At 46.8% G+C, this 57,671-nt stretch carries 43 protein-coding genes (2 of these 43 running past the window's edge); 17 read left to right on the top strand and 26 right to left on the bottom strand.

Features of this window, described 5'->3' with window-relative positions; all coding sequences use genetic code 11:
• The 6 genes from BACHE_RS17700 to BACHE_RS02020 form a co-directional block, all read right to left on the bottom strand.
• Window positions 1-4,227, bottom strand: partial view of an outer membrane protein assembly factor BamB family protein gene (locus tag BACHE_RS17700; protein ID WP_013546038.1) — the 5' portion only. 579 nt of this gene lie to the left of the window's left edge; only the first 4,227 of its 4,806 coding nucleotides appear in the window; the start codon lies at window positions 4,225-4,227; its stop codon lies beyond the left edge, outside the window.
• 14 nt (window positions 4,228-4,241) lie between these two features.
• Window positions 4,242-5,696, bottom strand: a complete 1,455-nt coding sequence (locus tag BACHE_RS02040) for a sodium:solute symporter (RefSeq protein WP_013546037.1) — start codon at window positions 5,694-5,696, stop codon at window positions 4,242-4,244.
• Window positions 5,697-5,764: 68 nt separating this feature from the next.
• Entirely contained in the window at window positions 5,765-6,931 is a 1,167-nt protein-coding gene (locus BACHE_RS02035) for an exo-beta-N-acetylmuramidase NamZ family protein (RefSeq protein WP_041579126.1), read from the bottom strand.
• Window positions 6,932-7,184: 253 nt separating this feature from the next.
• Window positions 7,185-8,879, bottom strand: a complete 1,695-nt coding sequence (locus tag BACHE_RS02030) for a RagB/SusD family nutrient uptake outer membrane protein (protein WP_013546034.1) — start codon at window positions 8,877-8,879, stop codon at window positions 7,185-7,187.
• A 23-nt stretch (window positions 8,880-8,902) separates the two neighbouring features.
• On the bottom strand, window positions 8,903-12,295 hold the full coding sequence (locus tag BACHE_RS02025) for a SusC/RagA family TonB-linked outer membrane protein (RefSeq protein ID WP_013546033.1): 3,393 nt from the start codon (window positions 12,293-12,295) through the stop codon (window positions 8,903-8,905).
• 420 nt (window positions 12,296-12,715) lie between these two features.
• Complete coding sequence (locus tag BACHE_RS02020) at window positions 12,716-13,564, bottom strand: hypothetical protein (RefSeq protein ID WP_013546032.1); 849 nt, start codon at window positions 13,562-13,564, stop codon at window positions 12,716-12,718.
• Window positions 13,565-14,045: 481 nt separating this feature from the next.
• On the opposite strand from BACHE_RS02020, the gene BACHE_RS02015 reads away from it, so the two are divergent.
• A complete protein-coding gene (locus tag BACHE_RS02015; RefSeq protein ID WP_013546031.1) occupies window positions 14,046-17,402 on the top strand; it encodes a SusC/RagA family TonB-linked outer membrane protein in 3,357 nt (1,118 codons plus the stop codon).
• 21 nt (window positions 17,403-17,423) lie between these two features.
• A complete protein-coding gene (locus tag BACHE_RS02010; RefSeq protein ID WP_013546030.1) occupies window positions 17,424-19,319 on the top strand; it encodes a RagB/SusD family nutrient uptake outer membrane protein in 1,896 nt (631 codons plus the stop codon).
• 177 nt (window positions 19,320-19,496) lie between these two features.
• On the opposite strand, the gene BACHE_RS02005 is transcribed toward BACHE_RS02010, so the two are convergent.
• Window positions 19,497-20,504: an aspartate-semialdehyde dehydrogenase gene (locus BACHE_RS02005; RefSeq protein ID WP_013546029.1), complete on the bottom strand. Its 1,008-nt coding sequence runs from the start codon at window positions 20,502-20,504 to the stop codon at window positions 19,497-19,499.
• Window positions 20,505-20,658: 154 nt separating this feature from the next.
• Here BACHE_RS02005 and BACHE_RS02000 point away from each other — a divergent pair, with 154 nt between their 5' ends.
• Both BACHE_RS02000 and BACHE_RS01995 read left to right on the top strand, forming a co-directional pair.
• The gene (locus BACHE_RS02000) at window positions 20,659-22,788 is read left to right on the top strand and encodes a cation:proton antiporter domain-containing protein (RefSeq protein ID WP_013546028.1); all 2,130 of its coding nucleotides are present in this window, start codon (window positions 20,659-20,661) and stop codon (window positions 22,786-22,788) included.
• Between the two features lie 30 nt (window positions 22,789-22,818).
• Entirely contained in the window at window positions 22,819-23,529 is a 711-nt protein-coding gene (locus tag BACHE_RS01995) for a tRNA threonylcarbamoyladenosine dehydratase (protein ID WP_041579122.1), read from the top strand.
• A gap of 190 nt (window positions 23,530-23,719) precedes the next feature.
• On the opposite strand, the gene BACHE_RS01990 is transcribed toward BACHE_RS01995, so the two are convergent.
• From BACHE_RS01990 to BACHE_RS01980, 3 genes are all read right to left on the bottom strand, one after another.
• Entirely contained in the window at window positions 23,720-25,390 is a 1,671-nt protein-coding gene (locus BACHE_RS01990; protein WP_013546026.1) for a RagB/SusD family nutrient uptake outer membrane protein, read from the bottom strand.
• 14 nt (window positions 25,391-25,404) lie between these two features.
• The gene (locus BACHE_RS01985; RefSeq protein ID WP_013546025.1) at window positions 25,405-28,659 is read right to left on the bottom strand and encodes a SusC/RagA family TonB-linked outer membrane protein; all 3,255 of its coding nucleotides are present in this window, start codon (window positions 28,657-28,659) and stop codon (window positions 25,405-25,407) included.
• A 94-nt stretch (window positions 28,660-28,753) separates the two neighbouring features.
• Complete coding sequence (locus BACHE_RS01980) at window positions 28,754-28,990, bottom strand: histidine kinase dimerization/phospho-acceptor domain-containing protein (RefSeq protein ID WP_041579120.1); 237 nt, start codon at window positions 28,988-28,990, stop codon at window positions 28,754-28,756.
• Window positions 28,991-29,156: 166 nt separating this feature from the next.
• On the opposite strand from BACHE_RS01980, the gene BACHE_RS01975 reads away from it, so the two are divergent.
• On the top strand, window positions 29,157-29,825 hold the full coding sequence (locus tag BACHE_RS01975; protein ID WP_013546024.1) for an ABC transporter ATP-binding protein: 669 nt from the start codon (window positions 29,157-29,159) through the stop codon (window positions 29,823-29,825).
• 60 nt (window positions 29,826-29,885) lie between these two features.
• On the opposite strand, the gene BACHE_RS01970 is transcribed toward BACHE_RS01975, so the two are convergent.
• The 10 genes from BACHE_RS01970 to BACHE_RS01940 all read right to left on the bottom strand — a co-directional run bounded on the left by BACHE_RS01970 (window position 29,886) and on the right by BACHE_RS01940 (window position 37,609).
• Window positions 29,886-30,200: a DUF4377 domain-containing protein gene (locus tag BACHE_RS01970; protein ID WP_013546023.1), complete on the bottom strand. Its 315-nt coding sequence runs from the start codon at window positions 30,198-30,200 to the stop codon at window positions 29,886-29,888.
• A gap of 118 nt (window positions 30,201-30,318) precedes the next feature.
• Window positions 30,319-30,468, bottom strand: coding sequence for a DUF6705 family protein (locus tag BACHE_RS17490; protein WP_013546022.1), 150 nt, complete (start codon window positions 30,466-30,468; stop codon window positions 30,319-30,321).
• Window position 30,469: 1 nt separating this feature from the next.
• The gene (locus tag BACHE_RS01965; protein ID WP_013546021.1) at window positions 30,470-30,994 is read right to left on the bottom strand and encodes a DUF6705 family protein; all 525 of its coding nucleotides are present in this window, start codon (window positions 30,992-30,994) and stop codon (window positions 30,470-30,472) included.
• 1 nt (window position 30,995) lies between these two features.
• Complete coding sequence (locus BACHE_RS01960) at window positions 30,996-31,517, bottom strand: DUF6705 family protein (RefSeq protein WP_013546020.1); 522 nt, start codon at window positions 31,515-31,517, stop codon at window positions 30,996-30,998.
• Window positions 31,518-31,537: 20 nt separating this feature from the next.
• Window positions 31,538-32,530 carry a hypothetical protein gene (locus BACHE_RS01955; protein WP_013546019.1) on the bottom strand — a complete coding sequence of 331 codons (993 nt, stop codon included), beginning with the start codon at window positions 32,528-32,530 and terminating at the stop codon, window positions 31,538-31,540.
• A 37-nt stretch (window positions 32,531-32,567) separates the two neighbouring features.
• Window positions 32,568-32,726, bottom strand: coding sequence for a hypothetical protein (locus BACHE_RS17485; protein ID WP_187289282.1), 159 nt, complete (start codon window positions 32,724-32,726; stop codon window positions 32,568-32,570).
• A 302-nt stretch (window positions 32,727-33,028) separates the two neighbouring features.
• Window positions 33,029-35,185 (bottom strand): alpha-N-acetylglucosaminidase, encoded by a 2,157-nt coding sequence (locus BACHE_RS01950; RefSeq protein WP_013546018.1) that lies wholly within the window; start codon window positions 35,183-35,185, stop codon window positions 33,029-33,031.
• A 95-nt stretch (window positions 35,186-35,280) separates the two neighbouring features.
• Window positions 35,281-36,045 carry a ComEA family DNA-binding protein gene (locus tag BACHE_RS01945; protein ID WP_407707856.1) on the bottom strand — a complete coding sequence of 255 codons (765 nt, stop codon included), beginning with the start codon at window positions 36,043-36,045 and terminating at the stop codon, window positions 35,281-35,283.
• Window positions 36,046-36,075: 30 nt separating this feature from the next.
• On the bottom strand, window positions 36,076-36,240 hold the full coding sequence (locus tag BACHE_RS18030) for a hypothetical protein (RefSeq protein WP_407707857.1): 165 nt from the start codon (window positions 36,238-36,240) through the stop codon (window positions 36,076-36,078).
• A gap of 1 nt (window position 36,241) precedes the next feature.
• Window positions 36,242-37,609 carry a sodium-dependent transporter gene (locus tag BACHE_RS01940; RefSeq protein WP_013546017.1) on the bottom strand — a complete coding sequence of 456 codons (1,368 nt, stop codon included), beginning with the start codon at window positions 37,607-37,609 and terminating at the stop codon, window positions 36,242-36,244.
• Between the two features lie 104 nt (window positions 37,610-37,713).
• Between BACHE_RS01940 and BACHE_RS01935 the strand changes: the two genes are divergently transcribed.
• A complete protein-coding gene (locus BACHE_RS01935; protein WP_013546016.1) occupies window positions 37,714-38,106 on the top strand; it encodes a VanZ family protein in 393 nt (130 codons plus the stop codon).
• Between the two features lies 1 nt (window position 38,107).
• Here the strand turns inward: BACHE_RS01935 and BACHE_RS01930 are convergent, their stop codons facing one another.
• Entirely contained in the window at window positions 38,108-39,406 is a 1,299-nt protein-coding gene (locus tag BACHE_RS01930) for a UDP-N-acetylmuramoyl-tripeptide--D-alanyl-D-alanine ligase (RefSeq protein ID WP_013546015.1), read from the bottom strand.
• An 83-nt stretch (window positions 39,407-39,489) separates the two neighbouring features.
• Window positions 39,490-41,592 (bottom strand): tetratricopeptide repeat-containing sensor histidine kinase, encoded by a 2,103-nt coding sequence (locus BACHE_RS01925; RefSeq protein WP_013546014.1) that lies wholly within the window; start codon window positions 41,590-41,592, stop codon window positions 39,490-39,492.
• A gap of 51 nt (window positions 41,593-41,643) precedes the next feature.
• On the opposite strand from BACHE_RS01925, the gene folP reads away from it, so the two are divergent.
• From folP to BACHE_RS01905, 4 genes are read left to right on the top strand one after another with little or no spacing between them, the layout of a single operon-like run.
• On the top strand, window positions 41,644-42,528 hold the full coding sequence (gene folP, locus BACHE_RS01920; protein ID WP_013546013.1) for a dihydropteroate synthase: 885 nt from the start codon (window positions 41,644-41,646) through the stop codon (window positions 42,526-42,528).
• A gap of 27 nt (window positions 42,529-42,555) precedes the next feature.
• Window positions 42,556-43,320, top strand: a complete 765-nt coding sequence (gene cdaA / locus BACHE_RS01915; protein ID WP_013546012.1) for a diadenylate cyclase CdaA — start codon at window positions 42,556-42,558, stop codon at window positions 43,318-43,320.
• A gap of 47 nt (window positions 43,321-43,367) precedes the next feature.
• Window positions 43,368-44,903, top strand: a complete 1,536-nt coding sequence (locus tag BACHE_RS01910; RefSeq protein ID WP_013546011.1) for a TldD/PmbA family protein — start codon at window positions 43,368-43,370, stop codon at window positions 44,901-44,903.
• A 28-nt stretch (window positions 44,904-44,931) separates the two neighbouring features.
• Window positions 44,932-46,248 (top strand): TldD/PmbA family protein, encoded by a 1,317-nt coding sequence (locus tag BACHE_RS01905; RefSeq protein ID WP_013546010.1) that lies wholly within the window; start codon window positions 44,932-44,934, stop codon window positions 46,246-46,248.
• A gap of 2 nt (window positions 46,249-46,250) precedes the next feature.
• On the opposite strand, the gene BACHE_RS01900 is transcribed toward BACHE_RS01905, so the two are convergent.
• On the bottom strand, window positions 46,251-47,270 hold the full coding sequence (locus tag BACHE_RS01900) for a GNAT family N-acetyltransferase (protein WP_013546009.1): 1,020 nt from the start codon (window positions 47,268-47,270) through the stop codon (window positions 46,251-46,253).
• Between the two features lie 148 nt (window positions 47,271-47,418).
• On the opposite strand from BACHE_RS01900, the gene BACHE_RS01895 reads away from it, so the two are divergent.
• Complete coding sequence (locus tag BACHE_RS01895) at window positions 47,419-48,261, top strand: TonB family protein (RefSeq protein ID WP_013546008.1); 843 nt, start codon at window positions 47,419-47,421, stop codon at window positions 48,259-48,261.
• A 23-nt stretch (window positions 48,262-48,284) separates the two neighbouring features.
• On the opposite strand, the gene BACHE_RS01890 is transcribed toward BACHE_RS01895, so the two are convergent.
• The 3 genes from BACHE_RS01890 to BACHE_RS01880 are packed head-to-tail and all read right to left on the bottom strand — an operon-like array spanning window position 48,285 to window position 50,282.
• Entirely contained in the window at window positions 48,285-49,199 is a 915-nt protein-coding gene (locus BACHE_RS01890; RefSeq protein ID WP_013546007.1) for a DUF2156 domain-containing protein, read from the bottom strand.
• A gap of 52 nt (window positions 49,200-49,251) precedes the next feature.
• Window positions 49,252-49,947 carry an LrgB family protein gene (locus BACHE_RS01885; RefSeq protein WP_013546006.1) on the bottom strand — a complete coding sequence of 232 codons (696 nt, stop codon included), beginning with the start codon at window positions 49,945-49,947 and terminating at the stop codon, window positions 49,252-49,254.
• Window positions 49,944-50,282, bottom strand: a complete 339-nt coding sequence (locus tag BACHE_RS01880) for a CidA/LrgA family protein (RefSeq protein WP_013546005.1) — start codon at window positions 50,280-50,282, stop codon at window positions 49,944-49,946. Before BACHE_RS01880 ends, BACHE_RS01885 begins: the two co-directional genes overlap by 4 nt.
• A 359-nt stretch (window positions 50,283-50,641) precedes the next feature.
• Between BACHE_RS01880 and BACHE_RS01875 the strand changes: the two genes are divergently transcribed.
• The 6 genes from BACHE_RS01875 to pta form a co-directional block, all read left to right on the top strand.
• Window positions 50,642-51,988 carry a PEGA domain-containing protein gene (locus BACHE_RS01875; protein WP_013546004.1) on the top strand — a complete coding sequence of 449 codons (1,347 nt, stop codon included), beginning with the start codon at window positions 50,642-50,644 and terminating at the stop codon, window positions 51,986-51,988.
• A gap of 28 nt (window positions 51,989-52,016) precedes the next feature.
• On the top strand, window positions 52,017-54,362 hold the full coding sequence (locus BACHE_RS01870) for a GLUG motif-containing protein (protein ID WP_013546003.1): 2,346 nt from the start codon (window positions 52,017-52,019) through the stop codon (window positions 54,360-54,362).
• A 33-nt stretch (window positions 54,363-54,395) separates the two neighbouring features.
• The gene (locus BACHE_RS17480) at window positions 54,396-54,536 is read left to right on the top strand and encodes a hypothetical protein (protein ID WP_187289281.1); all 141 of its coding nucleotides are present in this window, start codon (window positions 54,396-54,398) and stop codon (window positions 54,534-54,536) included.
• 211 nt (window positions 54,537-54,747) lie between these two features.
• Window positions 54,748-55,431 carry a hypothetical protein gene (locus tag BACHE_RS01865; RefSeq protein ID WP_013546002.1) on the top strand — a complete coding sequence of 228 codons (684 nt, stop codon included), beginning with the start codon at window positions 54,748-54,750 and terminating at the stop codon, window positions 55,429-55,431.
• A gap of 121 nt (window positions 55,432-55,552) precedes the next feature.
• A complete protein-coding gene (locus tag BACHE_RS01860) occupies window positions 55,553-57,100 on the top strand; it encodes a hypothetical protein (protein WP_041579118.1) in 1,548 nt (515 codons plus the stop codon).
• 131 nt (window positions 57,101-57,231) lie between these two features.
• A protein-coding gene (pta, locus tag BACHE_RS01855; protein ID WP_013546000.1) for a phosphate acetyltransferase crosses the window boundary here: on the top strand, window positions 57,232-57,671 show its 5' end (the start). It continues 580 nt past the right edge of the window; 440 of the gene's 1,020 nt are visible here — the first part of the coding sequence; the start codon lies at window positions 57,232-57,234; the stop codon falls past the right edge of the window.

Here is a 57,671-nt window from a genome sequence, read left to right as displayed (position 1 = left end):
TTCGGTTACCAAAGGCTTGGTTTCGATATAGCCTCTTATGCCTGCGCAGGCCCAGATAACTTTGCCTGTATGTATGTTTATGGCACGGAAAACGTGGTCGCTTGCACCGATATAGGCAATGCCGTCCACGATGGTGGTTGCTCCGAGCACCGGCTCTGCGGCCTCCACCTTCCATAGCAGGTTTCCGTTCCTGGCGTCCAGCCCGTAGATATTGCGGTCGGCGGAGCCGAATACCACAATGCCTTGGCTTGCGGCGGGAGTTCCTACGATACGTCTGCCCGTCCCGAAGCTCCATTGCTGCTTGCCGCTTTTCAGTGCATAGGCCGTCAGCCGCCCCATGTCATCGCCTACAAACACTTTGTCTCCGTACACGGCCGGTGAGCAGTAAATGCCCGCACCGGTCTGTACGATCCATTGTTCCTTTACTTCCGGAAATTCGTTGTTTACCGAGAAGTCCGGATACTTTTCCGCCCTTCCGCCGTGGTCGTAGTAAGGTTTGGTCAGAGAGAAGGCAGCCCATTGTTCTCCGGGCTCTCCGATGCGCCGGGCATATACCCGGATGGAGTCGTCTGCCACTTCGTAGATGCCATAGCCGGGCTTTCCTTCTTTGTCGCGCAGATTGCTGCGCATCAGGATGCCCGGAATACCGTCGTAGCACAAGTTACGGTTGCTGTGATAGTGTCCGCCGATAAACAGGCGCACGTTGTAGGGGCGTACAGCATCTGTCACTTCATACCAGTTATCCACATCTCCTTCTGTCAGCGGGTAGTGGGTAACGAGTATCACCGGCTTGTCCTTTCCGGCCTTTTCCATTTTTTCCGTCATCCAGCGTATGTCTTGCGGCACTACGTGCCCGTAAGCCATGCGCATCAACGGCCCGGAGTTGAATCCGAGGAACAGAATGCCTTTGTGCTCGAATTCAAAACGCTCGCTGCCGAATATCTCGCCGAAAGCGGTGCAGCCCGAATCGCTCCACTTGGTTTCATGGTTTCCAAGCACGGTGTAATAGGGCACTTTCAGCAGGTCGAGGCACGATTTCACTTTCTTCATGGTGGCGCGGTCTCCTTCTTCGGTAAGATCTCCCGTGACCAGGACAAAATCTATGCTGTCGGTGGCGTTGATCTGTGCCACGGAACGCAACAAATCCTCCGTAGGATTCGGATTGTAGGGGCTGAGGTGGAGATCCGTCAGTTGTGCAAAACGGAACACCTGTGGATGATTATCTCTGTTCTCGTTGAAAAAGTTCAATACAGCGCCCATCAATGCTTCTCTCTCGGATTCGCTGCGTACGGATTCAAAGGGGAATCCCAATACGCATGTCTTGTATGCGCCGCTGTAAGCTACACCGGCACTGAGGTTGTTTTCAGAATAGCGCATTATGGTATAGGCTTCCTTGTCCGACGGTTCAATGGCATCCGGAGACTCTACTGCATAAGAGTCCGGATTCAGCTCATTGTGGTATGAATAGTCTCCGGCAAGGGCGGTGAACGGAGAAGCCACGCACTTCACCTTGCCCGTTGTGGCGGCTTGTCCCGCACGCCATTTGTACTTCAGCACTCCGGTCGCAAATTCCTTGTCTGCCTCTTCTGCATCCGCAAGGCGGTTGTCCCACAGGTCAGTACCGACATAGGCTCCGGACACAAAGATATTGCCGCCCCGGTTGCAATAAGCGGTGACAGCTTTCTGCATCGGTTTGCTGAATGTCTTGAATTCCAACGGCACTGCACCGCCCCTGCCCATTTTGGTCTGGCATTCCTTGCCCAAGATGAGATCGGTGTATTTATAGTCATTCAGGGAGACCTGCCCGTCTTCCACAGCCTCGTCGCTGCCGGAAACAAACGAATAGCCGGCTTTCAGGATAGCTGCGCCATGTATGGCAGGATAGTCGAACGTATTGCCCGCGATTATCCGGTTTTCATAATTTCCATAACTGTCACCGAAACCGGAAGCGTCATCGTCCATCCAGGGAACGGAACGGCGGAATTCTTTCATTTTGCCGATGTAACTGATGTCCTTGACGTAGGGCACTCCATGATCCACGTCATCAAGGAATCCGGCAAGCAAAGTGTCGGCAGGTGCGGGAGCCACAAAATCGGCGGGTGCGCTGATGCGGTCGAATCCGTTAATCACCAGCACTGTGCCTTTGGCATTGACGGCACGCCCGGCCGACAGTATTTCGGAAGGGAAGCTCTCGCCGCCTTTATTTACCGCGGTGACTTTGTAGCTGCACACCATTCCCGAAGGAAGGGCGGTGCGGTAGCTGTTCTTATCCACCAATATGCCATTGTCAAAGTCGCCGTCACCGATACGGGTGTAAACAATGTATTTCTCTGCCGTCGCGGTAGGTTCCAGAGGATCGGGCACGGGTTGCCAGGTTAGTTCGACTTCATCTTCACCGATCATGCGCAGTGACATGTGATCTACCGGCAGTGGTTGTACGGCATAATCCATGTTGTGCTGTGAGCAGAGAAATTGCAGCATTCCCTTATAAATGGCACGGCTCACGGTGAAGCGGAAACGCGGATCCAGCCCGTAGCGCATATCCGCAAAATTCTGATGGGAAAGCAATTCCAGCAACATGGTGGGTACGCGCGGCACGCGGGCTTCGTAATAAGACTGGTTCCACATACCGCGGCGGGTCCAGCGGGGCTCGTAAAGACTGCGGATGTCCCGTACGATGTTGGACTGTATCAGGTCGGTCAAATCATGTGACAGGTATCGTGACGCTCCGTTGGCGAACATTTCATTATAAGCGTTGGTGCAGTAGATGCCGAGTGTTCCGATGATAGAATCATTCAGGGTAGTGCCGGCATCGGAATGGAATGCAAAGGCCATATCCACAGGTATGTTCAAACCTTTGTCGGCAGGATTGGCGGCAGAGCCACCGGCAAGGTAGTTCACCCAGAGTCCCCGGCATTTGTAGTCATCGGTATAATCATTCTTGCCCCGGCTTTCGGAATATATGCTGTCGGGTATGCCTGCCCATTGCAGCCAGTAACGGGCCGCTTCACAGAAGCGGGGGTAAGCGCTGGTTTCATACGGATAGTCTGTCTTGGTTCCGGCATCAGATATGCGGCGGGCTATATTCCCCATGCCTCCGCCTATCTTTACTGCATCTGCCGTTACGGTTTGCCCTGCTTTGGCCGAACGATTGCTCAGGGTCACTTTGTGCCCGTTGCCTTTTCCGGCGTCAAAACCGAATGTGCCGAGGTAAATCCACGTACCTCCGCCCATTTGCTGGTTTACCTTAAACTGAGTGACACCGCCTTTATGATATACCGTGTAAAGTGCATCGTCTGTACTGTTCGGAAGGGTCTGGTAAGATACGTATATGGCATACCGGCCGGCGGCCGGAATTTCCGGAATCCACTCTGCCGTACTTTCTTTTCCTTTCCTGATTGTCTCGATGCTACGGTATGTACCTTCTTTAAATGGATTTTCAAAGTTGATGTATTGGCTCCGTAGCTGGGCAAAACCTTTTCCGTTTCCTTGTGTCCATCTTTTGCCGGCCGCATTCTCAGTATAAATGGAACGGCTGTCCGGGCTGCCGTCGTTGTCGATGATTATTTCTGCTGTCTGGCAGTCACGCTCGCGGGGAAGCAGCACATTGGCGCCTGCGTTTTCCAGCATCGGCACGAGGAAAGGGAGTACATAGCTTTGGGTGTATAAATCTTCTACTGTCTGGAAGATCCGTGCGCGCTGCCATTCCCAGCGGGCAAGTTTGGGCTCGTAATAATAGCCGTGGCTCTGCCACAAAGCGATGTGGCGGTTATGCAGCCCGTTTGTGGGAATATAAGGCGTGGAAATATCCGTTACCAAAGGCTTTGTTGCGGCGTGCCTGAAAGTTTTCGTTTTCTTGTCTTTCTTCTTGCGAAGGGCTTGCGGAATCAACTCCTCGATGCTGCGTTTGTTTGTGCGTATTTGCAGTTTGTATTTGGCAAATTCGGCGGGCAGCAAGGAACTTACACCCCTGTAAATTTGGGCGACGTTGTCTTCCCGGAAAGGAATATAGGCGCAATTCATGTTGGCGAATAGCTGCAAAGTGTTGCCTTCTATGGCTACTGAGTCAATGTCTATGCGCCCTACGGAAATTTCTTTTCTTGCAGTGGCATCCAGAAATCTTCCGATCTCCCGGCGGATCTCCGTCGGAAGTTCCCCGGCGCCTCCCGTTTGGGGGAGAAGGGAGGCGCCGAGCAAACTGATAAAGAAAAGAGGTCTTACATTCATGATGATGCATTAAGTTAATGATTCTTTTTATCTTTTGTGATCAGCAGGCAGAGTCCGATGAATGTGAACAGTGCATTGAATATCAACAGTTCGTAGCTGAACTGATATCCTCCGAACCAAGCTTCCGAATTCTTCTGGAGGATGAAGCAGAGGATAGGAGAGGCGATGGCTGCCAATGGTATATATTTGTCACGCACTTGCCGTTTCATGAAAATGCCGAATGCGAACAGGCCGAGTATCGGGCCGTAAGTATAACTTGCTAAAATATAAACAGCGTCGATGACGCTTGTATTGTTGAGGAGATTGAAAACAAAGATGGTAATGCCCATGATTACAGCCATGCCTGCATGTACCCTCTTGCGCGTTTTTACAACTTCTTCTTCTGTTTTTCCTTTTGCTCCAAGAATATCGACGGTGAATGAGGTGGTCAGTGCAGTCAGTGCGGAGCCGGCGGCGGAATAAGCGGAGGAAATCAAGCCAACGATGAATAATATTCCTACAATGGCAGGAAAATAACCGCCTGTGGCTATCAGCGGGAAAAGCTCGTCTCCTTTGGTGACTTCAATCTGGCGGTTTGCCGCGAAGATATAAAGCAATACTCCTAACATGAGGAATAACAGTATCACGAAGAATTGTGAGATAACACTGGTAATCATGTTCTTCTGTGAATCCTTGAAATTTCTGCAACTCAGGTTACGTTGCATCATGTCTTGGTCCAGTCCTGTCATGGCAATCATGGTAAAAGCGCCTGCCAGGAATTGTTTGAGGAAATATTGTTTGCTGTTTATGTCATCAAAGAAGAATACGCGTGACATCTCGCTGTCGGCAATGGTGCTTACCATGCTTGTGAACGACAGATGGAGGTCGGATGCGATGTAGCCAATGCAGAGTATGACGGATACTACCAGACAGAATGTTTTCAGGGAGTCTGTCCATATCAGGGATTTGACACCGCCACGGAAAGTATAGAGCCAGACCAAGGCCATCGTGACGGCGACATTCAGGATGAAGGGGAGCCCGAAAGGCTCAAAAACCAGCAATTGCAGCGTCAGGCATACGAGGAACAGACGCACGGCCGCACCCAGCATTTTGGAGATGAAGAAGAACCATGCTCCCGTACGGTAAGAAGCCATTCCGAAGCGGTTTTCCAGATATTCGTAAATCGATACTAACTTCATGCGGTAGAATAAGGGAACCAGTACGAAAGCAATGATAATTTGTCCGGCAATGAATCCCAACACCATCTGCAGATAGCCGAAACCACTGACGGATACCATGCCCGGTACGGATACATAGGTCACTCCCGAAATGGCGGAACCGATCATGGCAAAGGCTACGACATACCAGGAAGATTTACGGTTGCCTACGAAGAATCCTTCATTGTCCGCTTTTCGGCCTGCAATGTAGGATATGATGAATAATACCGCAAAATAGGCGGTAATGGTGATTATGACTGAGAATGGACTCATCGTTTAACGGTTAATGTTTTAATAATTAATTGGCTGAATCTCGTACAAGCCCTGCTTGGCAGAGAATCTCACTCTTCATAAAGCAGGTAGGGCTTGCGCTGTATCTTGAATTTTTCTACATCCTCTTTCCATATTGCTTTGATTTCATCGGCGCTTCTTCCGTCTTCTATCATCCGGCGTACATAGTCTGTGCCTACCAGTAACTCGAAGAAAGAACGGAAAAAGTGGTCACCCATATTCAGATTTCTGTATGCGTCGATTATATAGCTCAAATCAATTCCGCGTTTCCAGATTTCTTCGTCACTCATATTGCTGAGGTTTACGCCATGGCACAGCTTGTTCAGTTGAGGCGGATTCTTTGCTCCCGGCATGCTTCGGGGAGTGAAACTGTAACTGTAACCTGTCATGTTGGGATGCCCATATACTTGGAATGGAAGGTCGGTTCCTCTGCCTAAACTGACGGGTGTGGCTTCGAAATAGCAAGTGGACGGATAGAGATAGACCGACTTCATGTCGGGGAGGTTGGGAGACGGGGGAATGGGCAGCTTGTACACGGTTCGGTGTGTGTAATTTTTGCAGGGGATAACTGTCAGGTCGCATACGCGTGAGGCCGGCAACCAGCGTTCGCCGTTCACCATCAATGCAAGTTCGCCCAATGTCATGCCATGTACGATAGGAATCGGCAGCCAGCCTACTCCGGATTTATATTTCATATCCAGAATGGGCCCGTCCACATAATGTCCGTTCGGGTTAGGACGATCCAAAACAAGGACTTTGCGGTTGTATTCCGCACATGCATCCATCAGCCTGCACATGGAAGCATAATATGTATAAAACCTCAATCCTACATCTTGTATGTCCACAATCAGGATGTCGAATTTGCGCATGGAGGTGTCACTGGGTTTGCCCAATTTGCCGTCGTACAAAGAAAGTATAGGCACACCGGTCTTCTTGTCAACAGAGCTGGACACATGTTCGCCTGCATCCGCGTCCCCTCGAAAACCGTGTTCCGGTGAGAATATGGCTACCACGTTGAACTTGTTTTCCAGCAGGATGTCCAGTAAGTGCTTGTTTCCTATCATTCCCGTGTGGTTGGAGAAAATTGCGATTCGTTTGCCTTTCAGGATAGGGAAATATCCGGCAGTCTGTTCATCACCCGGAATGACTCGTTCTTCTTGTGCCCGGCACAAAGCAAGACCACATAGCATTACAGCCAAAAGCAGCAGTTTCTTCATAATAGTATTATATAAGGAGGATATTACTTGCAACAAAGATAGATTATATTTTAATATCAAAAACACTTATTTGATTATTTTTAGAATTATCAATCTTAATTTGCAGATTATGTATGGAATACCCTTGGCCGGATACCGGTAATATGGAAAACGCCCATCCTTACATCTCTATGTGGTATGAGAAGGATGGGCGTTCGGGAGATTGAATAATTGGAAAAGAACTTTTGTAACGCTCTTGACCAATTGCTTGGCATTACCAGCCGGGGTTCTGCTTCATGTTTTTGTTCAAGGTCAACTGTCCGGTAGGTATCGGATAGAAGTATTGCTTGGCTTCATAGGCACGTGGCTGGTTGATAGTATTGGAGCCGATCATATATCCGTTACTGTTGATGTCTGATCCTGAATCAACTACTCCTTTCAGGTTTGCCCCCAAATAGATGTCGGGATTCTTAGAGGAATCGAGCAGGTCAAGCTTATGCCAGCGGACAAGATCCCAATAGCGGGTCCAGTTGTCAAACATTAGTTCGCAACGGCGGCAACGGCGGATTTCCCAAATCAAATTACTGACGTTCATGTTATTGGCATTGTCTTTTTCCGGGGTTAATGACATGTCTGGAAGTCCGGCACGTGCCTGTAGCTTATTGATGCTTGCATCAAGGTCGGCCTGGGTCAATGTTCCTAACTCGGCTTTGGCTTCGGCAAAATTCAAATAAATGACAGATAACCAATAAAGCGGGCAATCTGTATATTGCTTGCCGATATTGTTACGGTCATTGACTATCAATTCGTCAGGATTGTCATATTTGGCCACGCCATAGCCTGTAGTGGATGTAAACGGCTTCACACCGGCACGGCTGTAAGGATAGTTCTTGAGGCATAATACCGGGTCGAGCGTTTCGGTTAAGCGTTTGTCACGGTTTGCCAGCATGGCAACAATGGAATAGTTGCCGTCGGCATCACGGACCGCTGCATCGTCTGTGTTCATCGAGGTTGTTGCTTTAGGTTTGCCATCAAGGAACAGGTAACTGTCGAAAGCATTTTTTGTCATGCCGTTCGTTCCACTGGTATTGACCGTGTAGTCAATGGTAGAATGCATCAGTGTGTTCTGTGAATAAGGCTTGAAGAAAATCATTTCGGGATTCTTGCTCAAATCGGTGGAATTGTAGTTTCCTTTGTAGCTGCTGTTTAATGAATATCCTTTATTCATTAATGCTTCACAGGCAGATACACATTCCTGCAGATATTTCTTGGCACGCGGTTCATCGGCCGCTTTGCCGGCATTGTCTGCGGCGTTGCGATATCTGCTGTACGTACCCTCGTATAGAGTGATGTCCGCTTTCATTGCCAATGCCATATCTGCCGAGAAACGTTGTTTATTGTTTCCTGTAATATGGGCTGCCGCATAGTCCAAGTCATTGAGTACGCTGTCCATTACAATATCACGGTCTGTGCGTGCACCATAAACTGCGTCTGTCTGACTTGGGTCAATGACAGTATTAATCCATTGGACATCACCATACATGCGAACCAGTTGATAATACTCCCATGCACGGTTCAAACGTGCGATGCCCTCATAATTGGCTTTTGTGGAAGCATCAAGTGAAGATACTCTTAATCCTTCAAGAATGTAGTTGGCCCGGCGGATTTCCGTGAAAGGCGACGACCAGTTGGTAGATTCGGCTACAACATTGGTGTAGGTCCAGTTGTTATCTTGATAACTTACCTGGTCATCGCTCAATGTCTTAAAATAGAACCAGCCTCCACTGCCTGAATTTCCATAACCCGAATAATTATTGTAAAAAGTATTGCACTGGTTATCAAGATTGCTTGTATTACTCCAATACGCTGCGGTATTGGTAAAGGCATCCAATGGTGATTTGTCAAGCAAGTCATTGCAGCTTGTTAATGCCATTAAAGCCATAGCTCCGTATGTAAATAGTTTTTTCATCTTTCTTAATCTTTTAGCTGTTATTACAATGTTACCTGAATACCGAATGAGAAGGTACGTGTGATAGGAGCCGTACGTCCCCAACCGCCATAAGAAAGACCGTCTCCGGTACTGATTTCGGGGTCAACAGGGAGATCATTCCCTTTATGAAGCAGGAACAGATTGCTCCCGCTGAAATAGATCCGTGCTTTTTCAATAAAAGCTTTACGGGTCCAGTCTTTAGGGAAAGTATAGCCTATGGTAACGTTCTTCAGACGAAGATATGACATGTCCGTCAGGTAGCGGCTTTGCGGATAATAGTTGTTTGTTCCATTGGCAATACCTGCCACGGTTCCTTTAGTGTCATTTCCCGGATAAAGCCGGGGGTAGGTATTGTTTTGATTGATTTCATAACCGGTCACGGTTTTCCAATCGTTGGTGTACAATACCTTGTTATAGCTTGTCTGATTGTCATAAACAGCCAAGTCGGCACTACGCATCAATGGAAAATTCATGGATGAGATGGTCCAGTCTTCACGTTTGCCCACACCTTGGAAAAATAAGTCCAAGTCGATACCTTTCCAAGTACCTCCGAGGTGGAAGCTGTATTCATAACGTGGCAGTGAATTACCGATTACCTTCAAGTCTCCGTGGTCATCGGCTGTACCCTTTCCGCCGTCTATTGTTTTTGAGCCATCCAGATCTTTAAATTTGACGTCACCCGGTCCATAATGAAAAGACCCCTGCTCCAAACCGGATTGACTGGCGATTCCTTCTTTGTAGTTCCATGAACCATCTGCATTTTGGCTTGTGAAATCCGATTCTTCAAAATAACGCTCTGTCTCAAATCCCCAGATGTCACCGTAGGTTTTCCCTGTGTAATAGGTGTTCAGTAACTTTGAATCGTTGTTCCATTTGGTGACTTTTGTCTTAGAGTCACTTAAATTGAAGTTTGCATAAACATCGAATTCTCCGAATTTGTGACGCCAGTTAAGATTTAATTCCCAACCACGTGTGCGCAGTGTTCCTGCGTTGTCATAAGGAGCAGTAGCACCGATTGAATTGGGCAATACTTGCGCAGGTGCAAGCATATCGCGGTTTTCACGTTGATACCAGTCAAAGCCAAGTGTAAGTTCATCGTTCAAAAAGCCTAAGTCAATGCCGATGTCAGTGGTACGTATGCGCTCCCATGTCAGTGAGCTGGAAACCAAAGTCGGCATATTGTACATAGTCAGCAGATTGGCATTTGCACCGTTACCGTCAGCCCAATATACATAACCTGTGGAAGAATTGTTGAGACGTTGGGTAATCATTTGTTCAAACATATAATCTCCGACGGCTTCATTGCCGATTTCACCGTAAGAAGCACGTAGCTTGCCATTATTTACGATATTCTTTAACGGAGCAAAGAAAGCCTCTTCGGAGAAACGGTAACCCAAAGATGCGGACGGGAAAAATGCCCAATGGTCACTGTGGGGGAAGCGGGAAGAACCGTCATAGCGACCATTCAGTTCCAACAGGTAGATACCTTTATAGTCGTAGTTGAGGCGGCCAAAATAACCTGCGGAAGCACGGGATGTGTGTTTCCAGTCAATCTTCTGCCCGTCTTGGTTGGCCAAGTTCAACTCAGGATACGATTCGTCATAAAGTCCTTTGCGATAGCCATAAAGATAAGTGTAATCCACCTCTTCGGCATTTGCACCTACTTTAATATTCAGATTGTGTTTTTTCCCAAACGTATTGTTGTAGTCAGCGTAAGCATTTAGTGTCCATGTGTTTTGCTTGGAATTATCTCTCCAAATGGCAGATGAACCTTTTGAAACTATATACGATGGCTTGGTTCCTCCCCAGTTGACGCCATAGACAGAAAAGTCCTCAGAACCACTGTTCAGGTTTTCAATGGCGTATGTGAAGTCTGCATTAAGAGTCAGCCCTTTAATCACTTCAGCTCTCAGGAAGGCGTTCATACGGGTGAGGTCTGTAACTTCCCGTCTGGTAGAGGCTTGTTTACGCATGGCTATTACACGTGTATCTACGCCATCCATGGTTCCGGATGGAATGAAGAAAGAGCCCCAACGCCAAATGTACTGGTAGGTACTGTTGTAGGTATCAGGACGTTCATAAATTTTGCGTGAATAGTTGATGCGTGCACCTACTTGTAGCCAATCGTACAGGTCGGTTGTTACATTTACAGAAGCATTGTATTTCTTTAATTCATCCGGGCGAATTTTCATGATGCCTTCTTTGTCATTGTAGCCAAAAGACAAATAATAATTTGTTTTGCCTGAAGTCCCTTGTATGGATATGCTGTGACTTTGTGAAGGAGCTGCTTTTGAATAGAATATGTCTTGGATGTCATAATCGGCGTAATGATAAGGTGTCCCGTTTATGGTAGTATAATCACCTACATTGCTGTCATTTTGGTAGGTTCTCATTTCTCCATATCCGATTTTCCTGTTTCCATTTTGCTGTGCCCATTTCTCTGCATAGGGCAGTAGTTTGTCAAAATACATACCGAATAGCTCTACCTCATATTGGCCTGAATTGGCTTTGCCCTCCAATGCCATCTTTAGTTGGGTAGGTACATTCGGGTAATCAGGTAGATAAGTGGATTGATCCCACGCGAAATTATTGTTATAATTTATGGTTACTTTGTTGGTGGCTTTGGCACTTTTCGTCTGTATCAGGATGACACCAAAAGCGGCACGTGTACCGTAGATAGAGCTGGATGCTGCATCTTTCAAAACCGAAATGCTTTCAATATCTTGTGTGTTGAGGAAAGAGATGTCGTCCATCGGTACTCCATCTACCACAATCAGCGGGTTGCTGACTTCTGAATTGCTCAATGTTCCTACACCACGGATGCGCATGGAGGCACTGCCGTTGATGTCACCGTTGGTGGTAGTTATACTTAGTCCGGGAACGGCTCCTTGCAGTGCTTTCGATACATCCTGTTGCGGTCGGCCAGCCATTGTTTTATTTAAATCAACGGAAGTAACCGCACCTGTCAGATTTGCTTTTTTTTGCACGCCATATCCCACAACAACCACTTCATCCAATAATTCAGTGTCTTCCTTTAAGATGATTTTCATGGTTGAGGTAGCTTTTACTTCTTGGGGTTGGTAGCCAACAAATGATACCTTCAGCGTTGCCCCCGGCTTTACACTTAATGAAAATTTTCCATTTGTGTCTGTAACTATGCCGTTGGTCGTTCCTTTTTCTACTACACTGGCCCCGATGACCGGTTCACCCCCGGCATCTACTACAAGCCCTGTAACAGTAATGGTTTGCAGTTGCTCTGTTACTTTTAAAATGCCATTTGAAGCAGCCGGGGCGGCAACTGTAAAATTGCCGCTGCTTAATAACAGTGAGCTGATAGCCACTGCCGTGAGGAGTTTACTATGCGCTGATCCTCGTTTTTTGTGATCTTCATTCATAAGTAATTGATGATTTGATGTTAATTAATAGGTTTCTCTAAAAAATGAGATATAAGACAATGGATTGAGATAACTGCAACTACCTCACATTAAGACTGTTTTTAGCCATAGGCATTTTTTTATTTAAAGGTTCATAACTTCTTATATTATCTCTCTTTTTCTTTACTACCAAGTTCTCGTGGAACTTGGTGTATGTTTATTGGTAATAAACTTCTCCAATTAATTGTCTTTGTTGGTTGTCTTAAGAGATAAAAAACTTGTTATTAACAAAGGCGTCGAAATAATGTGGAGACAACTCATCCCCTTCGACTTAGCAAAGATATGTTTTTATTTAATATCATGAACACTCATTTGCATCTTTTTAACTTTATAATTATAGTTTTGCAAACATACAGTTCCGACACCTTATTAAATAGATGTTTAAGGTTCTTCAATATTTAGCGAGTGGAATTCAATCAAACCGTTCATTGGGGTTTCTTCGATAACATCCAACTCGATTCCAAACTCATGGGCAACTTCGCGCAAAATATCAGCATAACTGTAGGCCAGGGAACCGACAAAACGGATAGGATAGTTATTATAGTCATATTGACATACATTCCGAGTGAAGAAACTTCTCAAGTTATTCGTTATTAGCTCAAATACGTAATCATCGTTGGTATAATCCGCTAAAAAATACGATATAGTAGATAAAAAACGGTTGGGGAATGGACGGTTATATACAGATTCCATCACTTCGTTAGGGCTGATGCGGAATTTCTCGAAAAAATCCGACATTATATCCTTAGGAGCCAGTCCCTTTAAAACGTCTGATAAAAAATATTTCCCTAATACAGCACCACTGCCTTCATCCCCCAGAATATATCCTCCTGCTTTTACATTTTTCACTATAATTTTTCCATCATAAAAGCATGAATTGGAGCCTGTACCCAAAATACAAGCAATACCGGATTCACATTTGAACAAACCACGAGCGGCAGCGAGAAGATCACTTTCCACTTGAATTGGAGTTTTAAACTGTGCTACTAATGAAGCTCCTAATACATTCTTTTTTTCATAAGAAGTACAACCTGCTCCATAATAATATACTTGCTCTAATTTTTTTTTAAAAAACACTTCAGGCAATCCTAATCGCACACTTCTACTAATCTCCCTCCTGGTCTGGAAAAAAGGATTGAGCCCTTCCGTGAAAACACGCTGTATGAGGTGGCTGTCCTCAACCAAAGCCCATTCTGTTCTCGTGGAACCACTTTCTGCAATTAGTTTCATAGGTAGTTAGTTTTAGAATTGAATACAAATATATAGCATTTTTTAATCTTCCCAATGGCTATTAGTAAAAAAAACATTTCCATTTGCAATATTCTACTAAAAGCTTCCATGTATTTGCAATACCCATATTCTATCAATTCTTGTTTCATCTCCATGCGAAATTGATCTATCCTTGTTCTTCATAATTTACTTTTGAAGGGAGTATGCTCTTTTCTATCTATATTCACAGTAGGTTAGAACTCTGAAGCAATATCGAAAGATAGGAATCATTATTTCATCAATCGATGATCTATCAAGTTCCACGAGAACTTGGCAGTAAAGAAAAAGAGATATAATATATAAATCGTAAACCTTTAAATAGAAAATATGCCTATGAGAACTTAAAAGTTGTTCGGAGTAGCTTCAGCTATTCCAATTCGTTTTCCCTTCTTACCCTAATTTTGAAAAACTATTTTTTTAACAACAAAATCATCAATTACTTATGAATGAAGATCACAAAAAACGAGGATCAGCGCATAGTAAACTCCTCACGGCAGTGGCTATCAGTGCGCTGTTTTTAGGCAGTGGCAATATGATGGCTACTCAAACGGCATTTGCCGATACTCATGGAGTATTAGAGCAGATGCAATCTATTTCTGTGACTGTCACGGTGGTAGATTCAAAGGGTGAACCTATAATCGGCGCCAATGTCATTGAAAGGGGTACGACTAATGGTGGTATCACAGATCTGGATGGTAAATTTAAAATGAAAGTGAAGCCCGGAGCCATGATACAGGTCTCTTTTGTGGGCTACCAAACTCAAGATGTGAAAGCTGCTCCCAATATGAGAGTAATCTTGAAAGAAGATGCGGAACTTTTGGACGAAGTTGTGGTTGTTGGTTATGGTTCACAGAAGAAAGTGAACTTAACGGGTGCGGTTGCTTCAGTAGATGTTAATAAAACCATTGATAGTCGTCCCATTACTGATATTGGTCGCGCTTTACAAGGTGCTGTTCCGGGATTAACGGTAACTACAAATTCAGGAGAAATAGGTGGTGCTCCTACCATTAAAATTCGTGGTAGTGTTGGTTCGCCAAATGGTAGTGCCAACCCACTTATTTTGGTTGATAACGTAGAAATCACCGATATTTCATTGGTAAATCCTGATGATATTGAAAGTATCTCAGTATTGAAAGATGCTTCTTCTGCTTCTATTTATGGTGCGCGTGGAGCTTTTGGTGTAGTACTTATTACTACCAAGTCCAAACAAAAGCATGAACGTCTTTCTGTGAAGTACACCAATAACTTTGCTTGGCGTACACCGACCGTGACTCCGAAACAATTGCCTGGATGGCAACAAGCCGACATTAACCTGAAAGGTGTGCAGAATGGTGTAACTCCTGCTAATAGTTATAGTGTGATTGGTAATCTCGTTATAGATGAAGCGGGTGTTGCCAAGATGAAAGAGTATTGGGATAAGTATGGTTTTGGTAACCAATTTGGTTCTGAAATAGTAGAAGGTCGTGACTTTGATTGGGACGGAACAGGTATGCACATGTACCGTACATGGGACTGGTACGATATGTACATTAAGAATTGGATGCCGCAACAAAGTCATAATGTTTCATTAAATGGTGGTAACGGAAAAACCAACTATAACATTTCTTTGGGCTATATTCATCAAGAAGGTTTGACTAAAATTAACTCCGATGAGTATACACGTTACAATGGAAATATTTCTCTGAATTCTGATTTGAATAAATATATTTCTGTTCGTGCAGCAGTGATGTACACTCGTGCAGACTACGATAAACCTTACAATTACAATTCCGATTTATATGATGCCATGTACTACCTCTACCGCTGGCAGCCGGTCTATCCGTACGGAACTCTTGATGGAAAGGAATTCCGTAGTGCATTGACCGAATTGAAATCAGCTCCAATGCAAACCAAAGAACGTGAATATGTGCGTTTAAGTGGTGGAGCTACAATTAAACCTATCGAAGGGTTGACAATCGATATTGATGGTATATATAGTTCAGTGGAGACACGTGAACATAAGTATGGCACACCTGGTTTGGTAGCTGGATATAATGTATTTACCGCCTATAACTCATTGGAGGCTTTTAAGAACTCGTATTCTAATTATGTAGCTGCTTCCCATGATTTTGTACAAATGATAAATGGACGTACTGAAACTCTGACTGGTAACTTTGTAGCAACCTATGGTAAGCGTATCAAGGATCATGACTTTAAGGTAATGGCTGGTTCGAATATTGAAAAGAGCGAATACAAATACTTCTGGGGAAAACGCATGCGCTTGCTGTCTACAGAAAAGCCGGAACTAAATATGGCTACCGGTGACCAGACTACAAGTAGTGATCATACGTGGTGGGCTGTAGCTGGTTTCTTCGGTCGTATTAACTATTCATATAAAGACCGTTATATGTTAGAATTGAATGGTCGTTACGACGGTTCGTCACGTTTCCCCTCAGGACAACGTTTTGCTTTCTTTCCATCAATGTCAGTTGGTTACCGTATTTCTGAAGAGGCTTTCATGCAATCATTGAAACCTTATCTTAGCACATTGAAATTGAGAGGATCATGGGGAACTATCGGTAACCAGGATGTTGGTACAGACCGTTTTGTTTCTACACTTTCTACTGCCCAGGATAGTTGGATTATTGATGGACAGAAAGTTCAGTCTACCGGAATGCCGACAATTGTATCTTCGGAATTACATTGGGAGAAGGTTTCTACTCTTGACTTCGGTTTTGATGCACGTCTCTTCGATGATGCTTTGGGGGTGACTTTTGACTGGTATAATCGTAAGACAACTGATATTCTTACCACTGCAAATGTTCCTTGGACATTAGGAGCTACCGCCCCCTATCAAAATATGGGAGCTATTGAAACTCCGGGATGGGAATTAGCAGTTGATTATCGTCATAGTTTTAAAAATGGTCTTACAATCGGTATTGGAGCTTCTGTTTCAGACTACACGACTAAAGTTACCAAGTGGACAAATAACACTCGTATGCCTGCTTATGGTGGCGATGGTACTGGCTGGTGGAGTACTACTTACTATCAGGAAGGTATGAGACTCGGTGATATTTGGGGACTTCAATTTGACCGTTTCCTTACCGATGCAGACTTCAATGCAGATGGTACTTTGAAGAGTAATATCCCTGACCAAACTCAGGTATTCCCAAAGAATTATCGTTTTGCTCCGGGTGATGTGCTCTATAAAGATCTGCCTGGAAAAGATGGAAAGACAGATGGCAAAATTACCAAAGGAACTGCTACTGACAATCCCGGTGACATGAGCGTTATCGGCAATGCTTTGCCACGCTATCAAGTAGGATTTAATTTTGATGCCGCTTATAAAGGATTTGATTTTAATATTTTCTTCCAAGGCGTATTGAAGAATAATCTTTGGGCTGCAGGTAATCAGGTTCTGCCGGGCTTCACCAGTGGTGAGCCCTATTATGAAGGTGCGGAAGATTACTGGACTCCCGAAAACCAGAATGCATTCTATCCACGTCCCATGACTTACGGGCAAGCAACTACGGGTAACTATCAGATCAATGACCGTTATATGTTGAATATGGCATATTTGCGCTGCAAGACATTGACCGTGGGGTATTCTTTGCCGAAAACCCTGCTTAGCAAAGTGAAGATACAAAATCTACGCATCTACTTTACCGGTGAAAATTTGTTTACTATTAGTGGTATCAAACCGGATATTGACCCGGAAATTGGTGTTCGCTATGTCGGTTCTTCTGCCGATCAACGTAATTTCGGACGTAGCTATCCGTATCAAAAATCAATTTCATTTGGTTTACAACTCAGCTTATAATCATTATATAACATACAGATTATGAAGAAAAACATATTATATATCAGTTGTGCCCTGTTACTGGTAACTTTTACTGGTTGTGAGGACTTTCTTGACAGGGATCCGCAGAACAAACAAACCAATGATACATATTGGTTAAATGAAACGTCTTTGCGCACGTATGCGCAGGATTTCTATTCAAGCTATTATACTGGTTATGGAACTGACTATACCATTTTTGGTGGATACTTTTCCGGTGATAACTTCACAGATGATTTTTTAACCCTTGGAGGTGGTTATCGTAACTTCCCGACGTCAGCTACTACTGACTCGAATGCAGAAGGAACTGAAAAAACAAATCCTTGGAGTGCGGGCTTTGATGTAGTGTATAAAGCTAATGTCATGATCGAGAAAATTAAAGGTATGAGTATATCTGATGAAGCCAAGAATCATTGGACAGGTATAGCGCGTTATTTCCGTGCCATGGCTTATAGTACAATGACGAAGCTTTATGGTGGAGTGCCCTATATAGATAGAGTGCTTGATCCGTTTAAAGATGAAGAAGAACTTTATAAGGATCGTGACTCGTACCTGACTGTTGCTCAAAAGATACTGGAAGATTATCAATATGCATTGACAAATGTGCGTGTTGACGATACTAAGCGTCAGGTTAACAAATATGTAGTAGCTGCTTATATGTCACGTGATATGTTGTATCATGCTACTTGGCTGAAATATCATGGTACTACCGTTGGACCGGAGTCACAAAAGGTATCTGATGCTGACTTGAAAGCATTCTTTCAAGGTGCGATCGATGGAGCGGAAGTTGTGATGGGAAATAGTAAATTTGGAGTTGGAAATGATTATAATGCCATTTTCTCTACAGATGACTTAGCGGGCAATCCGGAAGTGATTTTCTATCGTGAATATACTTACGGCGTACAAGGCAATGCATTGATGTCATACAACGCTGCTGAAAATCTGAATGAGTTGGGTAGTGTTACTGAAAATGCAGTTGAGAGTTACCTTTGTAGTGACGGTTTGCCTATTGGACAGTCTCCTCTCTATAAAGGTGCTGAAAATCCAAGTATAGAGAATACATTCCAAAATCGTGATCCGAGATTGTACCAGACATTGGTAGATAGCTTGCGTATCTTCAACTCAGGACTTAGCCCCATGGCTGCATCACCTACTGGTTATGCTCCAAAAAAATTCTTAAATGAACAATGGTATGCGGAAGGTTCTCCTTATACGAAAAATATCTATAGTCCTGCAGATGCTCCGACTATTCGCTATGCGGAAGTTCTCCTTAATTATGTGGAAGCACGTTACGAAATAAGTAAAGTGGGTGGTACTGCTTTTGCGCAATCAGATTTGGACAAGTCGATTAACAAACTTCGCGGCCGTAAATTAACTAAATGGGGCGAAAAGCCGTTAGTTGAACGTAGTATGCCTGTTGTGACTTTAAGCGGAAGCAATCTGACTGTAAAAGGTGTGACGATAAATGATCCGGCTCGTGATACGGATGTTGATCCTATTCTTTGGGAAATTCGCCGTGAACGTCGTATGGAATTAATTATGGAAGGTCGTCGTGGTGAAGATCTTCGCCGTTGGGCTAAGTATGAGTACCTGAATTCTGAGGATGAGTCAGGTAATCCTGATAAGACTTTCCTCGGTGCATATATAAAGGTAGCAGATTACCCGGGTATTAAGACCGGTCAAAGCGGTGTACATCTATTTGATCCGGCAGATCCGACAAATGCCAATCCTTCTCAGGGCTTTATCTGGTATTTGAATCAAAAGAATATTCGCATATTTAAGAAAGGTGAGTTAGACTCAGAGCGTTATTATTTGCGTGCTATTCCAAATAGTCAGATTGTGACCTATAAAGATAAGAACGGTAATAAGTATAAATTGACGCAAAATCCAGGATGGTAATTAATGTATTGATTAGTAAGGTGTGTGTTGTCGTGATGCACACCTGCTTTTACCATGTTTAAATATATATATTGAGTCATTTAATTTACTAAAAAACTATGATTCAAAATATGAAATGGTGTCTTGAAGCCCAAGACACCATTTCACCAATTATAATATGACGTTTTTACTCTTCTATTACAGTGCTTTCTCTTTCACCAGATATTCTGCAATTTGCACTGCATTCAGTGCAGCACCCTTCTTGATTTGGTCACCTACAATCCAGAAAGTCAGTCCATTATCGTTAGTGAGGTCCTTACGAATACGGCCTACATAAACGGGGTCTTTGCCTGCAAGGAACAGCGGCATCGGATATTCTTTTTCTGCCGGATTGTCCATCAATACAAGACCTTCTCCCTTTGCAAATGCCTCACGCGCTTCTTCTACGGAAATGGGACGCTCTGTCTCTACCCAGATGCTTTCGGAGTGTGAGCGCAATGCCGGAACACGTACGCAAGTTGCACTGACCTTGATGTCGGAGTGCATAATCTTACGAGTCTCATTGAACATCTTCATCTCTTCCTTGGTGTATCCGTTTTCGGTGAAAACGTCAACTTGGGGAATCAGATTGAAGGCCAGTTGGTAAGCGAACTTTTCTACTTTTACAGGTTCGCCTGCCAATACCTGGCGGTATTGTTCATACAGTTCGTCCATGGCGGCCGCACCCGCACCGCTGGCTGCCTGATAGGTGGACACGTGTACGGTTTTTATGTGAGAAAGCTGTTCGATGGCTTTCAGTGCCACTACCATCTGGATGGTAGTGCAGTTGGGGTTGGCGATGATGCCGCGCGGACGGTCTTTCGAGTCGGCGGCATTCATTTCGGGTACAACCAAGGGCACGTCGGCATCCATACGGAAAGCGCTGGAGTTGTCAATCATCACGGCTCCGTGTTTGGTGATGGTTTCGGCAAACTCCTTAGAGGTACTTGCGCCTGCGGAAGTGAAAGCGACATCTACCCCTTTAAAGTCATCGTTGTGTTGCAAGAGTTTAACCTCGATCTGTTTACCGCGGAAGGCATATTTAGTACCGGCACTGCGTTTAGAGCCGAACAATACTAACTCATCCAACGGGAAATTCCTTTCATCGAGCACTCGCAGGAATTCTTGTCCCACGGCTCCGCTTGCTCCAACAATAGCTACTTTCATTTTTCTTTTTGTTTTAATAGGGTTTATAAAATGGTACATACTATCTCTGTAAAGATAGAATTGCCTGCAAATTTATAACAAATTGCTGTATAGCACCGCATAAAGTGAAAACTTTTTCGTTATTTTGCGCTCAAATACCTAAAATTTGCAGCCTATGGATTGGTTTGACTTCAGCCTGAAACTTCCGGTTACCGACCCTACTTGGATATTTCTCCTTGTATTGCTCATCATATTGTTTGCCCCTATATTATTGAACAAGCTCCGTATTCCTCATATCATCGGCATGATACTGGCAGGATTGGTGATCGGGGAGCATGGATTCAATATCCTGGTGCGCGATAGCAGTTTCGAGCTTTTTGGAAAGGTGGGACTGTATTACATCATGTTCCTTGCCGGATTGGAGATGAACATGGGGGACTTCAAACAAAACCGTGGGAAGGCGCTGGTACTGGGCCTGCTGGCTTTTATCGTTCCGATAGGCATAGGCATGGTCACAAACATGGCATTGTTGAAGTATGGCGTGGTGACTTCCATATTGCTGGCCAGTATGTATGCTTCGCATACGCTGGTGGCTTATCCCATTGTCATTCGTTATGGTGTGTCGAGGCATCGCAGTGTCAGTATCGCTGTGGGAGGTACGGCCGTAACGGACACACTCACCTTGCTGGTATTGGCCGTGGTGGGAGGGCTCTTCAAAGGAGAGTCCGATGGCTTGTTCTGGATTTGGCTGGTAGTCAAAGTCATATTCCTGGGTGTTTTGATCGTATATTCCTTTCCGCGTATAGGACGTTGGTTTTTCCGGCGATATGATGACAATGTGATGCAGTTTATCTTTGTGCTTGCCATGGTGTTTCTGGGAGCCGGTTTGATGGAATTTGTGGGAATGGAAGGAATTCTGGGTGCTTTCCTTGCCGGATTGGTGCTGAACCGTCTTATTCCGCATGTCTCCCCCCTGATGAATCATCTGGAGTTTGTGGGCAATGCGCTTTTCATTCCGTACTTCCTGATCGGTGTGGGAATGCTGATAGACTTGCACGTGATTTTCGGTCGCGGCGATGCCTTGAAGGTGGCGGCTGTGATGATTGCCGTGGCGCTGACGGGAAAATGGATTGCCTGCTGGCTGACTCAGAAGATTTATGGGATGGGGGGTGTAGAGCGCGAGCTGATGTATGGATTGAGTAATGCACAGGCTGCAGCGACCCTGGCGGCCGTATTGGTGGGGTATAACATTATCCTGCCCGGCGGGGAACGGCTGTTGAATGATGATGTTTTGAACGGTACGGTTCTGCTGATTCTTGTGACTTGCATCGTGAGCTCTTTCATCACCGAACGCGCTGCACGTAAGATAGCCATGGACGAGGCGCATCTGGAGGAGAACCGTTCTGCGGAAGGGGAGAGGATACTGATTCCCGTGGCCAATCCCGATACGATTGAAGATCTGATGAACTTGTCTTTGGTGATACGTGATCCGAAGCAGAAGGATAATCTGCTGGCCCTGAATGTCATCAACGACGACGGCAGTTCGGAAGTTGCGGAGCTTAGGGGCAAGCGACATTTGGAGATGGCTGCCATGATAACGGCTTCGGCGGATGTTCCGTTAAGGCAGATTACCCGTTACGACATGAACATCGCCTCCGGCATTATCCATACGGCCAAGGAGTATGAGGTTACGGATGTCATCATAGGCCTGCACCGCAGGATCAATATCGTGGATTCATTCTTCGGCATGCTTACGGAGAATCTGCTGAAAGGCTTGCACCGGGAGGTGATGGTTACCAAATTACTGATGCCTATCAATACGATAAGGCGGGTAATCGTCGCAGTGCCTCCCAAGGCGGAATACGAGGCAGGCTTCCAGAAGTGGCTGGAACATTTCTGCCGTTTGGGGGGGACTTTGGGTTGCCGCCTGCACTTTTTTGCCAATGAAGAAACCACGGCTCACCTGCAGGCGCTGGTGAAGAAGAAATACGGACAAACCCTTACAGACTTTTCACGTCTGGATGATTGGGGAGACTTGTTGCTGCTGACGGGGCAAGTGAATTATGATCATTTGCTGGTGATAATCAGCGCGCGCCGGGGATCCATTTCTTATGACAGCTCTTTTGAGAAGCTGCCGGGGCAGATCAGCAAGTATTTTGCAAACAACAGTTTGATTGTCTTGTATCCCGATCAACTTGGTGAACCTCAGGATGCGGTGTCTTTCTCCAATCCTCGCGGAAACAATGAATCGCAACATTACGAGAAGGTGGGCAAGTGGTTCTATAAATGGTTCGGGAAGAACTGAACTTAGTAATTAACGGTTAGTGACTTGAAGATGGGAGATTGGAAACAGAGAACCCGGCTCTTGCTGGGAGATGAGAAAATGGAACGCCTGCACCGGGCGCACGTACTTGTTGTGGGACTGGGTGGGGTAGGCGCTTATGCCGCCGAGATGATATGCCGTGCCGGGGTGGGACGGATGACAATTGTGGATGCCGATACGGTGCAGCCTTCCAACATCAATCGCCAATTGCCTGCCTTGCATTCCACGATGGGTAGGCAGAAGGCGGAAATTCTGGAGGCACGTTTCAGGGATATAAATCCGGAGGTGCAACTCCGGGTGCTGCCCGTGTTCCTGAAAGATGAAAACATCCCTGAGTTGCTCGATGCGGATGCGTATGATTTTGTGGTGGATGCCATTGATACGCTTGCTCCGAAGTGCCACCTGATAGCGGAGGCGATGAAACGCCGCATCAGGATAGTGTCGAGTATGGGAGCAGGGGCAAAGAGCGACATCACGCAAGTGCGTTTTGCCGACATTTGGGATACCTATCACTGCGGATTGAGCAAGGCGGTGCGCAAGCGGCTCCAGAAGATGGGCATCAAGCGCAAGCTGCCGGTAGTGTTCAGTACGGAGCAGGCAGACCCCAACGCCGTTATCCTGACCGAAGACGAGATGAATAAGAAATCCACCTGCGGCACGATAAGCTATATGCCTGCCGTCTTTGGCTGCTATTTGGCGGAGTACGTGATTAAGAGATTGTAGTGCCTGCACGGCATCCTCTTGCCCCGCCCTGATATTCTTATTAATGCTGAAGCGTCCCTTATCAATGCCGCAATAATGCTTTACCGGCAGTGTACTGCCACTATATTGGCACAAAAAACCGCCACTTTATCCTCATTAAGAGAAATAAAGTGGCAGCTTCCTGATAAACACTGTATTGTCTATCGATGTCCTACTTTCCTATTGCTTCATTGTAGTCCGTCTCATTTGCCGGGATTATCCATTTCCAGAAGGTGTCATCGGCATTGGCGCCGAGCGTGCCCGATATGGTGGAGATGAACGAACCGCCATTCTGCAAAGAGGTGCGAACCACCGGCTGATGCCAGCGCTTGCAGTCGAACCAGCTATGCCCTTCGCCCCATAGTTCGAGGCGGCGGTAGCGTACTATCTCATTGAACAGGGCTTCGCCCGTCAGTGTGCAGGTATATTCGGGGTCACGGCCGGAAGTCTTGTTCAACTCTATCAGGTTGGCTTGCGCAGCCTCTGCATGGTCGAGGAAGTAATTGGCCTCCGCTTCTATCAGCACCATTTCGGAGGAACGGATAAAGGGCACGCAACCGGCGTTGTAGGCTGTACCGTTGCTGGGTGTGGAGAACTTCAGTGCCGTGTAGGGGAAGATGATGCGGGCGGATATGCTGTATCCGCCGTTGGCCTCGGCAAAGTCGGCGGCATAGGCTCTGGTACGCGCATAGGCAGGATAGCTGGCATCTTCCTTATTGATGGCCAAGGTGGTGCGGTTGACACACCTGAACATGCCTAAGTTGGCATCGTCCGTAAAGTTCAGGCTTGCCGCGTCTTCGCCCTCTCCGCAATAAATGCCTTTGTGGATAAACAGTCCCTTGCGGATGTCCGTGTCAGGGAAGTCGTCTATCAGCTCACGGTTGGCAACCGGGGCACGGTAATAATTCATGGCATCCGAGCCGTTGTATGCCATGAAAGTTTGGAAAGCATAATAGCCTATATTGTCGCTTTCGTTGGCAAAGGCTCCCCAAAGCCATTCATCGTTGGCGGCGTTGAAGCCGCTTTTGTATTGGGCAACGGTCATCAGCGGATGCCCTGTGCGTGCCAGTTTGGCTTGTTCCAGTGCGGTGGCGTAGTCTTCCTTGTTGAGTGCGGCGCGGGCATACACGGCATGTGCCACGGCGGCATCGGGTAGCTGGATGGTGGTCACGTCTGCCATGTTATAGACTTCCTTCAGTGTCAGCCCGCTTTCGGTATAGAGATTGATTGCATCTTTCAAGTCCTGATAGACCTGAGTGTAGCAGTCGGCGAGCGAGGATAGCGGTTGGCTTCCGTTCGATGTGTCCAGACGAAGCACCACGCCGTCGGCGGCTCCTTGGTTGCTGACGTCCCATGCATCGCAGTACATCTCTATCAACCGGCTGTAAGCATGCGCCCTGAAAGTCAGGATCTGCGCTTTCAGAAACTTCCGTTGGTTGTCGTCTCCGGCAGCTTGGTCGATATTTTCCAGCAAGGTATTGCCGTTCATTATCAAGGTGTAGTAATAGGTCCAGGGCACGTAGTCCCAACGGGCTGTGTTCTGGGTGTTGAACACTCCGTTTTCTCCGTTCTTAAAGCCGGATTCGTAACGGGTGTAGATGAAGTCACGCCCCACGCACTCGCCTATATAAGACATTACGGTAGCTTCGCCATTGTAACCTGTACCTGCCGCCATTTGCATGTACATGGTGCGTGCCATGCCGTTGATGGCCAGCTTGGCATTGTCAACGAATCCGTTGATTTCTCCGGCGCTGCCGCCGGTAGTGGGGTTCTGTGTCAGCCAGTCGCTTTGGCAGGCGGTGGTGAGGCAGACCGACAATAAAAGGTAATATATCTTTTTCATTGCTGTTTCGTTTTTTAGAATTTGATGTTGGCTGAGATAGAGAATACGCGTGCCGGAACGTAGGTCACCGCCTGGGTTCCGCTGAAGCCGTACTGAGGGTTCAGTCCCTTGCGGGCTGTCAGGGTGAAGGCATTCTCCACGCTTCCGGTGAAGCTGAGGCCTTGAATGCCCATACGCTGAACCAGGCTTTGTGGCACGCGGTATTGCAGGCTGATGTTCTTCATGCAGAAGTAGCCGGCATCCACTAAGAAGCGGGTGCTGGAGGGGCTGGAAGTGGTGGCGAAATAGGCGGCTTCTTTTGATATGTCTATACGCGGAGTGCCGTTGGCATCGATGCGGGAGGCCGAGGTGCTTTCTTCCGTGATGCCTGCGGGGGCTGCTGTCCATGCGTTAAGCAGGTCTTTGTGCAGGGCGCTGTACTTGTCTGTGTTGAACAGGGCCAGCCAGGCATAATTGCTGTCGAATATCTTACCTCCGATGGACCATGTGCCCAGCAATGACAGGGTGAAGTCTTTGTAGTTCAGTTCACTGCTGATGCTGCCGTAGCAGTCGGGCAGGGCGGAGCCGGACCAGTCTTCCTTGCCATAAGTGGCATTGTAGGTATAGTATTCGCCGTTGTCCAGTTGGAAGATGTTTCCTTTTGCCAGGTTGGTTTCGGTGGCTTGTTCCGGGTCGGCAATGTAAACTCCCCGTCCGTTGGCTTGGTCCACTCCTGCCCATTGGGTCATGTAGAACTCATAGATGCTGTGTCCCTCGGAGAAACGCTGTATTCCGTTGGCTATGTCTGTGTGACCGGGCAGTGTGGTGATTTTGTTGCTTGGCAGGGTAAGGTTTACGCCTACGTTCCATTTCCAGTCTTTCTGTGTCAATACATCTGCATTGACGGCCAACTCCCAGCCGCGGTTGGATACATTGCCTACATTGCGGTTTACCACGGACATGCCGGTATTAGTGCCGCCACTGGCAAAATATATGTCGGTGGCTCCGGCGGACAAGGGATTGAAGACGCTGAACAGCAGATTCTTGGACTGGCGGTCATAGTATTCTAACGTTACATTCAGCCGGTTGAACAGGCGGGCTTCTACGGCCACATCAAAAGTGGCGTTCTTCTCCCACGTAAGTGCCTCGTTGTAGTTCTGCTTTACGGTCAATGCTCCGAAGCCTCCATATCCCACGGTATATCCGCCGTAGATGGCCTGATAAGGGTAGAAGTTTGTGCTGGTATTTGATATTTCGTCATTACCCGTTTCACCGTAAGAAGCACGCAGCTTCAGAGAGTTGACGGCGGTGACGGGTTGCATAAAGGCTTCGTTGCTTATCAGCCAGGCGGCTCCTACGGACCAGAAGTTGCCCCAAGGGTTGTAAAAGCGTGACGAGCCGTCGCGACGGAAAGAGGCTTCGGCAAAGTAGGTGTCGGCATAGTTGTAGCGGGCGCGCATCAGATAGCTTTCGGTGGTATATTCCGACTCGCCGCCGGATACAGTGTTTGCGGTATTGAAGTTGCTCAGCTCAGGAAATACCATATCCATCTTCTGTCCCATTTTAATGGCGTTGTCGCTTTCAAGGTGTAGCTTGTAGGCTTCATGCGCAAGGAAAGCGTCTATATGGTGCTTGTCAAAATCGTGCGCCCAGTTCAGCTCCTCGGTAAAGCGCATTTGCTTGAAGTTGGAGAACGAACGGGTGAGAATGCCGGTATTCATGCCTTCACCACTCACCGCGTTTTGATATTCGCGCTTGTTGTTGGCAAAAGAATAGAGGTTGCCGCGAACGGTGAAGTTGAAATCCTTCAGGAAAGAGATAGTGCCATATACATCGCCGTTCAATGTGGTACGTTTGGCTTTGTGCACATTGTTGTACATCTCGTAGATGATGTTCCGGTTGCCCAGGTAGGCTTGGTTCAGGTTGTAGGTCGGATTTCCGTCACTGCCCAAAACAAGGCTTCCGTCTTCGTTGTGGGCGTAATAGGAGTAGATGGGCGCCATGCGTTCCAGCGTGACAAATGGGTTCTTTACGCTTGTAAAGCCGTCTGTCGAATAGTCCAGATAGCTGCCCTCGGACACGTTGCCGGACAGGTTGATGCCTCCCTTGAACCAACTGTTGGGGCGGAAGTTCGCTTTCAGCCGTGCCGTGGTGCGGTTCATGTCGGTAGTCTTGATGTACCCGTTCTCGCTCAGATAGCCTGCCGATGCGTAGAAGTCGTATTTCTCCGTTGCGGCGCTGGCGCTGACGTTGTATTCCTGGCGGTAGCCGTTGCGGGTGATGGCATCCATCCAGTCGGTATCGTTATAGCTTGGCAGCATGTTGGCAACCAGGTTTCCATTTCCGTCAAACACTTCAGCATCGGCGCGGTCAAAGACATTGACACCCATATTCTTCACCAGATTGGCGGTGGTAGTGGCTGCGGCATCGGCTGCCGTCATGTTTTTATCAACCATATAGCTGCGTTGGGTAGCTTTCCAGTAGGTTTCCATCCAGTCTTTCACACCCATTTTCTCATAGCCGGGAAGTCCGCGGCTGTAAGTGCCCTGCTTGATGTTGGCTTCCACGCTGAGGCGGTCGCCCTTACCTGTTTTGGTGGTAATGAGGACAACACCGTTGGCGGCTCGGTTACCATAGAGGGCGGTGGCAGAGGCATCTTTCAATACACTGATGCTGGCAATGTCGTTGGGATTGATGTCACTGAACACATCGCTGTATTCCAGTACCAGTCCGTCCAGCACAATCAGTGGGGCGGAACTGCCGTTCACGGAGCCCAGCCCGCGGATGGTCATGCTGAACCCCGGATGGTTCATGTCACCCATGTTGTTGGCTATCTGCACACCGGGGGCTGCTCCTTCAAGGGCGCTGAGTGGAGTGGTAAGCGCACGCGATCGCAATGCCTTTTCATTGATTTGTGCCACCGCACCCGTCAGGGCTTTCTTGGAGGAATTTCCGTAGGCCACTATCACCACTTCGTCCAGCATCTGGTTCTCGGCCTGCATTACGATTTCATTGTAGGCTTTCAGAGGTATCTCTTGAGTCTTGTAGCCTATTGAGGACGCTTGCAGCCGGAGAGAGCTGCCGGATGAAAGGTTCTTGATGTAGAACCGTCCTTCCAAGTCGGTGATGCCTCCATCGGTAGTTCCTACTACTTTTACTAAGGCTCCGACAATCGGTTGGTTATCTTCTGCCGAACGGACTATGCCTTTGCACTCCGTAATCTGTGCCCGGATGCTTTGCCCCACCAAGAGTAGGAGTAATGCCAACAGGCTAAAAGTTCTTTTATACATATTTATGTTTTTATAGTCTCTGATTATTTAATAATAAAGGAGGCCCGGACATTGAATGAGGTCAATGTCGCTTCCAGTTGTTATCTTGATCTGTTTATCGTCCGGGCAATCTTGTGATTCGCTCTTTCAAAGCGTTTCTGTTGATGGGTTTCGGTTTATAAGCGTTGAAGCTTTTCGATGCCTTGTCGCCACTTTCGGGCATCAGTCTTGCAAAGCCGGTAATGGCATTTAGAGGAGTCCTTATATCATGGCCCATGTTGGTCCCGAAGGCAGTTTGCTTAGCCTTCTCCAACTTTTGTTCTAATTGTTGGTAGTCAGGTGTATTATCCATGCTGTTTGCTTATGTTTTGTTGGTGCAAATGTATTAATAAACTTTAAGAAGAATACTGTATATAGTAAAAATTAACACAGTAATGCAATGAGATAAGTGCGTTCTGCCGAATATTTCCATACTTTTGCCCTCAATATAGGTGACAAAAAGTTTAATTAGGCAGATTATGATTCAGTTGGACAATATTGCGAAAAGTTTTGGAAGCTTGCAGGTGCTGCGCGGCATCAGCCTGAAGATAGAAAAGGGAGAGATAGTCAGCATTGTCGGGCCCAGCGGCGCGGGGAAAACCACCTTGTTGCAGATTATGGGCACACTGGACATGCCGGACAGCGGTTTGGTGACTATCAATGATACGTCGGTAAACCGTATGGGTGAAAAGCAGCTTTCCGCATTCCGCAACCGGCACATCGGCTTCGTCTTTCAGTTTCACCAACTGCTGCCCGAGTTCACGGCTTTGGAGAATGTGATGATACCGGCCTTCATTGCCGGGAAGGGACAGCAGGAGGCGAAGGTGGCTGCCACGGAAATCCTTGAATTTATGGGGCTTGCGGACAGGGCTTCGCATAAGCCTAACGAATTGTCCGGAGGTGAGAAGCAACGTGTGGCCGTGGCCCGTGCGTTAATCAACCATCCTGCCGTGGTGTTGGCGGATGAACCTTCGGGCAGCCTTGACACGCATAATAAAGAAGAACTGCACCGCCTTTTCTTTGATTTGCGCAACCGCTTCGGGCAAACTTTTGTCATCGTGACGCACGATGAAGGGTTGGCACAGACAACGGATCGTACTATACATTTGCTGGATGGGAATATAACAGAGCCGACATTAGTCTCATAATATCGTGTTTTTCAGTTACTCAAACCTTTTTTTTAATATAGAAAATCTTTGGGTAGTTTTTCAGATTCCGTCTTGAAACAACCTCACGTGATGAATGTTCAGTTTTAAAACATACTCATAACCGGGTTGATAGTCAAAGTTTTCTATTTCGACTGAGAAAGCTTTCCATTCTTCATCGCTCGAAGCATTCTTGACAGCATACAATGAATCGCATACATGGTGCTCAATGTTAGGAACTACTCCAAACAACTTTTTTGAGGCGATGATAATAGTACGTTCACTATCCCACGCTTCGTCCTTAGGAACAGCGTCATTGCCACATCCCATAATTGTCAGCACAAGAGCATTTAGAAATAAGAATAAAAGTTTTTTCATAATACAATTGATGATTTAGAAGGTTTATATTGCATTGAAATCTTATGCGGAAGATTTTTTTACAATATAAGGAGATATTTCATAAAACATGACCTTTTGAATAAATATTTAACATGTTTTATAGAGAACCTTTTGCGCAGGGTGATGCATTAAATACCGTATCATTCTTCTGATACACCCATGTTCCTACAAAAACATCATAATTTGCTTGAGAAAATACTTCTATACAAGCAAATACAAGGATTAAAATCGCACTAATTCGTTTCATCTCATTCTTTAGTCATTATAACATCGGCAGGTACAGAGAATCCTCTGGGTGTCATATCTTCACCCGATCCTTCCAGTATGGCCCATAGACCATCTTCTTCATCCAATGTCCAATGAAGCTTATTAGGAGCAATAAGTCTCATTTTTCCACCCGGTATTCCTTTACCATTTATATGCTTTTTGCGTTGGTCGTAGAATGTGAAACCTAAGTAATTAGGAGTATTACTGGAGGCATCAATATATATATTATATGAAGGAGCAGAAGTGGACATCTTAACATCCCATATAGTCGGTAACGTTTTTATATAGTTTTCCTTGACTATTCCTTTTACGCAAAGATAATAACCGCCAAAAACATTACTATAAGCCGCTATGGAAGTTTTTACAATACCTTTTTGCAATTTAATCCTAAATACCGTATCATTCTTCTGATACACCCATGTTCCTACAAAAGCATCATAATTTGCTTGAGAGAATACTTCTATACAAGCAAATACAAGGATTAAAATCGCACTAATTCGTTTCATCTCATTCTTTAGTCATTATAACATCGGCAGGTACAGAGAATCCTCTGGGTGTCATATCTTCACCCGATCCTTCCAGTATGGCCCATAGACCTTCTTCCTCATTCAATTCCCAATGCAGCTTATTAGGGGCAATAAGTCTCATTTTTCCACCCGGTATCCCCGTACCGTTTATATGCTGCTTGCGTTGGTCATAAAAGGTAAAGCCTAAATAATTAGGAGTAATACTAAATCCATCAATATAGATATTACCTGATGGAGCAGAAACACCGGCATCCCATGTTGTCGGCATTGTTTTAATGTAATCTTCCTTCACAACTCCTTTTACGCTGAGATAATATCCTCCAAAGATTCCGGGTACATCTCCCATTGTTCCAAATTCCATTGTACCTTTTTGCAATTTAATCCTAAATACCGTATCATTCTTCTGATACACCCATGTTCCTACAAAAGCATCATAATTTGCTTGAGAAAATACTTCTATACAAGCAAGTACAAAGACTAAAATCATACAAATTCGTTTCATAATCATTTTCATTTAGTTGGTTAATTGCAATTATAGTTTGAAATACCTGCACTTCCGTTACTATCCTTGGCTTGCCAATTGCTTAAAGCGGCATCTCCGTTATTGTCATAGGATGCAGCACTAAATAATACATCTAAGCCTGAAACCGCTTTTTTTAAAAAGTCTATGAATTTGGCTATAGCCGTATCAACGCCATTAGTATTCTCTATTTCGTGCATCTTATTATAAGCTATCTTTATTTTAGGATCATACAGTATTTTTTCCGCAAAGCCCTTGAATGCTTCTTCCGACGTAATCACCATCGTGAAACATCCCATACTACTGATTACCCCATAAGAGAAGTTTGCCACATCTATTTGCCCTTTCTTATATCTCGTAGCCAAGACTTTCAAGTCTGCAAAAGATGGAATGCATGAACCGGTGGGATGGCTGTGATACTCTTCTGTAATCTTCTTGCCGGTCAGGTCGGGGTATTTCATGCTTTTTGCAGTCCTTTCTGATGGAGATATGTATTGTTTCGTTGTGGTCTTTATCCATCCGTTCTCGGTGTCGCCGGTACGATAGTTTTTTGTTGCATTGAACAGACTGTTTGCTTTAGCCTTGAATGCGGCGTCATTTGACAATTGGTTTGCCGCATTGCAGGGTGATCTGTCTTCGTTCTGTTTGGCAGAGTTGTTTCCTCCTCCACCACCGTAGTAATCATTTTCCATATAACCGTTCCCAAATGCGCTGCTGCCGCCTCCCCCCGGTTTAAACACATCGAAGTTTTCGGCTATGCAATAAATATCGACTTCATACCAGCAATAATATCCTTGATCGGTTTCATATTCTCCGGCATACGATATAATATGGTTGCAGTGCTCGGTGATCGTTCCACTGATCGAACGGGTAGAAGCCAAGGGCAGTTCCGGTACAATGGAGAGTCCGCTTGCCGGTTTTTTCTGTAATGCATAGATTGTGAAGTAGTCGAACATCCAGTTTTGCTCTACACGGTCGTTTATGGTGCGCGTCATAATCTGTCGGGTAAGTATCCGGTAGGTTGTAGTATCCTTACTTTTGTTTCAACCGATCGGCTATCAGGCTGAGCCGGTGCTCGGCTCCGGACGTATTGAAAAATCTTTCGGTTTCGTTACCGATGTCTGATTCCTGCTCTGTGCAGCACAACAGGAAGGCGGCAAATAGAGATAATAACGTTAATTTGTTTTTCATGTCGATGTAGGGCTTGAATTGTTTTTCTTGGTATAGAAAGTCTTTGGGAAGTTTATCTGGCTTTTTTTTACAATATAAGGATATGTTTCATAAAACATGACCTTTTGAATAAATATTTAACATACGTTATGGAAGGGATTCTGTGCAGGGTGCTAAGTCCGAATGTTATTTTTATGGTATGGGTATGATGCGGAAAGTCGTGCTATATATCGGGCTTGCTGCATCTATATATCCAGTTTGCTGCATCTATAGATGCAGCACGCCCGATATATAGATGCAGCACGCTGGATATATAGGTGCGATTACTTGTCTGTTATTTTGCCATATACTTCCTTGGCAATGTCCGTGGCATCCCCTTCAGGCTCTGCGGAGTACGGATTGTGCTGTCCGGCCCAGTTTTCTTCCAGTGTATAGAAATCTGTCTCTTTCGGAGCGTTGCCGTTCAGTGTGCTGCGGAGTTCGTCAAAATAGGCTTTCCAGCGCATGTAGTAGAAGTCGCGCAGCAATCCGTTCCATTCCTTGTGCGCATAGTCGTGCAGGCCTCCTTCGTTGGCGGCTGTGCGGTTGCCCCAGGTGGTGATTTGCACGCGTGCATTCCATTCGTACAGGTCTTTTTGCGCATCTGTTTCACCCATGTTGCGGGCATAGTTTGTCCATGTGCCCAGCCTGAACTCTCTGCGCGTGCCCAGCAGTTTGTCTTGTAGTTCTATCAGTTCGAGGAAGCGGGCGGAAGCTGCTTCAAACAGTTGTTTGTCGGCTGCCTTGTAGGCGCTGACTACGATGGGGTAAACCAGCCTTCCTTTTTCGGCAACGGCCTGGCGAACCACGTCTATCAGGTCGTACTCGAAATTATTGTTCCCGCGAAATTCTTCGGCGGCTTCTATCATTTTGCCGGCCGCGCGGATGATGTCGGCCGGTGCATAGTAATCTTTCATTTCCGACCAGGAGGAAACCTGATATGCTTCCAGTGACGGGCGGGCGCAGAATACGGATTCGTGCGTTCCCTGCTGTGTGGAGGCGTTGGGACTGTTGTAGATGGTGTTGCTCAGTTTCAGCCAGGCTTCAACTGTTTGCGGGGTGGTTTTGCCATAGCGTGCCTTGAGGTAGCTTTTCAGCCACTGGTCTTTGGAGATGCGCCGCCCGTGCCACGGCAGTTCGCACAGCAGTTCGTACATCACGGGATTGTTTTCAGAGCCTTCCATGGTGAGGCCTACACCTTGCAGCGTGCCGCCAAAGGCACTCTCTCTTGCTTTGTAGAATTCATCGATCACATGTTCCATCTTGCCGTACAAGCCTACGTTGCCGCCGAAGTTCAGCAGCATGCAGTAGATCCATCCGTGCCGGCCGAAACCTTGCTTGCGATACCAGGCGGATGCAGGGTCGCCCCATTGGGGACGGCTTTCCGAGTAGAGGTCGAGCACTATCATGTCGCCCTCCGGCAGATTTTTTATCATGTTGTCGTAGGGGCATGCTCCCCATGCCTGAGCCACCCACACCGCTTGGGGATTGGCTTCCTTCATCGCATCGCGTATGCTCTTTCCGGCAGCGTCAAGATCTACGCCTTTCGTGTTTCCGCCTTCGTGGAAGGGGTCCATGCTGTAATAGTTTGCCTTTCCGTAGAGCCGGGTCATCTCCTTGTAGTAGAGGCGGGCGATGCGGCGGAAATTCTTGTCGGAAGGTTGCAGAAAAGCCGGCCTGCGGTAGCCGCACCATTTTCCCGGATCGGCGACGTCGAGTCCTAATTTCTCTTTGGCGTTGGCGGGAATCATGCCCGAATAGCCGGGAAGCACCGGTTCTATGCCGTATTCACGCATGCGCTTCAGTATGCGTTTCTGTAGCTGTTCCTGATGGCTGTACCATTGGTCGGGATTAGGCCCGCCCCAGCCTTCAAGGTTGTTCATCAGCCACCATGCCTGGAAGGCGGGGCCTGCCACAAATTCATTGACTTCTTCTTTGCTGTAACCTAACCGGGAAAGTACATTGCGCCATACGCTTCCCGTTCCTACAATGCTTAGAGGCAGGTTGATGCCATGCAGCGCCATCCAGTCTATCTCTTTTTCCCATCGCTCCCAATCCCAGAAAGCCATGGTGTACGAATAGGTGCAGTAGTTCAGGTTGTATCTGTACTTCAGGTCGGTGTCGTGCCGTTCCTTTTCAGGAACGGGGGGAAGGCTGTCGGGAAGTTTGGCCTGCATGTTGTTCCAGCACAAATGAATCCCCGCATGGTATTTCAGATACCAGTTGATGCCCGTGGCTATGCTGACGTAGTTGTTGCCACGGACCACGACTTTGCCTTTCTGCCGGTCCAGCTCAAAGAAGTCCTTGTCCGACTTCACTTGTTCGATGACGAATTTCCGTGATGCCCCTTTGTCGATACGCTCCAGCAAGCCTTGTATGGGCGAGGTTGCATGGATGTGGATGCTTGTCAGCAGCAACAGGAAAAGAATCTGTTTCTTCATAATTATAGTCTTTATAGTTTGTAATGATCTGTACCGAACGCCTTTTCTTCGCTTTTTGCAAAAATATATAAAATATGGTAGAATACGATAACAGGTTACTCAAAACAGACGTAAGGACTGATTCTTTCCAAATCTGTTTCTGAGAACTCTTCGTAAAGGGCAAACGGTTTGAGGCTGCAGAGCACACCTTTTTTCTTCCGGTACTCCACAAATGCTTTGGCTTGATAGAAGTTGATGTATGGATGGCTGCGCAGCCCCTCTATACCGGCGCGGTTCAGGTTGATGCGGCGGAGTTCCCTGCTGTCTATGTGAAACCACGGTTGCAGTTGCTGATAGTTCAGACGGATTTCCTGCAACTGCTCAATCCGGCAGAATCCGCCTAAACGTTGGCGATAGCTTGCAATCAGGCGGGCGATGTTGCTGCCGATACCCGGTATTTTTTTCAGTTCTGCGGTGTCGGCACGGTTCAGGTTGATGACGGTTCCGGGAGGATATTTATAATTCTCCGCCTGCCGGTTTCCGATGAGGCTTTCTGTTGCAGGTGCGGCATACAGAGGACGGGGCATTTCCCTCGTCAAGTCTTCCTCTGCGATACGGAGGCAGGGAAGAAGTGCCAGATATTGCTTTTCCGTCAGTCCGTATATCTTCTTGAAATCTTCCGCTTTGCGGAACTTGCCTCCCCGGCTGCGGTAGCGCAGGATGTTCCGTGTCATCCAATCCGGCAGGCCTAAGCGACGGAAGGTAGTGGAGTCGGCCGTGTTGGGATTGAAGGGGAACGGCGTGACAGCCGCCCTCCATGCGGTGTTGCCTTTGTGAGAAGGTTGTTGCTGCCGTTTCTTTTCTTTCTGTACGGAGGCCATGAAAGATTGATATTCCGCGATGGCGGTGGTCTATTTGCGGAGGTCTTCTTTGCCGGCTGCCTGTCGTTTCCTTTGGTAAGAATGGTAATATCCGGCAAAGAATACCAAGACAATGATGGCTGTCAGAACCAGTATGCCGCGTCTCTCGCCTCGCGAGAAGTAAAGGAAGTCTCCGAACGGGATTCGTGTTCTCACTCTATCTCAACAGGCCCAGTTCGTTGATGAATATAATTGCAATGCCTATCGGGGCGATGAATTTCAGAATGAACAGCAGCAGCCTGTATATATGTACTTTCAGTGTTCCGTCATTGCTGATTTCCTCCCATACAATCTTCTTGTCCAGATACCAGCCGGTGAAGATGGCTATGAAGAATCCGCCTGTGGGCAGCATGATTTTGGCGGTCACGAAATCAAAGAGGTCGAACAGGGTCATGCCGAATATCGTGTACTCCTTGCCGGCTCCTAAAGAGAGCGAACTTAATGCTCCCAGGAAGATGCATCCCGCCGTGACTAACTTTGCGGCTTTGCCACGTGTAAAGTCAAACTCTTCGTGCAGATAGGCTGTGGCTACTTCGTGCAGGGAGATGGTAGAGGTCAATGCTGCCAATGCCAACAGGACGTAGAACATCACAGACAGCAGGACAGCCAGCCAAGGGACTCCGCCGAATGCTTGCTGGAAGACATTGGGCAATGTGATGAATAGCAGGCTTGGACCTGCATCCGGCTGAATGCCTACGGAAAAGGCGGCGGGGAAGATGATGAAGCCTGCCAATACCGCCACTAACGTGTCGATGGCGGCAACGTTGAATGAAGTCTTGGAGAGGTTGGTGTCGCTCCTGAAATAAGATGCATACGTGCAAAGGCATCCCATCCCCAAACTCAGCGAAAAGAACGCCTGCCCCATGGCTCCTAACAGTACATTGCCGTCCACTTTGCTGAAGTCGGGCTTCAACAGGAACTCAATGCCCGCGCCTGCTCCGGGCAGTGAGACAGAGCACACGGCAAGGATTATCAGCAAGATGAAAAGCATGGGCATCATGATTTTGGCGGATTTCTCGATTCCCTTCTCCACGCCTTTCACAATGATGAAGTGCGTGGCGAGCAAGAACAGTACCATCCAGAGTACAGGCCGCCACGGATTGCCTACAAAGCTGTTGAAGGAAGAGATGAAGTCGGCGGCCGATTTTCCGGCAAAGCCGTTGGCGGCAGCCTCTCCGATGAACTCAAGCGTCCATCCGGCCACTACCGAATAGTATCCGAGTATCAGGAATCCGGTCAGCACTCCCATACGTCCTATCCAGCGCCACAGTGTGCCGGGAGCTAACTTTTGATAGGCTCCCGCTGTGTTGGCGCGCGAATGTCGGCCGATTAGGAATTCGGCAATCATGATGGGGATTCCCAGTATAAGCACGCATGCCAGATAGATAAGGATGAATGCGGCTCCCCCGTGGTTGCCCGTTTCAAAAGGAAATCTCCAGATGTTGCCCAAACCGACTGCCGAACCTGCCGAAGCAAGAATTACACCTATTTTGCTCCCGAAGTTGGCTCTGTCATTTCTTGTCATAAACCGTGGTTTTTTCGTACAATTCGTTATTAATGCTTACAAGGAAGCGCAAATATAGAAAACATTCCGTACTTTTGCATACAAATCGTTTGTTATTTAGCCGTATGTTGTATTATATCATCAAGAAATACCCTTTGTCACTCTGCATTATCCTTGCAGTGATTTATCTCTCATTCTTCAAACCGCCTACAACGGAACTGAATACAATTCCGGGCATAGATAAGGTGGTACATGTCTGTATGTATTTCGGCATGTCGGGCATGTTGTGGATAGAATTCTTGCGGGCGCATCGCCGCGACGGTCAGCCTTTGTGGCATGCGTGGGTGGGCGCGCTGGTCTGCCCCGTCATCTTCAGCGGAGTGGTGGAACTGTTGCAGGAATATTGCACGACCTATCGCGGTGGCGATTGGCTGGACTTTGCCGCCAACACCACAGGGGCAGTGTTGGCATCTCTGATTGCTTATTTCATTTTGAGGCCGGTGATGGCGGGAAAGTGATTTACAGGAAATCTGTTATCGTGCCCAACTTGATTCCATTGGAGCCTTTTATCAGGATAGTCTTTCCGGCCGGCCGGTCTTTTTGCAATGCCTCGATCAGTGCAGAAGCATTGGGACAGGTGAGATAGCCATGCCGGGTGGCGGCAAATTGCTCTCCTACAAGAATGACATTGCCGAATCCGCATTTCTCCAGATAATCTACTATCTTCTGATGTTCTTCGGCGCTGTCTTTCCCTAATTCGCGCATATCTCCCAATATCAGCATCTTGTTTTCGGCCTGCATGTTGCGGAAATTGCTGATGGCCGCCATCATGCTGGTAGGATTGGCATTGTATGCATCGACAATCAGGATGTTGTCTGCGGTCTTTTTAAGCTGCGAACGGTTATTCTGCGGAACATATTCGGCCAGGGCTTTGTCTATTTTTGCAGGTTCCACACCGAAGAAGCGGCCGATTGTAACGGCTGCCAGAACATTCGGGAAGTTGTATTCGCCGATGAGTTGCGTCTGCACTTCATGGCGTTCACCTTCTTTGCCGGCTTTCCATTTAAAAGTCAGGTAAGGAGAATTGCCGGTGATGCGGCCATTGACATACAGTTCGTCTTCCGTGCCGTAAGGAATCATGTTCAGCCCCCAGGCTATTTCCTTCAGATACGGATTGTCGTGATCGATGAAGATGGTGGAGTCGCCCCGGCGACGCAGATAGTCATATAGTTCTCCCTTGGTCTTGATTACTCCGTCGAAGGAACCGAAACCTTCCAGGTGGGCTTTTCCCACATTGGTGATGATGCCGTAATCCGGCTCGGTTATCTCTACAAGTTCCCTGATGTCACCGGGGTGGCTGGCGCCCATTTCTATGACGGCAAGGTCGTGGTGGGCTTTCAGACGCAGCAATGTCAGGGGCACGCCAATGTGGTTGTTCAGGTTTCCTTGCGTGTAGAGCACACTGTGACCTTGTGAGAGCACGGCAGCCATCAACTCTTTCGTAGTGGTTTTGCCATTGGTTCCGGTAATGCCGATGATGCGTGTGCCTTGCTGGTTACGATGGTAATTGGCTAATTTCTGCAAAGTGCGGAGGCAGTTGTCCACTAATATATAATGTGTGTTTCCGGCGGGTGCGTATTGGGCTTCGTCCACCATGGCATAGGTGCTGCCTTGTTCCAGCGCCTTGGCTGCAAAGGCGTTGCCATTGAAGTTGGCGCCTTTCAGGGCGATGAAAAGTGAGCCTTGCGGACAGTTGCGGCTGTCGGTGGTGACGCAGGTACATTCTAAGAATATCTGATAGAGAGAAGTGATGTCCATAATCTTCTTGTTGTTTAGAAATAGACCGCAAAGATAGAGTTTAATTTGCTACATTGATTTTTGGAGAAGACTATTTTAATAGGCTAATATGATGATTCACGCTTTAACGGCAATGTCAGTACGAAGCGGCAGCCGCCGGTATAACTGGAGTCCAGTGTCAGGCTTCCGCCCATCCGGTCGGCACAGGTGCGCCCGATGGAAAGCCCCAGTCCGGTTCCCTGTGCAAAAGTGTTGATTTTAGTGAATCGCTCGAATACAAATTCCTGCTTGTCCTTGGGGATGCCGATACCCGTATCGGTGACGGTGAAGAAGATATGCTCCTTGTCTTGGGCCCACTTCAGGATAATTTCTCCCTTTTCGGTAAATTTGGCGGCATTCCTCAGCAGATGCAGCAAGATTTGAGAAAGGCGCATCGGATTGCTGTAAAAGTAGAATTCTTCCGATTCCGTATGCAGATTAAGACTGACACAAGGCCTGAGGTGGGGAGCTATGTCGGCAACGCACTGCCGGCAGATGGCAGTGGCATCCACTCCGGTGTTGGTTTCTATCTCTGTGCCACTGTCCAGATTGGCAATATCCAGTACATCGTCCACCAAGTGCAGCAGGTTGTTGCTGCCTTGTTCTATAATTTCGGCAAACTCCTTAGTGTCATCGTTGTCCTTACTCATGCTGCTGATGATTTGCGAGAATCCTACAATGGAATTAAGCGGTGTACGTATCTCGTGGCTCATGCTCTGTATGAATTCCGTTTTCATATTGCTGGCTTTTTCGGCCAGTTCTTTGGCTTGCAGCAGTTCCTTTTGCGAGAGCCGCAACTCCTTTTCCGAAGCCATCAGCTCTCCGTTTTTGTCAGACAGTTGCCTTTGCGAGTGGCGCAGCTTGCTGTTGAGCATCCGTTCTCTGTACAAGACGATTCCACCGAATGCCAACAGGATGGCGAGGAAGAAGATGATGCGTTGCTTGTTGGCAAGCTCCCGTTTCTGTATTTCTTGTTGCAATTCTCCCTTTTCGGTGTTCAGGGTTTCTACATTCAGCATGGCTGCATATTCACTGGCGGTGATGTCTTCTTGTATCTTGTACAGGGAGTCTCTCTTGCTTATATAGAGCTGATAGTAGTCCGCCGCCTTTTTGAAGTTGCCCATGTGGTGATAGATTTCCGCCTGTTTAACCAGATAGTTGACGTTCAGGCTGATGTTTTCCACGGCTTCCGCAGGAAGTTTGTGAATCTCCAGAGCCTTCTCGTATTGACGCGTCCGGATGTAGTAGTCACTTAGAGTCTCTATGTAATCACGTTCTCTTTGGGGCTGCAATTTATGCTGGTCTAATATCTGCTTCTCCTTCTGTATATATTCGTATGCTTTGGCATGTTCGCCTGAATGGAGATAGACAATGGCATATCTGTTGTACAGATAGAACTCCTGTTCGTCGCTCCTTATGCATTTCCCCGCTTCTTCCATCGCTTTCTTCGCCGCGTCTGTCTCGCCAAGTTGGGCCAGACAGCGGCCTAAGAATGAATAAGCGGAGGAGAGGTTGAAGGTATCCATCTTGTACTTCTGGATGATCTCTATTTCTTTCTTCTTGTTTTCGGCGGCGAGCTTTAAGAGGTCTTTTGTTTCGTAGATGGAGCTCAGGATATTATATCCGTTGGCTATTCCGCCGGGATAGTTCCGGGCTTCGGCGTCCCTCATCATTCTGTCGGCTTCGTAGAGTGCTGTGTTGTATTGTCTTTGCTTGATTTCGTAGCTGATGAGCCGCTTGCCCCATGCGAAGAAGTAATATTTCAGTTGATTGGTTTCCACAGCGAACTTCTTCACCACATTGACGTAGTACACAATGCTGTCTTTGTCATTCCGAAAATAATGATAGTCCAGCTTGGTGGAGAGGGCCACGGCTTGCATCCTCACATCTCTCTTTTCTCCGGCCATGCGGTACAGGGTGTCGCACATCTGCATCACCGCGGCATCGTTTACGGAAGCCTTGCAACGCATGTAGTAAGCGTACAGTGTGCTGTCCACGTCAAACTCTTTTGCCACATCCTTCTGCTGAGCATGAAGTACGACGCTGCAGTTCAGGATGAACACGAGGCACAGCGCGCAACGTAATATATGAAGAAAGTGTGTTTTCATTTCAAAAAACAGATACAACTTTTCGCAAAGATAGCTTATTTTGTGAATGATTTGTATCATCTGCCACTTTTTTGTTTTACATTTGCAGAAGTCTATAAAAGAAAACTATTCATGGATGCACGGAAAGCAAGTTACATAAATGTCAACGGTCAGTTGCTTGACCTTTCTATGCCTTGTGTCATGGGCATATTGAATGTCACACCCGATTCTTTTTATGAAGGCAGCCGCATGCGGACGGAAAAAGAGATTGCATGCCGGGTGGAGCAAATCATCGCCGAAGGAGCCGTAATGATTGATATAGGGGCTTACTCGTCACGTCCCAATGCAGAGAACGTATCGCCCCGGGAAGAAATGGAGCGTTTGCGCATGGGACTTGGCATCCTCCGCAATGTACAGCCGGAAGCGGTTGTTTCTGTCGATACTTTTCGTGCGGACGTTGCCCGCATGTGTGTGGAGGAATATGGAGTTGCGATTATCAATGATATCGCTGCCGGAGAGATGGACGCCGACATGTTCCGTACCGTTGCCCGGCTGAATGTACCCTATATAATGATGCACATGCAGGGTACTCCGCAAAATATGCAGCAGCATCCTCATTATGACAATCTGCTGAAAGATGTCTTCCTGTATTTTGCGCGCAAGGTGCAGCAGTTGCATGATTTGGGAGTGAAGGATATTATTCTGGACCCCGGATTCGGCTTTGGCAAGACGGTGGAACACAATTATGAACTGCTGGCCCATCTGGAGGAATTCCGTATTTTTGAGCTGCCTTTGTTGGTGGGAGTTTCGCGCAAGTCGATGATTTATCGTTTGCTGGACATTACACCTCAGGAAGCGCTGAACGGAACCACTGTGCTGGATACCGTATGCTTGCTGAAAGGAGCGAATATACTGCGCGTGCATGACGTGCGTGAAGCTGTGGAAACGGTGAAAATCGTGGAAATGATGAACAGATGCGGAGACGGCACATTTCATCATGCTACCTGCGAAAGATGAATTATTAATCAATAAATTCCGAACAACGTGTTTTTTGAATTTGGCATAAAAGACTTTATAGATATACTGCTGGTGGCTCTGCTGCTGTATTACACATACAAGCTGATGAAAGCTTCCGGCTCCATCAATGTGTTTACCGGGATTCTGGTGTTTATCCTGATTTGGCTGGTCGTGTCGCAGGTGCTGGAGATGAAGTTGCTCGGCTCTATCTTCGACAAGCTCGTCAATGTGGGAGTGCTGGCGCTTATCATTCTGTTTCAGGATGAGATACGGCGCTTTCTGCTGACACTCGGTTCGCATCAGCACGCCAGTGCGCTGGTGCGCTTCCTGACAGGCAACAAAAAGGATAAATTGGAGCATGAGGATATCATGCCGATAGTGATGGCATGCATCGGTATGGGAAAGCAGAAAGTAGGTGCTTTGATAGTGATGGAGCATAACATGCCGTTGGATGATGTGGTACGCACGGGCGATGTGATAGATGCTAATGTCAACCAACGTCTGATTGAGAATATTTTCTTTAAGAACAGCCCTTTGCACGACGGGGCAATGGTAATCAGCAAGAAGCGCATCGAGGCGGCGGGATGCATTTTGCCCGTATCGCATAATCTGGATATTCCGAAAGAGCTGGGATTGCGTCACCGGGCGGCAATGGGCATTTCCCAAGTATCGGATGCACATGCAATCATCGTCTCGGAAGAGACGGGAGCTATTTCAGTAGCTTATAAAGGACAGTTTTACCTACGCTTAAATGCAGAGGAACTGGAAAGCCTTTTAACAAAAGAAATTTAAAAGAAATAATGGCTTTTTATTGAATAGATAACTAAAAGAGAATAAGTATGGATAGACGAAATTTCTTACGCACAGGTGGCCTGGCGGCATTAGGATCGCTGGCGATACCTTCTTTGGCCGTGCCGGCATCGGTACGCGAAGCCTTGGGAGGTGCGGACAAACAGTCTGCAGTCGCTTTGGCAATGGTTCATTTTGGAGTCACAGAAACCGACCTGAAGAAAGTGATGGCCGCTGCTTTGGAAAAAGGCGGTGACTATGCCGACCTTTATTTTGAACATACATTTAATAATAATGTCAGCCTGATGGACGGCAAGGTAAACAGTTGCGGTTCCAACATTGACTTCGGTATGGGAGTACGTGTCTTGGCAGGCGACCAGACCGGTTATGCTTATGTAGAAGGCGTCACCTTAGATGAAATGCTGCGGGCTGCACGCACGGCGGCCCGTATCGCTTCTTCCGGAAAGGCCGGCAAAGCTGTGGGACTGACGGAAAAAGCTATTGCCAAGAGCCGTTATACCGTTGCCCAACCGTGGGAGGACATAAGTGTGAAAGCCAAAATACCTTTTCTGGAGAAGCTGAATGAGAAAGTGTTTTCATTGGACAGCCGGGTGCGCAAGGTGCAGGCATCTCTTTCGGATAACACTTCGCATGTATTGTTTTGCAATTCGGAGGGCGTGAGCTATTACGATTACCGTCCTATGGTTTCCTTCGTGGCCGTCTGCATCATGGAAGAAAACGGCAAGATGGAAAACGGCTTTGCCAGCCGTTCCTATCGCAAAGGATTTGAGTTCATGACGGATGATATTGTGGAAGTGCTTGCACGCGAAGCCGTGGACAATACGGCAGTCTTGTTCAAGGCCATCAAGCCCAAAGGAGGGGAAATGCCGGTTGTGATGGGTGCGGGAGGCTCGGGAATCTTGCTGCACGAAGCTATCGGACATGCGTTTGAGGCGGATTTCAACCGTAAGCGTACTTCTATCTTCTGTGATCTCTTCGGGAAGAAAGTTTGCAATGAGCACATCAATGTGGTAGATGACGGTACGATTCCTTTCAATCGGGGCTCTGTGAACTTTGATGACGAAGGCGTGGAAGGACAGAAAACCTATATTGTGAAAGACGGCATCCTGACCAGCTATCTGCACGACCGTATCAGTGCCCGGCATTATGGCGTGCCTCCTACCGGAAACGGGCGGCGTGACACATTCCGCAACACCCCCATTCCTCGTATGCGCGCCACCTATATGGAAGCAGGCAATGTGAAGGAAGAGGACATTATTTCTACTGTGAAGAACGGTATCTTTGTAGATCAGTTCACCAACGGCCAGGTGCAGATCGGGGCTGGTGACTTTACTTTCTTCGTGAAGTCAGGCTATCTGATTGAAGACGGTAAGCTGACGCAACCTGTCAAAGACATCAATATCATCGGTAATGGCCCGAAGGCTTTGGCGGACATTACGATGGTGGCCGACAATGACAAGATAGACAATGGCACATGGACTTGCGGCAAGGACGGACAGGCTTGTCCGGTTACTTGTGGCATGCCGTCGGCATTGGTCAGCAAACTGACGGTGGGAGGAGAATGACGAACTGAACTTTAAAAATTAGAATGACATGATTACAGACGAAAATAAGAAACTGGCACAGTGGGCAATGGACTATGCCCTGAAAAATGGCTGTCGGGCAGCCAAGTTGGTGCTGTACACCAATTCCAATTCTTCTTTTGAATTGCGTAACGGCAAGATAGACCGTTTGCAGCAAGCAACAGAAAACGGATTAGGGCTGAGCCTCTACGTGGATGGCCGTTTCGGGTCTTTTTCTACTAACCGCCTGGACAAGAAAGAACTGGAAACTCTTATCACCAACGGTATTGAATCCACCCGATATCTGGCGGAAGATGAATCGCGGATATTGGCCGATCCGGCACGCTACTATAAAGGCGGAAAGCCCGATTTGCAGCTTTTCGACAAGGAACTTTATGATATCAATCCCGATGACAAAGTAGCACTTGCCACGGCAGCGGCTGAGGAAGTGATGGGCAAAGATGACCGCATTGTTTCCGTAGATACTTCTTATGGCGACGGTGAGGGATCTTCTTACCGCTTGATAAGTAACGGATTTGAAGGCGAATCAAAGAGTACATGGTTCTCTGTTTCCGCCAGTGTATCCATAAAGGGTGAAGGCGAAGCACGACCTCAGGATGGATGGTATGATTCAGCCTTGTTTTATGACAAACTGGCCAAGACAGGAATCGGAGCCAAGGCTTTGGAACGCGTTCTGCGCAAGTTGGGACAGAAAAAGGTGAAGTCGGGCAAATATACGATGGTAGTCGATCCTATGAATACGGGCAACTTGCTCAGTCCTATGCTGAACGCATTGTATGGATCGGCCTTGCAGCAGAAAAACTCTTTCTTGCTGGACAAACAGGATGCCAAGGTAGCTTCCGAACTCTTCACCCTGCGCGACGAACCGCACATTGTCGGCGCCAAGGGTTCACGCTATTTCGACAGCGAAGGTGTGGCTACCCAGCCGCGTGCCATCTTTGACAAAGGGGTGCTGAAGACTTACTTCATCGATACCTACAATGGCAAGAAAATGAATACGGCTCCTACCATCAGTGCGCCTTCACATCTGATTCTGACGCCGGGCAGCAAAGACTTGAATGGATTGGTGGCCGATGTCAAATTGGGAATCCTTGTTACCGGTTTCAATGGCGGCAACAGCAACAGCAGTACCGGAGACTTCTCTTACGGCATAGAAGGCTTCTTGATTGAAGACGGCAAACTGACACAGCCGGTCAATGAAATGAACGTGACGGGCAACATGCTTTCTTTGTGGAATTCTTTGGTTGCCGTAGGCAATGACCCGCAGAACCGTTCCTGGCAGATACCTTCGTTGGTATTCGAAGGAGTCAACTTCAGCGGATTGTAATGCTAATTCAGCATCAGGCTCATGTATGGATTGAGTGGTGCGAATATCTTTTCGGTGAGTTCACCGATTGTAAGTGCCAAGTGGCTGCCGGGCAGACGCTTGGCACTTGTCATACATTTACCGTTGTTCAGGTAGTAATAGCCGTTGTTGGCAGACAATTGCCGGTCTGACACTTCTATCTGCATTTCGTCTTTCGGAAAACGGGAGGCATACAACTGCAACACCTTTTTGGCATTGATAATCCGTGCCATTCCTGATGTCTGCCGCGGCAGTCCTTCATCGGGAGGCAATAGCTGCGTCATGCGGTTGCAGCCGGTATGCTGCCCGATGGCATGCAATAGGCTGTATTCCGTTTCCTCGTTTTCTGTCAGAAGTTCATTGATGATGATGCCTTTTTCTGTTTTATAGACTATTGCTATTCCCTCTGTCTTTCGGTTTGACTTGGCTGCGAATAGAGTGCCCTCACTGACGGCAAGATCCGCCATGACAACCATGAAGTCTTCCGGGGAATGCCGGATATAGCAAGGGCGTTCGGCAAGTTTCTTGTTCAAATAAGAATAGATGTCTTTCTGGAATCCGGGTATAACGCTGACTGTTATTGCTTTGGCAGGGGCAAGTTCCGGCACGATAATTTCTTTCGTCGAGTTTCTAAATACGGGGGCGTATCCCATGCCTGCATAATAGTCGAACAGCCAAGGTTCTGCCGGTATCAGTGTGCTGAGGAGGACTTCGCTTTGTTGCATTCGGGCAAAAGCCTGTGACAAGAGTTGCCGCATCACTCCCTTGTTCCGGAAGTCGGGGTGGGTGCAAGCACCGGATATGTAGGATGTGGATATCTGCTTGCCGCAGAAACTCATCGGATAAGGAATCATCTGGAGGGCTGCGATCACTTCGTCTCCGCTTTCGATAACGATGTTGCTTTCGTTCTTGTAGCGCATCTTGAAGTACATTTCGACGAATTCTTTGCTGTCGTTGAAACACAGCTTCCACAAGCTCTCTGTTTTTTCTTTCATTATGTGCATATTCAGGCTTTCATTCGTTTGTTTCTGCAAAAGTATCTTAAAAAACGCATGGACGGAACAATTTTATCTAATAATGTTTGTAGTCTCATGCTCTTTTAGGTACTATTGTACATTCTAACCGATCTATTAACTTTTAAATCTATGTGTTATGAAAAACAAACTGTTCAGTCTTTTGGTTCTCTTGTTTGCCTGCCTTCCGTTGTTCTGCCAAAACCGATCAAAGCCAATGGTTGATGCGGATGGCGTTTACCTGGTTACCGAAAAAATGCCTGAGTATCCCGGCGGCGTTTCGGCCATGATGCAGTATCTGTCATCCAATATCAAGTATCCCGTGGAGGCACAGAAGAAAAACATTTCCGGACGTGTTATGGTGCAGTTCGTAATAATGGAAGACGGAAAGCTGAGCCGGATAAAGGTGATAAAAAGCCTTGACCCTCTACTGGACGAAGAAGCCATGCGTGCGGTAAGAGAGATGCCGGCATGGTCTCCGGGAATGCAGGATGGCAAAAAAGTAAAGACACGATTCACGATACCCATCTCGTTCAATCTGGATAAAGCAGACCGGACTGTCCCTTCAGCTAAATTGGTGGTGCAAAGCGGACAGCCGGTAAAGAATAAGACGATGCAGGGAGTGTGGCAGCTATGCCGGGTAGATTCCGTTGAGTTGGGCTACCAGATATCACTGCTCCCGGTCCTGAAAATCTTGTCGGACGGCAATACATTTATGAATATCGTAGTCCAAGTGGAAATGGGAGGCTCAATGATTCTGGCTCAGGGCGAATATGAGTTGCCGTCGGACAATGTATATGTGGAGAAGCTGGAAAAATCGGCTTTCCTCTCTTTCCAGTCAGGCACGAGCAACGAAATCACAGTAGAGCGCCTGCATGACAATCTGATAAAGATGACGTTCAAAGTACCGGGACGGGAACAGCTCGGAACGGAATATTGGCACAGAGTGCCGTCACCGGATATAAAAGTGATGGCTGATTGACCGTGTCATCAGCCATCGGAATGTCACCACTTCACCATATCCATCGGATGGCTTTTGAGACAGGCCATGTATTTTTCGAGGATGGTCACCGGCTGGTAAGAAAGCTTGGCTTTGCGTAAACCCTCAATACCCAAGTCTTCTTCCCGGTTGATGTAGGTATATTGTTCCGGAATATGGTTGGCGAATTCATAATTAATCATGGCGTATGCGCCATCAACGGCTGTGTCCGCCTTCTCCACATGCACGCCGAAGGTATCCTGATTGATGGGCATTCCGAAGGTGAACGCTACGATTTTGCCATCCACATGAAGAATACCTCCGGTCAGGCCGAGCGCATCGAAGTTGTGCAAAGCATAAATCAGGGCACGGCGTTCATTTCCCGTCCCTTCCTGCTGGTCGCAATTATTTGCTTTGCACCATTCTGCCTCCAGATCCAGGCATTCCTGAATGCGGTCGGGGGTAATGGGAGCATATTCGTAATTATAAGTACGCTTGAATTTATTCACATGATTTCGTTTGGACTGGAATCTTTTTCCCGAAAGGGTGGCAAGGTCGCTACGCATGTAAATGTAGTCGGCATAATCACGGTCGGCCGTAAACTGGAATTGTCCGGGCATGAATGCCTCCAACTCGGAGCACATCCCGCCACAGATGCCCAGCAGACACAAAGGAGCGCTTTCGCGGCAGGCATCTTCTTTTAAAGCGTCCAGCGCTTTTCCTAAATCACCGTTGCCAATGGGCATCATATATACAAGTTCTCCTTCTGCCCAGAATTTTAATAAAAGAAAGCCATCTTGTATGGCAAACTTTGTATCGTATAAGAAGCGCCAACTGCAAAGATTGGAAAATGAGAGGTCGCAATTCTGTCGTGGGCTGCTTAGTGTGTAGGAAGTTATCAGTTCTTTATCTTTTAACTCGATATCTCTGAATGGTATCATAGGTTGTTTTTATATGGTTACAATTATAAATAACAAAAATAGAAAGGTTTTGTTAGAGTAACCCCAATAATCGTAAAATTGTTGGTGTAAGCAAGGCGGTCAATATTCCGTTCAGCGTTAGTCCGAGGCTGGCAAATGCTCCGTATTTGCTGCTTATGTCCATTGCGGTGGAAGTGCCTACGGCATGAGCCGCGGCCCCCAGTGAGAGGCCTTGTGCCATAGGGCTTTCTATATGGGTCAACTTCATGGCTTTTACTCCCAATATGCCGCCTAACAGTCCCACGCAAACCACTACGGCGGCTGTCAGCGAAGGAATTCCTCCCAAAGACTGGGCTACTTCCATGGCTATGGGGGTGGTGACCGATTTTGGCGCCAGCGAGTATATCACCTCATCGGAGGCTCCCATCAGTTTGGCTATCAAAACCACAGAGACCACTCCGGCAATGCATCCCGCCAATTGGGACAGCAAGATGGGCAGCAGTTGCTTCTTTATAGTTTCCAGTTGCAGATACAGAGGAACACCCAGTGCCACCACTGCCGGCTTTAGCCAGAATTCTATCAGATGTCCGCCCCTGTTGTAAGTCTCGTAGCTGATATTTGTCATTTTCAGGAAAATGATGAGAACGGCAATTGTGAGCAAGATGGGATTGAGCAGCATGATTCCTGTCTTTTTTTGCAGGAGCTTGGCCAGGAAGAATATTCCGAAAGTGATGGCCAGCAGGAAAAAATCATTTTCTAAGAAGTTCATTTGATTTTACGTGTTAATTGGTGAACCCATCCGGTGACTACAAGCACCAGCAGGGTGCTTACTAATGTGGCGATGGCTATCGGCCAGAATTCGGCGGCGATGATGTCGAAATAGAGCATGAGGGCTACGCCCGGAGGGACGAAGAAAAATCCCAGATTGGCCACCAGAAAGTCGGACATGCCTTGCACCCAGTGCAGTTTAATCCAACCCAGTTTAAGGAAAAGGGTGAGTAACAGCATCCCTATGATGCTGGAGGGCAGCTTGACGCCCGTGATGAAAACAATCAGTTCACCCAAAGCCAAACATCCGAAAAGGATGGCGCATTGACGAATCATAATTACTATGTATTATACCTATTGATTTATACTCTGAAAACGGGGGCAAAGGTAGGCATTCTTCGCATTACTTGTAGCGTGGGCGGCTATATTTATTCCGAAGAAAGTGTTTTTTTGCACGCAGTGCGAGACTGTCCTAAAATGTCTTATTTAAGGATAAACAACCTATATGGTGAATAAGAGGAAATGAAGCCGGTTTGGGCTCTTTGTTAGCGCCTTTTTGCTATAAATGTCGTATGCTTTTTTCTGTTATTCTGTTGCTTTTGTTAAGGTAATTTGTTCTATATTTGCGTCTGTCTTATGAAATATATAAATAATATTCAAAAAAGAAAGACCTTGAAACTGAAAAATCAAGTAACATGAAAGAGAACAAACAAAACGGCAGACTATGGAACATCCTGTTACTGTTCCTATTTCTGAGCCCACTTACGGCCGAAGCCCAGAACAAGATTCAAGTGACTTCTTTTCATCGTATGGAGACGGATGTCACCGCACGTGTCACTGCACCCAAAACAGACCAGAACGGCGAGGTATGTGCTCTGATTCGCATTGTCACCACCGCCAAAGACCTTATGTTCGAAGCCGATGCTCTGGGCATTGCGGCACGTGAAAACAAAACCGGAGAAATCTGGCTTTACCTTCCTCATGGAGCTCGCCGCATCTCCATTATGCACAATGACTATGGGGTGCTTCGCAACTACTTTTATCCCGATATCATAGAGAAAGCCGTGGTTTACGAGATGGAACTGAACGCAGGCGACGCTATGTCAAAGACAACGGTTGATACCCATACCCAATTGCTCGTGATGCGCCCTGAACCGGCTACGGCCGATATCTATATCGACAACGAGAAGGTTCCCACCGAAAACGGTCTGTTCACTGCCACCATGAAGAAAGGCACGCACTCCTACCGGGTGGAAGCGCCCATGTATGCCACCGAAGCGGGCATGGTGGACTTGGGAGGCGAGCAGAAAGTGATGAGCGTCAACCTGAAGCCATGCTTCGGCTATTTGGAAGTCTTTTCCCTGCCCGAACAAGATGCCAAAGTGTTTGTCGATGGTCGGCAGGTGGGGGACACACCTTATAAAAGTGACCGCATGCCTCTCCGCAGTTACAGGATAAGAGTGGAGAAGGATTTGTTTTTCCCGATGGACAGTCTGGCAGAGGTGGTTGCCGGAGAAACGGAGACGCTTGTCTTCAAGATGGTTTCCACCCTCAAGCCTCGTGCCCTGCGCAAGATGCTGGTGATGGCCGATGCGGGCTATCAGTCCTCGCAAGTGTCCTATGGTGGCATGATAGGATTTGTCCGCGAGAATGGTGCTTATGTTCGTTTCCGTAGCGATTTCGGTTCTGTCTCCTCTAAGCTGGAGTGTGACGATACGGGTGCGTTGACTTCCGGAGGCGAAGGAAAGCCCTATTATAGCACGGGAGTGGAGCATAAGTCCCGGATGTCGGTGGTAGGCGGCTATCTCCGTCATCTGTGGAAACCGTTTTATGGTTATGTAGGTGTCGGTTATGGTCAGCGCACGCTTGCCTGGGAAACGGTGGACGGAGAAATGGTCAAGAACATCGACCGTTCCGCTTCCGGTGTGGCGGGTGAAGCCGGGCTGCTGGTCAATGTGGGCAAGTTTGCACTTTCTGCGGGTTATCATACCGTCAACTTCAAATGCCATGAAGTTGGAGGAAGTATAGGCATCATGTTCTGAATACGCTATTTCTTAAACTTATATATTTATGCACAACAAACTATTACTTTTAGCGGGCAGCTTGATGTTGCTCTGCTTCTCCGGCTGTAGCAAGGATTCTGCACCGGACAATGAGATGCCGATTCTGGCTACCGGCGGGGCTACAGATATTTTTCGCATAGGCGCAACGCTTTCAGGAACCTTGCAGAAGAAAGATGGAGCTATGGTAAAAGATTATGGAATTTTAATTTCTGAGCTGCAAAGTATGGTAGAATATACTGAATTGAAAGCCTCTTCTACAGAGAATAGTTTCAAAGTATTAGCCCAAGGGCTAAAGCCAGGTACGAAATATTATTATTGTGCTTATGCCAATAGCGGTTATAGTATTGGGCGTGGCGAAATAAAGGAGTTTACAACGACCGAAAGTAATGTTCCTGTATTTGGAGAATTGAGTCTGGATGGAAAGGATGAAAAAAGCTTCACGGTTTCTACTACAATTCTTGATGAAGGTGGAAGTGAACTGTCTCTCTCTGGCTTTTGTTGGAAATTGTTTAAAAATGATTCTGATGTCCCTACGGTGAAGGATGATGTGTGTAATGCATCAATGCAGGACGGTGTTCTTTCTATGCGTTTTAAAGATTTAATACCAGACAAGGATTATTTAGTTCGTGCTTATGGTATTAATGCAAAAGGTGTAGGTTATAGTAAAATGATGGTTGTATCAACTAATAATACGAATCTTCCAACTATATCTAGTATTGCATTGTTGGACTCCACGGCAGTAAGTCTTAATGTAAAGGCCAGCATTTTGAGTATGGGCGAATCAGAGATTACAGAAATGGGATTTTGTTGGAGTACAAAAACAGAAGAGCCTACCACGAATGACATGAAATATAATGCTATTGACCAAAAAGAACAGCCTTTTTTTACACATCTTATTTATGGTTTGCTCCCTGAAACAACATACTATATCCGTGCGTATGCGGTAAATAGTCGAGGAATAGGTTATGGGGATACTTATCAGTTTGTGACAAAAGAAAGGAGTGAACCGGGCATCTATACATTGGCAGACTTGTTGGACTTCCGCGATAGAGTTAATAACGGGGGGAGTTTGGCACTTTATATGAATGAAGATAAGGTGATTAATCTTTATTCAGATATTGATTTGGAGAGCATAGAAAATTGGGAACCAATTAAGCATATTGAAAGTGGATATACGTTTGATGGCCATGGCCATGTGCTGACTAATCTCAAGATAACTGAATATAGGCAAGAATGGAGCTATTATGGTTATGGTTTTATAAACCAAAATTGGGGAACGGTGAAAGATTTGCATATTGGTGAAGGAAGTCGTATAGCCTATACTCTCTATGAAAGTAGTAAAATGCCTGTTACCGACATGGGTGTGATTGGCACAATGAGAACTCCCTTTGGTCGTCCTTTGGCAAAAGTCATTAATTGTACATCAGCAGCAACAATCAAAATCATTTCGGACAGTGGATTTGATCACTTGAATATCGGTGGTATTGTTGGACAGAATGGTGCTAGTGTTATTCAAGGGTGTTCCAATACGGGAACGATTGATTGTACGAGTAAAAGTGCAGCGATAGGAGGAATATGTGGAAGCAACTACGACAAAGGAGAAATATTAGGATGCACCAATTGGGGTGCTATAGGTAAGGGCTATGAATGTTGGAATTTAGGTGGTATTGTTGGCTCTGCTCCTCATGGCAGCATTCAACAGTGTGTTAATATGGGGCAACTGAATGGAGGACCGGCGAATGCATGTGGAGGTATTTGTGGTAATGCAACTTATACTTCTAATAGTGGTGCTAAAGAGGTAGTGACCATTAATCAGTGCCGGAATGAGGGTGAAATTTTGAACGGTAAAACAAATGTAGGTGGTATTGCCGGATATGCAGATGCTTGTGTCACTAATTGTAGGAATATTGGGAATATTATATCTTCTGCGGTTTCCATTGGTAGTATTTGCGGTGAGGCAGAACATGAAAATACCTTCACGGGTAATATAAATGAAGGTACGGTAAATGGTGCTACTGGAAAAATGATTGGGATGGATCTTAGAGGACCGTCTCTTGAAAAGGCGATAATTAGTGATATAACTCAAACTGGTGCTCATGTTACAGCGAAGATACTGGATATAGGTGGGGCGGAAGTTAAAGAAAAAGGTTTTATTTACTACTATACAATATCTGAGTATGATTCTGCTATAAAAGTGGAATCTACTGTTGAGGGGAATCAGATTATTGTCTCTTTGAATAATTTGTCTCCTGGAACTAAATATTATATTTATCCGTATGCAGGAAATGGGACTGGGAAAGGGAACTTTAAATATAATTATGGTGAAAGAGTTAGCTTTACTACTTTACCATAATGAAATGTAAGGCATTGTTTCCCAAAGCTCTAAATGTGCAATTTGCCTTTTGAACCGTATGTCACGAATAAGGCCGTTTCTTCCAGAGCTCCGGCTGTATATAGCATAGGCGGCACTGCCCGTACCAGGAGCATCCGTGCCATTGGTGGCAAGCCAAGCATTGACGATATGTAGCCTCACCCGTTGTCATCGGTGTCCATCCGGATTCGGCGCTTACGTTTAGTCCCGCTTTTTGTCAAAATAATCCTCTGTGCGGACACATAGGTATCCTTTTTGAAAAAAAGATACTGACAGATGACACGGTTAGAAATATTTCTCTACATTTGCAACGCATAGAATGTTTGAATATTTAATAACAATACTAATCATTAAAAGAAGAATTACGATGAAAAAGAGTTTGTTTATCAGCGCTCTTGCAGCGTTTGCCATGATGCTTGTCATCAATGTTAGTGCACAAGAGAGAGCGACGGGAAAAGACTTCAAGGAATTGAAGAAACATGAGAAAGTTCTGGATAAGGGCTTGCAGAAAAAAGCAGTGAAAGAAGCGCGCAAGCAGGCCAAAAGTCTGGAAAAAGAAGGCTTCAAGACTCCGGTGGGCAGGCTGCCTTTGGCTCAACAACTTGAGGCTGCATGGGAAAAGCAGGCCGAACTCGATGTCAATGGAAATCCGTACTGGTATATCGCTTCTTCAAGAATTGTCGGCGCCAATCAGTCGTCTGCTGCCTTGCAGGCCACCAATGCCGCCAAGATAGACCTTGCCGGACAGGTACAGACCAAAGTGTCCCAATTGATCGAGGCTAAGGTGGCCAATGATGACATGGGGCAGGAAGAGGCCGCCAGCCTGTCAAGTGTGGTGGCTTCCAGCAAAAGTGTTATTTCCGCAACATTGGGACGCACGGTTCCTTTGACCGAAGTTTACCGGACGTTGCCCAACAAGAATGTGGAAGTCATGGTGACATTGGGTTACGACATGCAGTCTGCCAATCAGGAAGCCATCAAGGCCATCCGCAAAGAACTGGCCGGAAAGTCCGAAGAACTGGCCAAGGCATTGGATAAATTAGGGTATTAACCCCCGACGGTTTGCTTAAATTAGATTTCATGATGATACGGAAAGTGTTGCGCTTATTATGACATGATACTTATCAAATGATACGTTTTTTTATTAACTTCTCTAAATCTGTAAAAACAAGATGAAGAAGATGAAAGCATTGTCAGCAGCTTGCATCGCCGGCTTTTTGTCGGCGATGCCTCTTTGTGGGCAGAACATAGATAAAGAGTTCGAGGAATTCGAGAAAAAACAGCAGTCGGAATTCGAGGAATTTAAAAGTAAGGCGGACGCGGAGTTTGAAACCTTTCTGCGCGAAACGTGGCAGAAGTATGAAGCATTTGCACCGGTTCCGGCTCCGGTACGTCCTGAACCGCCTAAACCGGTGATATTTGACAAGACGAAACCATCCATGCCCCCGATGGCAATCAAGCCGGGTGCGCTGAAAGTGCCTGAGGCTCCTGTCCCTACTGTGGGCGATAAAGTTCCTGTGGGCGAAAGACATCCCGTCTTGCCGTTTATGGAAGATAAGCCTGCTCCCGGAGTGTATGTGCCCGGAAAGCCTTATACGCCTGTACTGGTGGCAGCTCCGGTGGTGAAGCCCGGAAGAACGGTGCTCCGCACCCCGATAGATTTTTATGGAACAGATTTTGAAGTGGCGACGGATGTGATTGAGGATTTTACATTGTCGGGAGACAAGGAAGCCAACGTGGCGGATGCCTGGAAAGGATTGTGCCAAAAGGATTATGAACAGTTGCTGAGTGACTGCATGACCCTTAAAAAAGAAAGGAATTTGAGTGATTGGGCTTATCTGCTCTTTACAAAGCGGATAGGTGAGCAACTCTACGGGAAGGAACGTACCGGCGAGGTCGTTTTCCTGCAAATGTTTCTACTCTGCAAGTCCGGCTATAAAGTCCGTCTGGCCAAGATAGACGATGGATTGAAACTGATGATTGCCACGGCAGGAACGGTCTATGCCACGCCTTTCCTGAAAATGGACGGTGACAAATACTATGTTTTCGAGCCGAACCCGAAAGGCTCTAAAAGCCTTTATACCTATCGCCAGAACTTTGCGGATGCCAAGAATCTGGTGTGCCTGAATATAGAACGCATTCCGGAATTTTCCGTGGAAGAACAGGAACGTGAACTTTCGCCTTCGGGCGGTGCGCTGAAGGTGCGGACGGTGGTCAACAAGAATCTGATGGATTTCTATCGTGATTATCCTCAGTGTGACGTGGTGATTCATTATAAAACTCCGATGAGTGAGGAGTTGCGTTCTTCCCTGTATCCGCAGTTGAAGAAAGCCGTTGAAGGAAAATCACAGAAAGATGCAGCCAACCTGCTGCTTAACTTTGTGCAGACTGCTTTACAATACAAAACGGACGGTGACCAATTCGGTTACGAGAAACCGAATTTCCCGGACGAAACATTCTATTATCCATATTGCGACTGTGAAGACCGTGCCATGCTTTATTCCATTTTGGTAAGAGATTTACTGGGATTGGAAACGATTCTGCTGGACTATCCCAACCATATAGCTTCCGCCGTACACTTTACCGAAAACATTCCGGGAGACTGTGTCGTGCTGGATGACGGTACTGAATTTCTGGTTTGTGACCCTACATATATAGGAGCTCCTATCGGAATGTGCATGGATCAATATAAGAATGTGGGACCGGAAGTGATCCGTTAGTGTTAAATATTACAATAATTGCAATTCAGGGTGATTTTACACTCTGAATTGCAATGTAGATATTGCAAAATTGTGTACTTTTGCGGCGTGAATGACACATGCCACCGATCTTTATACACAATTAAAATATCATGCAGAGATTAATTAACGAAATTCTTGAACGTGCGAAAGCCGATCGCCAACGCATTGTTCTTCCCGAAGGTACGGAAGAACGTACATTGAAAGCTGCCAATCAGATTCTGACTGACGGAGTTGCTGACTTGATTATCCTTGGAAATCCCTCTGAAATAGAGGCTTGTGCCAAAGAGTGGGGGTTGGGAAACATTCAGAAAGCCACTATTATCGACCCCGAAAACCATCCTAAGAAAGAAGAATATGCACAGTTGCTTTGCGAGTTGCGCAAGAAGAAAGGCATGACTATCGAAGAAGCCCGTAAGTTGGTGCTCGACCCGCTTTATTTGGGCTGCCTGATTATCAAGAACGGTGATGCCGACGGCCAGTTGGCAGGAGCCCGCAATACTACCGGCAATGTTCTTCGTCCGGCTTTGCAGATTATCAAGACTGCCCCGGG

It is taken from the genome of Bacteroides helcogenes P 36-108, from assembly GCF_000186225.1.
In the GTDB taxonomy this organism is placed as follows: Bacteria; Bacteroidota; Bacteroidia; order Bacteroidales; family Bacteroidaceae; genus Bacteroides; species Bacteroides helcogenes.
Note: the sequence above shows the minus strand (reverse complement) of the source record. Positions and strands in the feature narration are given on the sequence as shown.

Bases quoted from the DNA above. Each gene is read 5' to 3' on its own strand.
- BACHE_RS02040 (WP_013546037.1), bottom strand. From the start codon at position 5,696: ATGAGTCCATTCTCAGTCATAATCACCATTACCGCCTATTTTGCGGTA.
- BACHE_RS02035 (WP_041579126.1), bottom strand. From the start codon at position 6,931: ATGAAGAAACTGCTGCTTTTGGCTGTAATGCTATGTGGTCTTGCTTTG.
- BACHE_RS02030 (WP_013546034.1), bottom strand. From the start codon at position 8,879: ATGAAAAAACTATTTACATACGGAGCTATGGCTTTAATGGCATTAACA.
- BACHE_RS02025 (WP_013546033.1), bottom strand. From the start codon at position 12,295: ATGAATGAAGATCACAAAAAACGAGGATCAGCGCATAGTAAACTCCTC.
- BACHE_RS02020 (WP_013546032.1), bottom strand. From the start codon at position 13,564: ATGAAACTAATTGCAGAAAGTGGTTCCACGAGAACAGAATGGGCTTTG.
- BACHE_RS02015 (WP_013546031.1), top strand. From the start codon at position 14,046: ATGAATGAAGATCACAAAAAACGAGGATCAGCGCATAGTAAACTCCTC.
- BACHE_RS02010 (WP_013546030.1), top strand. From the start codon at position 17,424: ATGAAGAAAAACATATTATATATCAGTTGTGCCCTGTTACTGGTAACT.
- BACHE_RS02005 (WP_013546029.1), bottom strand. From the start codon at position 20,504: ATGAAAGTAGCTATTGTTGGAGCAAGCGGAGCCGTGGGACAAGAATTC.
- BACHE_RS02000 (WP_013546028.1), top strand. From the start codon at position 20,659: ATGGATTGGTTTGACTTCAGCCTGAAACTTCCGGTTACCGACCCTACT.
- BACHE_RS01995 (WP_041579122.1), top strand. From the start codon at position 22,819: ATGGGAGATTGGAAACAGAGAACCCGGCTCTTGCTGGGAGATGAGAAA.
- BACHE_RS01990 (WP_013546026.1), bottom strand. From the start codon at position 25,390: ATGAAAAAGATATATTACCTTTTATTGTCGGTCTGCCTCACCACCGCC.
- BACHE_RS01985 (WP_013546025.1), bottom strand. From the start codon at position 28,659: ATGTATAAAAGAACTTTTAGCCTGTTGGCATTACTCCTACTCTTGGTG.
- BACHE_RS01980 (WP_041579120.1), bottom strand. From the start codon at position 28,990: ATGGATAATACACCTGACTACCAACAATTAGAACAAAAGTTGGAGAAG.
- BACHE_RS01975 (WP_013546024.1), top strand. From the start codon at position 29,157: ATGATTCAGTTGGACAATATTGCGAAAAGTTTTGGAAGCTTGCAGGTG.
- BACHE_RS01970 (WP_013546023.1), bottom strand. From the start codon at position 30,200: ATGAAAAAACTTTTATTCTTATTTCTAAATGCTCTTGTGCTGACAATT.
- BACHE_RS17490 (WP_013546022.1), bottom strand. From the start codon at position 30,468: ATGAAACGAATTAGTGCGATTTTAATCCTTGTATTTGCTTGTATAGAA.
- BACHE_RS01965 (WP_013546021.1), bottom strand. From the start codon at position 30,994: ATGAAACGAATTAGTGCGATTTTAATCCTTGTATTTGCTTGTATAGAA.
- BACHE_RS01960 (WP_013546020.1), bottom strand. From the start codon at position 31,517: ATGAAACGAATTTGTATGATTTTAGTCTTTGTACTTGCTTGTATAGAA.
- BACHE_RS01955 (WP_013546019.1), bottom strand. From the start codon at position 32,530: ATGACGCGCACCATAAACGACCGTGTAGAGCAAAACTGGATGTTCGAC.
- BACHE_RS17485 (WP_187289282.1), bottom strand. From the start codon at position 32,726: ATGAAAAACAAATTAACGTTATTATCTCTATTTGCCGCCTTCCTGTTG.
- BACHE_RS01950 (WP_013546018.1), bottom strand. From the start codon at position 35,185: ATGAAGAAACAGATTCTTTTCCTGTTGCTGCTGACAAGCATCCACATC.
- BACHE_RS01945 (WP_407707856.1), bottom strand. From the start codon at position 36,045: ATGGCCTCCGTACAGAAAGAAAAGAAACGGCAGCAACAACCTTCTCAC.
- BACHE_RS01940 (WP_013546017.1), bottom strand. From the start codon at position 37,609: ATGACAAGAAATGACAGAGCCAACTTCGGGAGCAAAATAGGTGTAATT.
- BACHE_RS01935 (WP_013546016.1), top strand. From the start codon at position 37,714: ATGTTGTATTATATCATCAAGAAATACCCTTTGTCACTCTGCATTATC.
- BACHE_RS01930 (WP_013546015.1), bottom strand. From the start codon at position 39,406: ATGGACATCACTTCTCTCTATCAGATATTCTTAGAATGTACCTGCGTC.
- BACHE_RS01925 (WP_013546014.1), bottom strand. From the start codon at position 41,592: ATGATACAAATCATTCACAAAATAAGCTATCTTTGCGAAAAGTTGTAT.
- folP (WP_013546013.1), top strand. From the start codon at position 41,644: ATGGATGCACGGAAAGCAAGTTACATAAATGTCAACGGTCAGTTGCTT.
- BACHE_RS01910 (WP_013546011.1), top strand. From the start codon at position 43,368: ATGGATAGACGAAATTTCTTACGCACAGGTGGCCTGGCGGCATTAGGA.
- BACHE_RS01905 (WP_013546010.1), top strand. From the start codon at position 44,932: ATGATTACAGACGAAAATAAGAAACTGGCACAGTGGGCAATGGACTAT.
- BACHE_RS01900 (WP_013546009.1), bottom strand. From the start codon at position 47,270: ATGCACATAATGAAAGAAAAAACAGAGAGCTTGTGGAAGCTGTGTTTC.
- BACHE_RS01895 (WP_013546008.1), top strand. From the start codon at position 47,419: ATGAAAAACAAACTGTTCAGTCTTTTGGTTCTCTTGTTTGCCTGCCTT.
- BACHE_RS01890 (WP_013546007.1), bottom strand. From the start codon at position 49,199: ATGATACCATTCAGAGATATCGAGTTAAAAGATAAAGAACTGATAACT.
- BACHE_RS01885 (WP_013546006.1), bottom strand. From the start codon at position 49,947: ATGAACTTCTTAGAAAATGATTTTTTCCTGCTGGCCATCACTTTCGGA.
- BACHE_RS01880 (WP_013546005.1), bottom strand. From the start codon at position 50,282: ATGATTCGTCAATGCGCCATCCTTTTCGGATGTTTGGCTTTGGGTGAA.
- BACHE_RS01875 (WP_013546004.1), top strand. From the start codon at position 50,642: ATGAAAGAGAACAAACAAAACGGCAGACTATGGAACATCCTGTTACTG.
- BACHE_RS01870 (WP_013546003.1), top strand. From the start codon at position 52,017: ATGCACAACAAACTATTACTTTTAGCGGGCAGCTTGATGTTGCTCTGC.
- BACHE_RS17480 (WP_187289281.1), top strand. From the start codon at position 54,396: ATGTGCAATTTGCCTTTTGAACCGTATGTCACGAATAAGGCCGTTTCT.
- BACHE_RS01865 (WP_013546002.1), top strand. From the start codon at position 54,748: ATGAAAAAGAGTTTGTTTATCAGCGCTCTTGCAGCGTTTGCCATGATG.
- BACHE_RS01860 (WP_041579118.1), top strand. From the start codon at position 55,553: ATGAAGAAGATGAAAGCATTGTCAGCAGCTTGCATCGCCGGCTTTTTG.